This window comes from Streptomyces sp. NPDC102467, from assembly GCF_044765445.1.
Lineage (GTDB): Bacteria > Actinomycetota > Actinomycetes > Streptomycetales > Streptomycetaceae > Streptomyces.
On the sequence record NZ_JBIWKA010000033.1, the window covers coordinates 1 to 42879 of the forward strand.

37 protein-coding genes and 1 rRNA gene are annotated in these 42879 nt (G+C 70.3%); 25 read left to right on the top strand and 13 right to left on the bottom strand.

The genetic code is table 11. The features are described from left to right. The 9 genes from rrf to ACIREE_RS40235 form a co-directional block, all read left to right on the top strand. A 5S ribosomal RNA gene (gene rrf, locus ACIREE_RS40195) occupies positions 1-88 on the top strand; the annotation flags it as partial. Between the two features lie 64 nt (positions 89-152). After that, the gene (locus ACIREE_RS40200) at positions 153-797 is read left to right on the top strand and encodes an HAD family hydrolase (protein WP_404164183.1); all 645 of its coding nucleotides are present in this window, start codon (positions 153-155) and stop codon (positions 795-797) included. A 131-nt stretch (positions 798-928) separates the two neighbouring features. Then, complete coding sequence (locus ACIREE_RS40205; RefSeq protein WP_404164243.1) at positions 929-2143, top strand: MFS transporter; 1215 nt, start codon at positions 929-931, stop codon at positions 2141-2143. Next, positions 2094-3269, top strand: a complete 1176-nt coding sequence (locus ACIREE_RS40210; protein ID WP_404164185.1) for an acetoin utilization protein AcuC — start codon at positions 2094-2096, stop codon at positions 3267-3269. Before ACIREE_RS40205 ends, ACIREE_RS40210 begins: the two co-directional genes overlap by 50 nt. 105 nt (positions 3270-3374) lie before the next feature. Next, on the top strand, positions 3375-4190 hold the full coding sequence (locus tag ACIREE_RS40215) for a phosphatase (RefSeq protein ID WP_404164187.1): 816 nt from the start codon (positions 3375-3377) through the stop codon (positions 4188-4190). Positions 4191-4319: 129 nt separating this feature from the next. Next, entirely contained in the window at positions 4320-4532 is a 213-nt protein-coding gene (locus ACIREE_RS40220; protein WP_404164189.1) for a helix-turn-helix domain-containing protein, read from the top strand. 160 nt (positions 4533-4692) lie between these two features. Further along, on the top strand, positions 4693-4791 hold the full coding sequence (locus ACIREE_RS40225; protein WP_003948845.1) for a 30S ribosomal protein bS22: 99 nt from the start codon (positions 4693-4695) through the stop codon (positions 4789-4791). A gap of 255 nt (positions 4792-5046) precedes the next feature. Then, complete coding sequence (locus ACIREE_RS40230) at positions 5047-6117, top strand: NAD-dependent epimerase/dehydratase family protein (RefSeq protein ID WP_404164191.1); 1071 nt, start codon at positions 5047-5049, stop codon at positions 6115-6117. Between the two features lie 14 nt (positions 6118-6131). Next, on the top strand, positions 6132-7166 hold the full coding sequence (locus ACIREE_RS40235; RefSeq protein ID WP_404164192.1) for a lysophospholipid acyltransferase family protein: 1035 nt from the start codon (positions 6132-6134) through the stop codon (positions 7164-7166). A gap of 81 nt (positions 7167-7247) precedes the next feature. Here ACIREE_RS40235 and ACIREE_RS40240 read toward each other — a convergent pair whose 3' ends face one another. The 3 genes from ACIREE_RS40240 to ACIREE_RS40250 all read right to left on the bottom strand — a co-directional run bounded on the left by ACIREE_RS40240 (position 7248) and on the right by ACIREE_RS40250 (position 10820). After that, positions 7248-8480 carry a DUF5667 domain-containing protein gene (locus tag ACIREE_RS40240; RefSeq protein ID WP_404164193.1) on the bottom strand — a complete coding sequence of 411 codons (1233 nt, stop codon included), beginning with the start codon at positions 8478-8480 and terminating at the stop codon, positions 7248-7250. 249 nt (positions 8481-8729) lie between these two features. Beyond that, positions 8730-9530: an ECF subfamily RNA polymerase sigma factor, BldN family gene (locus ACIREE_RS40245; protein ID WP_404164195.1), complete on the bottom strand. Its 801-nt coding sequence runs from the start codon at positions 9528-9530 to the stop codon at positions 8730-8732. A 342-nt stretch (positions 9531-9872) separates the two neighbouring features. After that, the gene (locus ACIREE_RS40250) at positions 9873-10820 is read right to left on the bottom strand and encodes an HAD family hydrolase (protein WP_404164245.1); all 948 of its coding nucleotides are present in this window, start codon (positions 10818-10820) and stop codon (positions 9873-9875) included. 158 nt (positions 10821-10978) lie between these two features. On the opposite strand from ACIREE_RS40250, the gene ACIREE_RS40255 reads away from it, so the two are divergent. The 6 genes from ACIREE_RS40255 (at position 10979) to hemB (ending at position 17766) form a co-directional block, all read left to right on the top strand. Continuing rightward, entirely contained in the window at positions 10979-11266 is a 288-nt protein-coding gene (locus ACIREE_RS40255) for a glutaredoxin family protein (protein ID WP_404164197.1), read from the top strand. 332 nt (positions 11267-11598) lie between these two features. Then, on the top strand, positions 11599-12387 hold the full coding sequence (locus tag ACIREE_RS40260) for a redox-sensing transcriptional repressor Rex (RefSeq protein WP_404164199.1): 789 nt from the start codon (positions 11599-11601) through the stop codon (positions 12385-12387). Continuing rightward, complete coding sequence (locus ACIREE_RS40265) at positions 12384-14039, top strand: glutamyl-tRNA reductase (RefSeq protein ID WP_404164201.1); 1656 nt, start codon at positions 12384-12386, stop codon at positions 14037-14039. The genes ACIREE_RS40260 and ACIREE_RS40265 overlap by 4 nt, the downstream gene beginning before the upstream one ends. Beyond that, entirely contained in the window at positions 14036-15001 is a 966-nt protein-coding gene (gene hemC / locus ACIREE_RS40270; protein ID WP_404164203.1) for a hydroxymethylbilane synthase, read from the top strand. Before ACIREE_RS40265 ends, hemC begins: the two co-directional genes overlap by 4 nt. Continuing rightward, on the top strand, positions 14998-16674 hold the full coding sequence (locus ACIREE_RS40275; RefSeq protein ID WP_404164205.1) for a uroporphyrinogen-III synthase: 1677 nt from the start codon (positions 14998-15000) through the stop codon (positions 16672-16674). The genes hemC and ACIREE_RS40275 overlap by 4 nt, the downstream gene beginning before the upstream one ends. Positions 16675-16773: 99 nt before the next feature. Beyond that, positions 16774-17766, top strand: coding sequence for a porphobilinogen synthase (gene hemB / locus ACIREE_RS40280; protein WP_404164207.1), 993 nt, complete (start codon positions 16774-16776; stop codon positions 17764-17766). Positions 17767-17879: 113 nt separating this feature from the next. Here the strand turns inward: hemB and ACIREE_RS40285 are convergent, their stop codons facing one another. The 3 genes from ACIREE_RS40285 to ACIREE_RS40295 all read right to left on the bottom strand — a co-directional run bounded on the left by ACIREE_RS40285 (position 17880) and on the right by ACIREE_RS40295 (position 22208). After that, positions 17880-18515, bottom strand: coding sequence for a DUF4232 domain-containing protein (locus ACIREE_RS40285; protein ID WP_404164209.1), 636 nt, complete (start codon positions 18513-18515; stop codon positions 17880-17882). Positions 18516-18838: 323 nt separating this feature from the next. After that, entirely contained in the window at positions 18839-19015 is a 177-nt protein-coding gene (locus tag ACIREE_RS40290) for a hypothetical protein (protein ID WP_404164211.1), read from the bottom strand. Positions 19016-19223: 208 nt separating this feature from the next. After that, on the bottom strand, positions 19224-22208 hold the full coding sequence (locus tag ACIREE_RS40295; RefSeq protein WP_404164213.1) for a BTAD domain-containing putative transcriptional regulator: 2985 nt from the start codon (positions 22206-22208) through the stop codon (positions 19224-19226). 221 nt (positions 22209-22429) lie between these two features. Here ACIREE_RS40295 and ACIREE_RS40300 point away from each other — a divergent pair, with 221 nt between their 5' ends. The 6 genes from ACIREE_RS40300 (at position 22430) to ACIREE_RS40325 (ending at position 30898) form a co-directional block, all read left to right on the top strand. After that, the gene (locus tag ACIREE_RS40300; protein WP_404164215.1) at positions 22430-23689 is read left to right on the top strand and encodes an amidohydrolase family protein; all 1260 of its coding nucleotides are present in this window, start codon (positions 22430-22432) and stop codon (positions 23687-23689) included. 752 nt (positions 23690-24441) lie between these two features. Continuing rightward, a complete protein-coding gene (locus tag ACIREE_RS40305; protein ID WP_404164216.1) occupies positions 24442-25368 on the top strand; it encodes an LLM class F420-dependent oxidoreductase in 927 nt (308 codons plus the stop codon). A gap of 12 nt (positions 25369-25380) precedes the next feature. Next, positions 25381-26169 carry an SDR family NAD(P)-dependent oxidoreductase gene (locus ACIREE_RS40310; protein ID WP_404164218.1) on the top strand — a complete coding sequence of 263 codons (789 nt, stop codon included), beginning with the start codon at positions 25381-25383 and terminating at the stop codon, positions 26167-26169. A gap of 128 nt (positions 26170-26297) precedes the next feature. Next, complete coding sequence (locus tag ACIREE_RS40315; protein ID WP_404164220.1) at positions 26298-27419, top strand: LLM class flavin-dependent oxidoreductase; 1122 nt, start codon at positions 26298-26300, stop codon at positions 27417-27419. Between the two features lie 270 nt (positions 27420-27689). Then, positions 27690-29429, top strand: coding sequence for an amidohydrolase family protein (locus ACIREE_RS40320; protein WP_404164222.1), 1740 nt, complete (start codon positions 27690-27692; stop codon positions 29427-29429). Beyond that, on the top strand, positions 29426-30898 hold the full coding sequence (locus ACIREE_RS40325; protein ID WP_404164223.1) for an aldehyde dehydrogenase family protein: 1473 nt from the start codon (positions 29426-29428) through the stop codon (positions 30896-30898). Before ACIREE_RS40320 ends, ACIREE_RS40325 begins: the two co-directional genes overlap by 4 nt. Before the next feature lie 16 nt (positions 30899-30914). Here ACIREE_RS40325 and ACIREE_RS40330 read toward each other — a convergent pair whose 3' ends face one another. From ACIREE_RS40330 to ACIREE_RS40340, 3 genes are read right to left on the bottom strand one after another with little or no spacing between them, the layout of a single operon-like run. Then, complete coding sequence (locus ACIREE_RS40330; RefSeq protein ID WP_404164224.1) at positions 30915-31142, bottom strand: DUF397 domain-containing protein; 228 nt, start codon at positions 31140-31142, stop codon at positions 30915-30917. Continuing rightward, positions 31135-31326 carry a DUF397 domain-containing protein gene (locus ACIREE_RS40335; RefSeq protein ID WP_404164226.1) on the bottom strand — a complete coding sequence of 64 codons (192 nt, stop codon included), beginning with the start codon at positions 31324-31326 and terminating at the stop codon, positions 31135-31137. Before ACIREE_RS40335 ends, ACIREE_RS40330 begins: the two co-directional genes overlap by 8 nt. Positions 31327-31336: 10 nt before the next feature. Then, a complete protein-coding gene (locus ACIREE_RS40340) occupies positions 31337-32182 on the bottom strand; it encodes a helix-turn-helix domain-containing protein (protein WP_404164228.1) in 846 nt (281 codons plus the stop codon). A gap of 192 nt (positions 32183-32374) precedes the next feature. On the opposite strand from ACIREE_RS40340, the gene ACIREE_RS40345 reads away from it, so the two are divergent. After that, positions 32375-32821, top strand: a complete 447-nt coding sequence (locus tag ACIREE_RS40345; protein WP_404164229.1) for an ATP-binding protein — start codon at positions 32375-32377, stop codon at positions 32819-32821. Positions 32822-32938: 117 nt separating this feature from the next. On the opposite strand, the gene ACIREE_RS40350 is transcribed toward ACIREE_RS40345, so the two are convergent. From ACIREE_RS40350 to ACIREE_RS40360, 3 genes are all read right to left on the bottom strand, one after another. Then, positions 32939-33097: a hypothetical protein gene (locus ACIREE_RS40350; RefSeq protein ID WP_404164231.1), complete on the bottom strand. Its 159-nt coding sequence runs from the start codon at positions 33095-33097 to the stop codon at positions 32939-32941. A gap of 133 nt (positions 33098-33230) precedes the next feature. Beyond that, complete coding sequence (locus ACIREE_RS40355) at positions 33231-34781, bottom strand: CehA/McbA family metallohydrolase (RefSeq protein ID WP_404164233.1); 1551 nt, start codon at positions 34779-34781, stop codon at positions 33231-33233. Positions 34782-34888: 107 nt separating this feature from the next. Next, positions 34889-35182 carry a hypothetical protein gene (locus ACIREE_RS40360; protein ID WP_404164235.1) on the bottom strand — a complete coding sequence of 98 codons (294 nt, stop codon included), beginning with the start codon at positions 35180-35182 and terminating at the stop codon, positions 34889-34891. A gap of 116 nt (positions 35183-35298) precedes the next feature. On the opposite strand from ACIREE_RS40360, the gene ACIREE_RS40365 reads away from it, so the two are divergent. Together ACIREE_RS40365 and ACIREE_RS40370 are read left to right on the top strand one after the other, a co-directional pair. Beyond that, a complete protein-coding gene (locus tag ACIREE_RS40365; RefSeq protein WP_404164237.1) occupies positions 35299-36135 on the top strand; it encodes an LLM class F420-dependent oxidoreductase in 837 nt (278 codons plus the stop codon). Positions 36136-36348: 213 nt separating this feature from the next. Next, positions 36349-38892, top strand: a complete 2544-nt coding sequence (locus ACIREE_RS40370) for a bifunctional FO biosynthesis protein CofGH (RefSeq protein WP_404164247.1) — start codon at positions 36349-36351, stop codon at positions 38890-38892. Between the two features lie 91 nt (positions 38893-38983). On the opposite strand, the gene ACIREE_RS40375 is transcribed toward ACIREE_RS40370, so the two are convergent. Further along, entirely contained in the window at positions 38984-40408 is a 1425-nt protein-coding gene (locus ACIREE_RS40375) for an FG-GAP and VCBS repeat-containing protein (protein WP_404164239.1), read from the bottom strand. A gap of 287 nt (positions 40409-40695) precedes the next feature. Between ACIREE_RS40375 and ACIREE_RS40380 the strand changes: the two genes are divergently transcribed. After that, positions 40696-42783, top strand: coding sequence for a LamG-like jellyroll fold domain-containing protein (locus tag ACIREE_RS40380; RefSeq protein WP_404164241.1), 2088 nt, complete (start codon positions 40696-40698; stop codon positions 42781-42783). Positions 42784-42879 lie beyond the last annotated feature (96 nt).

Consider the following 42879-nt stretch of genomic DNA (forward strand, 5'->3'; position numbering starts at 1 on the left):
CGGTTACATTTCGAACCCGGAAGCTAAGCCTCACAGCGCCGATGGTACTGCAGGGGGGACCCTGTGGGAGAGTAGGACGCCGCCGAACTAATTTTAGAGAAAACCCCCGTGCCATTCGGCACGGGGGTTTTCTGCGTTTAGGGTCCATTGGTATGCGCTACGAACTCGTCATCTTCGACAACGACGGCGTCCTCGTCGACAGTGAGCCGATCTCCAATACGCTCCTCGCCGGTTATCTCACCGAGCTCGGGCATCCGACCTCGTACGAGGATTCCCTGCGCGACTACATGGGCGCTGCCATGCACCGCGTACACGACCTCGTGCTCGAGCGGACCGGGGAGCGGCTGCCCGATGACTTCGACGACGTGTTCCACGGGCGGGTGTTCACCGCCTTCGAGCGGGAGTTGAAGCCCGTGCCCGGCGTGGTCGACGTGCTGGAGAAGCTGACCGCCGACGGGGTGCCGTACTGCGTGGCGTCCTCCGGGAGCCATGAGCGGATCCGGGTCGGGCACCGGACGACCGGGCTCGACACGTGGTTCGGTGAGGGGCGGGTCTTCAGCTCGGAGGACGTGGGGCGGGGGAAGCCGGCACCGGATCTGTTTCTGTATGCCGCCGAGAGGATGGGCGTAGCGCCAGAGAAGTGCCTGGTCATCGAGGACAGTCCGCTCGGGGTGCAGGCCGCCGTGGCTGCCGGGATGGATGTGTACGGGTTCACCGCGATGACGCCCGCTGAGCGGCTGGACGGGTCCTTCGCCCTCTTCCAGGACATGCGGGAGCTGCCCGGACTGCTGGGCTGAGGTCGCGGGCTGAGGTCACGGTCGTCTTTTGGTTCTCTGATCCATCTACCCACGGGTAGGGCGGAGGCCTACGCTGTGCCGCCATGACTGATGGCACGGGTGGCACGGATGACGCAGATGGTTCGAGTGGCATAACCGGCGTGCAGCGCTGGGGGCGAAGATCGCTGGGGTTCAGCTTCTTCGCGCAGGGGGCGGCGTTCGCGCTGCTGGTGACGCGGATTCCCGCCATTCAGGACCAGTACGGGATCTCGGACGGGCTGCTGCCGGTGTTCCTGGCCGCCGTGCCGATCCTGGCCGGGGTCGCCAGCGTGGGCACCGAGCAGTTGGTGAAGCGGGTGCGGCCCAGCCGGGTGCTGCGGTGGTCGCAGCCCGTCGTGCTCCTGGCGCTCCTCGGCGTGGGCGCGGGGGAGACCCTGTGGCAGGTCGCTGTGGCGCTCGGCGCGTTCGGGCTCGCCGTGGGCGCTCTCGACGCGTCCATGAACATGCTCGGGGTGAGCCTGCAGCGGGCGTACGGGCGCAGCATCATGCTGGGTTTTCACGCCGCCTACAGCCTCGGTGGGATCGTGGGCGCCTCGCTCGCGTGGGTCGGTGCCCACTGGGATCTGTCGCTGTTCGTGTCGTACCTGCCCGTGGTCGTGGTGCTGCTGCCCGCCGCGCTGATCGCGAGCCGGTGGTACGTCGACGGGGGCGTGGGCGCCGTCCAGGACGTGGTGCCGGAGCGGGCGGGCGGTGTCGTCTTCAAGATGCTGCTGCCGCTGTGCCTGGTGATGGCGTTCGCGTACATCGGGGACTCGACCGTCTCCAACTGGAGCGCGAAGTATCTGCAGGACGTGCTGGGGAGTTCGGAGCAGCTGTCGACCGTTCCGTACAACGTCTACATGGTGATGACCCTGGTGGGGCGGGCCGTGGGTGATGTGGGTGTGCGGCGGTTCGGGGCCGTGGTCGTGGTGCGGCTCGGGACGCTGGTGGCCGCCGCGGGGTTCGGTGTCGTGGCGGTGGCTCCCGGGCCCTGGGTGGGGATGCTGGGGTTCACGCTGCTCGGGCTCGGGCTGTGTGTGATCGTGCCGCAGACCTTCGCCGCCGCGGGGCGGCTCTTCCCCGGCGCGTCCGATGCCGCTGTCGCGCGGCTCAATATCTTCAACTACGTCGGTTTTCTGGTGGGTTCGCCGCTCGTGGGAGCCCTGGGCGATGCGTGGAGCTACCGCTGGGCGATGCTCGTGCCGATGGCGTTGGTGCTGGTGACGCTCGTCTACGCCCCTTCGTTCGGGTCCGGGACGGACCGATACGGTGGCAAGCATGAGCGGCCGCGCGCAGTTGATGTGGGACCCGGCGGTAACGAGGTATGACTTCGGGCCGGATCATCCGATGGACCCGGTCAGGCTGGACCTGACCCGGCGTCTCGTCGACGCCTTCGGGCTCGACCGGGACGTCGAGGTCGTCGCGGCCAAGCGGGCGGGCGATTCGACGCTGCGGCTCGTGCACCGCCAGGACTACGTGGAGGCGGTCAAGGCCGCGTCCGCCGATCCGGGTGCCGCCGACGGGGCGTACGGCCTCGGGACCGTCGACGATCCGGCGTTCGCCGGTATGCACGAGGTGTCCGCGCTGATCGCCGGGCAGTCCGTCGGGGCCGCGGAAGCCGTGTGGCGCGGGGAGGCCCTGCACGCCGTGAACTTCGCCGGCGGGCTGCACCACGCGATGCCGGGCGCCGCGTCCGGGTTCTGCGTGTACAACGACGCGGCCCTCGCCATCGCCCGGCTGTTGGAGCTGGGTGTCGAGCGGGTCGCGTACGTGGATGTGGACGTGCACCACGGGGACGGCGTGCAGGCCGCGTTCTGGGAGGACCCGCGGGTGCTCACCGTGTCGTTGCACGAGCATCCGCGGACCCTGTTCCCGCAGACCGGATGGCCCGAGGAGACCGGTCCTGATGGTCCCGCGGAGGGAACAGCCGTCAATGTCGCGCTGCCGGCGGGGACCGGGGACGCGGGCTGGATGCGGGCGTTCCACTCCGTCGTACCGGAGTTGCTCGCCCAGTTCCGGCCGCAGGTGATGGTGACCCAGCACGGGGCCGATACGCACTTCGAGGATCCGCTCGCGCATCTCGCGGTGTCGCTCGACGCGCAGCGGGCCGTGCAGGTCGCCTGTCATGAGCTGGCGCACGAGTACGCGCAGGGGCGCTGGGTCGCGCTCGGCGGTGGCGGGTACGCCGTCGTGGATGTCGTGCCGCGGTCGTGGACGCATCTGGTCGCCGTCGCGGCGGGGCGGGAGATCGCGCCGGAGACTGTGATCCCGGACGGCTGGCGGCAGGAAGTCTTCGCCCGTACGCGGCAGTTGGCGCCGGGACGGATGACCGACGGGCGCTGGCCCGTCGAGTACCGGGAGTGGGAGGCGGGGTACGACCCCGAGGACCGCCTCGACCAGGCGATCCTGGCCACCCGGAGGGCCGCGTTCCCGCTGCGAGGGCTGCTGCCTTAGCGCCTGTTGCAGCCCTGTTCGGACAAACGCCCGGGGTTACTCCGACTGTGGGGTATTCAGGCGTTTTAGGGGTATCCGGTGTCTCAATGCAGCAGCATCACGAGCGTGTTGAGCACCGGCGCCTTGCGTGCGCACCTGTTGGCGGCTCGGCTTGCCGGGCCCGTGGCGACCTCCCGCGAGGAGAGTCTGCGCAGTTACCGCCTCTTCGAGGCGCGGGATCCGCGTGTGCTGCTCGGACTCGATCCCGAATGGGCCTGGGGGCAGCGGGACTTGCTCGCCCTCATGGCCGACAAGTGCGGGGTGTCCCGTGATCCCGGCCAGACGTCCGGGTTCGACGTCATCGACCCGGAGCGGACCCTGGCGGCGCTCGACGCCTTCGGGGACCGGCTCGGCAGAGCCGCCCATGCCCGCTCCCCGGTGCTCTTCGGGACCGGGCATCCGCACCGATTGCTCGGCTTCTACGCCGCGCTGGCGGACGCCTTGTCGGCGCTGGGGTGCCCCGTCCTCACCCCCGCGCAGGGTTGTGGAGTCGACATAACGACCCGGTTCGGTCTACGCACGTACAACCTTGACTACGTACGAGGAGTCGCGCTGGTGCGTGAACCCGGCGCACGGCCACCCGGCCCGGAGACCGGCGCGCACACCCACTCGCCACTCCCGGTTCGTACCGCTCTGGCCGCCTGCGCGGAGGCCGGCGGACCGCTTCCGCACCTTGTAGTGGGAGACCACGGCTGGGTCTGCGGTGCAGGTCAGTTGGGGTTCGACGCCATCGGCCTGGCAGATACGGATGATCCCGCACTGTTCGTCGGTGAGGCCGAGGGGCAGGTGTCCGTCGTCGTTCCGCTTGATGACGCTGTGCGGTCTGATTACTACCGACCGCTTACTCGCTATGTACTCAATCGAGCGTGTCTGTCACAGTAGGCGGCCGATCGCTGCTCCTCTTCCCCACTCGCACCACACGCCCCTAGTCTGGGGAGTGAGCACGCAACGACGTTGAGTCACCGGAAGGGGAAGCCGGTGGCCGTCGAGTGCGGAAGGTTCAGGTGTGACATGGCTGCTGGTGAGAGTAGGCCTCTGAACGAGGTGCAGTTCCTGACCGTCGCGGAAGTCGCTTCGGTCATGCGTGTGTCCAAGATGACCGTGTACCGCTTGGTGCACAGTGGTCATCTGCCCGCGATCCGGGTGGGGCGGAGCTTCCGCGTCCCCGAGCAAGCGGTTCACGAGTACCTCCGCGAGTCCTATGTGGGGGTGGAATCGGGCTGATCAGCACCCCCGGGAGAGCCCGGGGTGCCCTCGATTATTAGCTCGGCGCTCGGGCGGGGTAGGCTGGCCCTCCGTAGGTCGTGTGGGCCCCAATGCAGCCCCGCACCGAGTGATCATCTCCGCTATGCGGGGGTTGTCCGAGAAGTGAGCGAGGGTAGTCATGGGCTCTGTTATCAAGAAGCGCCGCAAGCGGATGGCGAAGAAGAAGCACCGCAAGCTGCTGAAGCGCACGCGCGTGCAGCGTCGCAACAAGAAGTAAGCGACCGCAGCATCAGCGCGGTCTGTGGCCCTTTCACCGTTCGGTGGGAGGGCCACAGTGCGTTTCGGACATGTTCCGCCAGACACTCGTATTCGTAGGCCCCCGTGCAGTAGGCATTGATCTGTACGTACGCCTGTGGCTGTCGTCACTTCCTGCATCGAGTGGTCATCACAGCGCAACATCGAACCGCTAACGTGAGCCGCGCGCAGGGGATGCGGAGCGCGGCGGGGCTGGGACGGAAGGTAGGCGCTGATCTTGGGCAAGGTCGTGCTCGTGACCGGGGTGGCCCGGCAGCTGGGGGGCCGTTTCGTACGGCGGATCCAGCGGGACCCGGAAGTGGACCGGGTCATCGGCGTGGACGCGGTGCCCCCCGCGCACCATCTGGGCGGGGCGGACTTCCTGCAGGCCGACATCCGGCAGCCGACGATCGCGCGGGTGCTCGCCGAGCACTCCGTGGACACGGTCGTGCACATGGATGTCACCGGGACGCCGCTGGCCAGCGGCGGCCGCGGCTCCGTGAAGGAGACCAACGTCATCGGCACGATGCAGCTCCTGGGCGCGTGCCAGAAGGCGCCGAGCGTGAAGCGGCTCGTGGTGAAGTCGAGTACGAACGTGTACGGGTCCGCGCCGCGCGACCCGGCCGTGTTCACCGAGACGACGCCGCCGAAGTCGCTGCCGAGCGGTGGTTTCGCCAAGGACGCCGTCGAGGTCGAGGGGTATGTGCGCGGGTTCGCCCGGCGTCGCCCCGATGTCGCCGTGTGCGTGCTGCGGTTCGCCAACATCCTTGGTCCGACGGCCGATTCGCCGCTCGCCGAGTACTTCTCGCTGCCGGTCCTGCCGACCGTGTTCGGCTACGATCCGCGGCTGCAGTTCGTGCACGAGGACGATGTGATCGAAGTGCTGCGGATCGCCTCCCACGAGGCGGAGCGCGGCACGCTGAACAGCGGCACGTTCAATGTCGCGGGTGACGGCGTGCTGCTGCTGTCGCAGTGCTCGCGCCGGCTCGGCCGGCCGACCGTTCCCTTCCTGCTGCCGGCCGTGACCTGGGTGGGCGGCGCGCTGCGTACGCTGGGCGCGACGGACTTCTCGCCCGAGCAGATCAGGCTGCTCACGCACGGGCGGATGGTGTCGACGGCCCAGATGAGGGAGACGCTCGGCTTCCGGCCCAAGTACACGACCGCGGAGACCTTCGCGGACTTCGTCCGCGGCCGGGGCCCCGGACTGCTCCCGCCCCAGGCCGTGGCGGCAGCGGTGGACAGGATCGCGTCGCTGCCCTTCCTGGGCGGGCGCACACCCGGCCACTCCCTGACGCAGAGCGCCAACTGAGGAGCGCGTGAACGATGGCGGATGCCAAGGTCATTCCGTTCGACGACGACAGGTCGCGGGGGGCCACCGGGAAGGGTGCCGCCCGCCGCCGGGGCACCGGCGGCGGCGCCCGGCGCAAGGCCGAGCCCGTGGGCGCAGGGGACGTGCGTGAGGTTAAACCGCTGCCGGTTCGGGAAGCGGAGCCGGCCGACCCGGCGGGTGAGGGACGCGAAGGCTGGGAGCGGCGGGTCGCGGGCGGGCTCGCGTTCCTGCGGCGGCGGCTCACCGGCGAGTACGAGATCGATGAGTTCGGCTACGACGAGGAGCTCACCGACCAGGTCCTGATGTCGGTGCTGCGGCCGATCGCGGAGAAGTACTTCCGGGTCGAGGTGAAGGGCGTGGAGAACATCCCGTCGGAGGGCGGGGCGCTCATCGTCTCCAACCACTCGGGGACGCTGCCGCTCGACGGCCTGATGCTGCAGGTCGCCGTGCACGACAACCATCCGGCGGGGCGCCATCTGCGCCTTCTCGCGGCCGACCTGGTGTTCATGCTGCCGGTGGTCAACGAGCTGGCGCGCAAGGCCGGGCACACGCTGGCCTGTGCGGAGGACGCGCAGCGTCTTCTGGAGGGCGGCGAGCTGGTCGGGGTGATGCCGGAGGGTTTCAAGGGCATCGGGAAGCCGTTCAGCGAGCGGTACAAATTGCAGCGGTTCGGCCGGGGCGGGTTCGTGTCGACGGCGCTGCGGGCCGGGACGCCGATCGTGCCGTGCTCGATCGTCGGGGCGGAGGAGATATACCCGATGATCGGCAACGCGAGGACGCTGGCGCGCGTGCTCGGGTTCCCGTACTTCCCGATCACGCCCACGTTCCCGTGGCTGGGGCCGCTGGGTGCCGTGCCGCTGCCGACGAAGTGGACCATCCAGTTCGGCGAGCCGATCCCGACGGACGGATATCCGCCGGAGGCCGCGGAGGACCCGATGCTGATGTTCAACCTGACCGACCAGGTCCGTGAACAGATCCAGCACACGCTGTACAAACTGTTGGTGCAGCGGCGGTCGGTGTTTTTCTGACGGTGTTTCTCTGACGCGGCCCGGTCCGGGGTACGCAGCAGGGCCCGGGGTAAGCCCCCGGGCCCTGTGCATTGTTCGGTGCTACTTGGCGTCCTCGCCGTCGATGCCGAGGCCGGGGAGCAGGCCGGGGAGCAGCGGGGGCAGTGTGACGTCCGGCTTGGTCGTGCCTGTGGTGCCGGAGCCGGATTTGCCGTCCGACGGGGTCGGGCTCGTCTTCTCGTCCTTCGGCGGGTCCAGGAGGCCGCCGGTGGTCTCGCCGAGGAGGCCGTCGTCGTCCTTGTCGCTGCCGGAGCTGGACGGCTTCGGCTTGCTGGAGTTGCCGCCGCGGTGCTCGGTGCCGGCCGAGCCGGACGGCGTCGACCGGTCGGTGCCGGACGCGCCCGGCGACGTACCGCCGCCGCGGCCGGTGCCCGCGGAGCCGCCGCCCGGTGCGGGGGGCTGCGGGAGAAGGGAACGCAGCGGGTCGACCTCTTGGTCTATGGCGTCGAAGACCGAGCTCACCTCGTCCCGCACGTCACCGAGCTGGACCGGCAGCCGGTCACGCAGGGCGCTCCAGCTCTTGCGGTGCGACTCGGAGAACGCGTTCAGCGCCTGGATCGGGCCGAGCGAGCCGTCTCGCTTGTACGCCGCGCTGAGCAGCCGGTGGCCCTCGGACGCGTCGTACCGCATGCCGGAGAGCGCGCGCCTGACCTCGCCCACGGATTCATGGTCGAGGTGCCCGCCGCGGTCGCGCTCCATCAGCCGGCGCGCCTCGTTGAGCCGCGTCGACGCCTGGTCCAGGTAGATCTGCCCGCGGTCGGAGTCGCTGTCGGCCATGCCGAGCTTGAGGTCCTCCATGCCGCGCTTGAGGCCGTAGAGATGGTCACCCGGCAGGGCGCCGGAACTCGCGGCGGCCACTCCGCCGAACGCACCCGCGGCCACGCCGACCGTGAGCCCGCCCGCGGCGAGGCCCTTGGACAGGCGTGAGCGGGGCCGCAACTTCCGCAGTGATTCCGCCCGGTGGGCTCCCTTGGCCTTGGACCGCTGCTCCGGTACGGAGGGGCCCACGCCGCCCTCCTGGAGCATGGCCTCCATGGCGGCGACGAGCTGAGCCCGCTGCACCACTTTGACCTCGGGGTCCATTTCCGGCTCGGGCAGTTCGCCGAGGCCGGAGGCAAGGGACAGAAGCCTGTCCCGGTCGGACCGACCGGACCGGTCGCTCTGCTGAGCGACCGGATCTTCCGGCTGCTGCGCCGCCGGGTCCAGGTCGGACTGGTCCTCCAGGGCCTGGGCGAAGGCGTTCGCCCGCCGGTGTGCCGATACGTTCGCGATCACTGGCGGCACCTCCTCTCGTCATGACGTCGACTCCCAATGTCGACTCCCCAAGGGGTCCTGAGGGTTGCACGCCCTGACGGCTCGCACACGGACGAGTGAGCGAAGCCGGTCCAGGAGTGACCACAGGGAGCCTGCATCCCGCACAACGAGCGGCGCGGCACTTGGGTTACGGACGAAAGATGATCCGACCGCGATCACATCTCGCCCTCACAGAAGGTGAGTTGAGAATCGCGGACGGTGATGGCGTCATCAGCGGGCGTCTTCCGGGAGCAGCCGGGCCAGCGTACGGACGGCCCGGTACTGGAGGGTCTTGATCGCGCCCTCGTTCTTTCCCATCACGCGTGCGGTCTCGGCGACGGACAGTCCTTGCAGGAAGCGCAGCGTGACGCACTCCTGCTGTTGCGGGTTGAGTCGCCGTACGGCGTCGAGCAGCGCCGCGTTCGAGAGGGATTCGAGGACCGAGTCCTCGGGGGACCGCTCCACCTCGTTCGCGTCGAGCATTTCGCCGGTGGTCACTTCGAGGCGGAATCGGCTCGATTTGAAGTGGTCGGCGACCAGATTGCGCGCGATCGTGACCAGCCAGGCGCCGAAGTCGCGGCCCTGCCAGGTGAACGTGCCGATGCGGCGCAGGGCGCGCAGAAAGGTCTCGCTGGTGAGGTCCTCGGCTGTCGCCTTCCCGCCGACGCGGTAGTAGATGTAGCGGTACACGGTGTCGCTGTACTGGTCGTAGAGCCGGCCGAAGGCATCGGCCTCTCCGGCCTGGGCGCGCTCGACCAGGTCCATCATGCGGGCGCTGTCGCTGTCCGCCGCGGGACGGCGGGCAGGGGTGGACGCGGTCGACGTACCGGACGCTCCGGCGGCGCCGGAGCGGGTCCGTCTGCCGACTGTGGCGGCACCGGAGTTGGCCATGGCGAAGCACGGGCCGGCGGGTGCGGCGACGGCGAGGGCGGGGGCGGCGTACGCGGTGGGGACGAAGCCGCGCAAGCGGTCCACAACCGTTGCGCGCAGCGTAGCCAGGCCCGAGGCGTCAACCCCGACGTGTTGAAACACGGGACTCCCAGAGGCAGGACTTCCATCACGTGCAGTGCGGAACTGTTCACTCGTCGTATTGACGCGTGGGTACCGGAATGCGTCTGAGGAGAATAACGCTTCGTGCAGGGAGCGCTACACCCAGTTGCTCAAATCACCGATTACGTCACTTCTGTAGCTGATCGACGATGGTTCAAGCACCGGAGAGTGACCACTTGGTGATCGGATTAGGTCATGTTTGGGCTACGGCCGTGACGCGTTGTGGCCGAGTGGTATCAACGGGACTGGCGGGAGCCGGGCACGGGTAAGACAGCGCTTTACGGTCTTACGGCCGGGCCACCCCGGGGCGCCCGGCTCCGGAAGTCACCGGCGGCGTCGGTGCAGGGCGATCGCCGCTGCCGTGCCGCCCGCGACGGCGCCGACGCCGGCCGCAGCCGGGATGCCGACCTTCGCGGCCTTGCGGCCGGTGCGGTAGTCCCGCAGCCGCCACTCCCGCTCCCGCGCGTACTTGCGCAGCTTTGCATCGGGGTTGATCGCGTACGGGTGCCCGACGAGCGAGAGCATCGGGATGTCGTTGTGCGAGTCGCTGTACGCGGCGCAGCGGCCGAGCTCCAGGCCCTCCCCGGACGCCAGTGCCCGGACGGCCTCCGCCTTGGCGGGGCCGTGCAGCGGTTCGCCGACGAGTTTGCCGGTGTAGACGCCGCCGATGGACTCGGCGACCGTGCCGAGGGCGCCGGTCAGGCCGAGCCGGCGGGCGATGACCGTGGCGATCTCCACGGGCGCGGCGGTGACCAGCCAGACCTTCTGGCCCGCGTCCAGATGGGCCTGGGCGAGGGCGCGGGTGCCGGGCCAGATCCGCTCCGCCAGGTACTCGTCGTAGATCTCCTCGCCGATGGACATCAGCTCGGAGACCCGGTGGCCCTTGACGATGGACAGCGCGCTGTCGCGGGCGTCCTGCATGTGCTCGGGGTCCTCGACCCCGGCGATCCTGAACCAGGCCTGCTGCCAGGCGAACCGGGTCAGCTCGCGGCGCTGGAAGAACTTCCGCTTGTACAGGCCGCGGCCGAAGTGGAAGATCGCGGCGCCCTGCATGACGGTGTTGTCCAGGTCGAAGAAGGCGGCGGCCTTGTCGTCGCCGACGACCGGGAACTCCGGTTCCTCGCCGGTGTCGCCGGGGGCCGGTACCTGCTCCTCCAGCTCCTCCAGCTCCAGGGAGGTCTTGCGGGCGGCCTCCGCCGAAGCCTCGCCGGCCAGCACGCTCCGCGCGGTGGCTGGGCGCCTACGGGGGGCGAGCCATCCGAATCCGATCAGCGGCACGGTTGCCTCCTACCAGGGCGGCGGTCGGGCGTCGGGCGGGACATGGCGTGAGCATAGCCAGTTTGTTCGGTGCTTCCGGAGTCGCCCGGATTTCGGGAAGCTGTCACTCGGTGAAATCCCGGCGTCGTACGAGGTCCGGAGGCGGGGTCAGAATGGCCGGTATGAGTCCCATTTTTCGCCGCGGCGAGAAGAAGAAGCCGCAGGAGCGTGTCGTCACCCTGATCGGAAAGCCCGGCTGCCATCTGTGTGATGACGCACAGGCGGTGATCGAGAAGGTGTGTGCCGAGGTCGGCGCGGGCTGGGAGAAGAAGGACATCACCGAGGACGAGGATCTCTACCGCAAGTACTGGGAGCAGATCCCGGTCGTTCTCGTCGATGGTGCGCAGCATGACTTCTGGCGGGTGAAGGAGGAGCGACTGCGGCGTGCGCTCACGCAGTAGCGGAGCGCGCACGGGCGCCGCCCCCGGTCGTGTACGTCACTGACCGACGAGTCCAACTGGTCCCGAAAGTCGCTTAGGATCGGGGGCGGTTTGGTCTCGGGGGGCTTGGATCGTAAGGAGAGTGTGCGGTTTTGCCCCCCACAGGTGAGCAACGAAGCTGCCTGCGCGCCGGTTCCATCACAGCGCGCCGGGGGCGCGTGACCCCGGTCACGTTGGCCGGGCAAATCGGACACCATCTTTGTGCACGCGTTCACAAAGACATAGCCTGCATTCGACGGGGCGGTCCGGAAACGAAGAGCCGCCCGCAGCCCCGCTCTACCCGCAGGAGCACCGTGGCAACTGGCCGAACTCACCGACCGGCGACCCGCAGCCGAGGAATTCCCGAGGCCACCGTCGCCCGTCTCCCGCTGTACCTCCGAGCCCTCACCGCTCTGTCGGAGCGCTCGGTGCCCACGGTCTCCTCCGAGGAGCTCGCGGCCGCGGCGGGGGTCAACTCCGCGAAGCTGCGCAAGGATTTCTCGTACCTCGGCTCGTACGGGACCCGTGGTGTCGGCTACGACGTCGAGTATCTCGTCTACCAGATCTCGCGCGAGCTCGGCCTCACGCAGGACTGGCCGATCGTGATGGTCGGTATCGGCAACCTCGGTGCGGCGCTGGCCAATTACGGTGGTTTCGCGTCGCGCGGGTTCCGCGTCGCGGCCCTCATCGACGCCGACCCGGCGATGTCCGGCAAGTCCGTCGCCGGTATGACGGTGCGGCACGCCGACGAGCTCGAGCAGATCGTCGACGACAACGGCGTCTCCATCGGCGTCATCGCGACCCCGGCCGGTGCCGCGCAGCAGGTCTGCGACCGGCTCGTCGCCGCGGGCGTCACCTCCATCCTGAACTTCGCGCCGACCGTCCTGTCCGTGCCGGACGGCGTCGACGTACGCAAGGTCGACCTCTCCATCGAGCTGCAGATCCTCGCGTTCCACGAGCAGCGCAAGGCCGGCGAGAACGCGATCGAGGCGGCCGAGGGCGCCGTGGGTGTCGAGGGTCCGGCCGCCAAGGTCACCAAGCCCACCCTCTCCGCCGACCGCAAGGGCCCTGACGGGGACGTGCCCGCCGTGATGCCGGCATGAGTCTCCTCGTCGTAGGGCTGAGCCACCGCAGTGCCCCGGTCAGCGTCCTTGAGCGGGCCGCGCTCCACCCGGACGCCCAGGCCAAGCTGCTGCAGGACGCGCTCGCCGCCGAGCCGGCCGCCGAGGCCGCGCTGCTCGCCACCTGCAACCGCATCGAGCTGTACGCGGACGTGGACAAGTTCCACGCCGGTGTCGCCGAGCTGTCGACGCTGCTCGCCCAGCACAGCGGTGTCGGTCTCGACGAGCTCACCCCTTATCTCTATGTGCACTACGAGGACCGGGCGGTGCACCACCTGTTCTCGGTGGCGTGCGGGCTCGACTCGATGGTGGTCGGCGAGGGCCAGATCCTCGGCCAGATCAAGGACACGCTCGCCCGGGCGCAGGAACTGCACTCCGCGGGCAAGCTCCTCAACGACCTTTTCCAGCAGGCCCTGCGGGTCGGCAAGCGCGCGCACTCCGAGACCGGGATCGACCGTGCCGGTCAGTCCCTCGTCACCTTCGGTCTGGAACAGCTCGCCGCCGGGGAGCCGGTGGCCGAGTGGGCGCGGGGCAAGCGTGCGCTCGTGATCGGCGCGGGCTCGATGTCGTCGCTGGCCGCCGCGACGCTCGCGCGCGCCGGGGTCGCCGAGGTCGTCGTCGCCAACCGCACGGTGGAGCGCGCCGACCGCCTCGTAGAGATCTTGAGCGAGTCCGGTACGGCGGCTCGTGCCGTCGCCATGGGCGCCGTCGCGGACGAACTGACACGTGCCGACGTGGCCATCTCCTGTACCGGCGCGACCGGGCTCGTACTGACCGCCGAGGCGGTGCGCGCGGCCGTCGCCGGACGCACGCCGACCGCCGGCGGTGACGTGCCGACGACTGCAACTCCCGCCAGTGGCAAGGGCGTTGCCGACAGCTGCCCGGTCGACGCGGTGCGCGGCGGGTTCTCCGTCGAGGGCGAAGCCGCCGTCGCCGGTTTCGACGCGGCCGCGCTGGAGCAGCACGGCGCCTGGGTCGACAACGCTCCGGGTGAGCGCGTGCGCCCCGCCGAGCTCTCCGAGGCCGAGGCCATCGCCGCGCTCGCCGTCGCGGGCCGGGTGCCCGAGATGCGCCGCGAGCGCGTCCCCGAGCCGCTGCGCCCGGTCGGGCTCGCCCTTCTCGACCTGGCGATGCCGCGGGACATCGACGCGGCCGCGCACCGGATCGACGGGGTCCGCCTCGTCGACATCGAGTCCCTCGCCGACGCCTCCGCGGACGCGCCGATGGCCGCCGACGTGGGCCAGGTGCGCGCGATCGTGGCCGACGAGGTCGCCGCGTTCGGCGCCGCCCAGCGGGCCGCGCACATCACCCCGACCGTCGTCGCGCTGCGCGCGATGGCCGCGGACGTGGTGGCCGGCGAGATCGCGCGCCTGGACGGCCGGCTGCCCGGCCTCGACGAGCGACAGCGCGCGGAGATCACCCAGACCGTGCGGCGCGTGGTGGACAAACTGCTGCACGCGCCGACCGTACGGGTCAAGCAGTTGGCCGCGGAGCCCGGCGGTGCCGGGTACGCGGACGCGCTGCGGACCCTGTTCGACCTGGACCAGGAGACGGTGGCATCCGTCTCCCGTGCCACCCCCCAAGACCGTGAATCCGCTACCGGCACGGTAGGCAAGAATCGAGGCCCGGCATGACCGCCGCCGACAAAGCACTGAGGCTGGGGACCAGGCGCAGCAAGCTGGCCATGTCCCAGTCCGGGCATGTCGCCGAAGCCGTACGCCAGTTGACCGGCCGTGAGGTCGAGCTGGTGGAGATCACGACGTACGGGGACACCTCCCGCGAGCACCTGACGCAGATCGGCGGGACGGGAGTCTTCGTCACCGCGCTGCGGGACGCGCTGGTGCGCGGCGAGATCGACTTCGCCGTGCACTCCCTGAAGGACCTGCCGACCGCGCAGCCCGAGGAGCTCACGCTGGCCGCGCTGCCGCTGCGCGAGGACCCGCGGGACGCGCTGATCGCGCGGGACGGCCTGAAGTTCACCGAGCTGCCGGCCGGGGCCCGCGTGGGTACCGGTTCGCCGCGTCGCATGGCCCAGCTCAACGCGTACGCGCTGAGCCACGGACTCACCATCGAGACCGTGCCGATCCGCGGGAACATCGACACCCGCATCGGCTACGTAGAGAAGGGGGAGCTCGACGCCGTCGTCCTGGCGGCCGCCGGACTCCACCGCATAGGCCGCGTCGAGGAGATCACCGAACTCCTCGCGACCGATATCGTCCTGCCCGCCCCCGGTCAGGGGGCACTGGCAGTCGAGTGCACCGCCACGAACGGTGAACTCGCCGCCATGCTCGCGGAGTTGGACGACCCGCTCACCCGGGTCGCCGTGACCGCCGAGCGAGCCCTGCTCGCCGCCCTGGAGGCCGGCTGCAGTGCACCTGTGGGTGCGCTGGCCGACCTTCTGGCCGACGGGCAGATTGCCACCGAGATGCGCCTGCGCGGCGTCGTCGGCACCACCGACGGCACCGCACTGGTGCAGCTGTCCACCACCGGTCCCGTGCCCTCGTCCGAGGACGAGGCGCTGGCTCTCGGGCGCGAACTCGCCGCCGAGATGCTGGCCAAGGGTGCGGCCGGTCTGATGGGGGAGCGAGCACTTTGAGCCCCACCACGCCTCAATCGACCGCCTGCGCACCTGGGCACGTCACCTTCCTTGGTGCCGGTCCCGGTGATCCAGGACTGCTGACACTACGGGCCGTGGAGGCCCTGACCCGAGCGGATGTGCTGATCGCCGAGCCCGAAGTGCTCGACGTCGTGCGCACGCACGCCAAGGCGAGCGTGACCGTACTCGAAGCGGACGCGCCGGGGCGGACGACTGCCGCTGACGAGGCGTCAACTGCCGTCGTGGTCCCGGCTCTGAGGGACTGGGCCAATCTTGTCATGGAGGCCGCGCGGGGCGGCAAGCGGGTCGTGCGTGCGGTCACGGGAGACCCCGGGCTCGACACGTACGCGGCCGGCGAGATGCTCGCCTGCGCCACGCAGGGCATCGACTTCGAGGTCGTGCCCGGCGTCGCCGCGGCCGTGGGCGTACCCGCGTACGCCGGTGTCCCGCTGCGGGACGCGCAGGGTGCGGACGTCCGCTTCGTCGACGCCCGGACGGCCTCCGAGCGCTGCTGGACCGAGGTCGGCGCGTCCGACGGCACGGTCGTCGTGTCGACGACGCTCGACTCGGTGGCGGCCGCCGCCGGGGAGCTGGTCGCGGCCGGCCGCAAGCCGGACACTCCGCTGGCGGTGACCGTCGCCGGTACGACGACGCGCCAGAAGACCTGGTCGGCGACGCTCGGCACGATCGCGCAGACGCTGAAGCAGGCCAAGGTGCTGCCGTCGCCCGAGGGCAACCGCCCGGTGATAGCCGTGGTCGGCGAGCGTTCCGCTGCCGCCCAGCGCGGCCAGTTGTCATGGTTCGAGTCCAAGCCGCTGTTCGGCTGGAAGGTGCTCGTGCCGCGCACGAAGGAGCAGGCGGAATCGCTCTCCGACCAGCTCAGGTCGTACGGCGCGGTGCCGCACGAGGTCCCGACGATCGCCGTCGAGCCGCCGCGGACGCCGCAGCAGATGGAACGTGCGGTCAAGGGCCTGGTCACGGGCCGCTACGAGTGGATCGCCTTCACCTCGGTGAACGCGGTCAAGGCCGTACGCGAGAAGTTCGAGGAGTACGGGCTCGACGCGCGTGCCTTCGCCGGGATCAAGGTCGCGGCGGTGGGCGAGCAGACGGCGAACGCGCTGATCGCCTTCGGCGTCAAGCCGGACCTGGTGCCGAGCGGCGAGCAGTCGGCCGCCGGTCTCCTCGAGGACTGGCCGCCCTACGACCCGGTCTTCGACCCGATCGACCGGGTGTTCCTGCCGCGTGCGGACATCGCCACCGAGACGCTCGTCGCCGGGCTCATCGAGCTGGGCTGGGAGGTCGACGACGTCACGGCGTACCGGACGGTGCGCGCCTCGCCGCCGCCGGCGGACACGCGTGAGGCGATCAAGGGCGGTGGCTTCGACGCCGTTCTGTTCACGTCGTCGAGCACCGTGCGCAACCTGGTGGGTATCGCCGGCAAGCCGCACAACGTGACCGTGATCGCCTGTATCGGTCCGGCCACGGCCAAGACCGCGGAGGAGCACGGGCTGCGGGTCGACGTGATGGCTCCGGAGCCTTCGGTGCTCAAGCTGGCGGCCGCGCTGGCCGACTTCGGTGCGCGGCGGCGCGATGCCTCCGTCGAGGCCGGTGATCCGGTGACCCGGCCCAGTGAACGGCGGCCGGGGGCGCGGCGCAGGCGCGCGGCTCCGTAAGAGAGAGTGGGGGCGGGTGCCCGGTTCCGACCGGGTGCCCGCCCTGTTTTTATTGACGTTCGTTGACGTAGGTACGCAGAGGTACGAGGTGACTGTTCAGTGACTCGGTACGGCTCTTTCCCCGGTTCGCGGCCCCGGCGGCTGCGGTCGACTCCGACCATGCGGCGCATGGTCGCCGAGACGCGGCTGCATCCGGCCGATCTGATCCTGCCCGCGTTCGTGCGCGAAGGGATCGACGCGCCGGTCGAGATCGGGTCCATGCCCGGCGTGTACCAGCACACGCGGGACTCCCTGAAGAAGGCGGCGGCCGAGGCCGCCGAGGCGGGCGTCTCCGGGATCATGCTGTTCGGCGTGCCGCTGGAGGAGAAGAAGGACGGTGTCGGCACGGTCGGCACCGACCCCGACGGGATTCTCCAGCAGGGGCTGCGGGACGTGCGGGCCGAGGTCGGGGACGACCTGATCGTCATGTCGGACCTGTGCCTCGACGAGTTCACGGACCACGGGCACTGCGGCGTTCTCGACGAGCAGGGCCGCGTCGACAACGACGCGACGCTGGAGCGGTACGCCGAGATGGCGCAGGTCCAGGCGGACGCGGGCGCGCACGTGGTCGGGCCGAGCGGCATGATGGACGGTCAGATCGGCGTCGTACGCGACGCGTTGGACCAGATCGGCCGCGAGGACGTGGCGATCCTCGCGTACTCGGTGAAGTATTCGTCGGCGTTCTTCGGCCCGTTCCGCGAGGCCGTCGCCTCGTCGCTGAAGGGCGACCGCAAGACGTACCAGCAGGACACGGCCAACACCCGGGAGTCGCTGCGGGAGTTGGCGCTGGACCTGGAGGAGGGCGCCGACATGGTCATGGTCAAGCCCGCGGGTCCCTACCTGGACATCCTGGCCAAGGTCGCCGCCGAGGCGGACGTGCCGGTGGCCGCGTACCAGATCAGTGGCGAGTACTCGATGATCGAGGCGGCGGCGGAGCGCGGCTGGATCGACCGGGACCAGGCGATCATGGAGTCGCTGACCGGGATCAAGCGGGCGGGCGCGAACATGATCCTGACGTACTGGGCGACCGAGGTGGCGCGGCGGTTGGGCTGAAGCCCTCGGTCCAGGTGCTCGCCTGACGCCCTGTGCGGCGGCGGTTCCGCGGAGCTCCCGCCGTACCGGCGCCCGGCCGTGCGGTCGGCCGGGCGTGGCCGGAGGCGTACGGGCTACTGCTTGCCGGTGCCGACCGGGTCGACCGTGACGGCCCCGGTGGTGGTGTCGGAGACGGGCAGGTTGATGGAGACCGGCAGGGTCTTGGAGTGGGTCTCGTTGGGCGGGGTGACGACGAGCTGGACGATGTCCACGCCGGAGCCGCCGGTGTCGTTGCGCGGGTAGTGCAGGGTGAAACGGGTCGACTCGCCGGACTTCAGGGCGACGGCCGGGGCGGCGAGCTTGCTGCGCTCGGCGTTGAGGGCGCCCTTGCCGCTGTCGATCTTGAGGTCGACTCCGGGGAAGCCCTTGAGGGAGCAGGCCTCGCCGGTGTTCTTGAAGGCGACGGTGAAGGTGCCCTCGCCCATGCCGTGGGCGCCGCTGACGGCGAGGTTCGACGTCTTGCAGGTGCCGGTGGTGATCTGGCCGCCGCCGCTGCCTTCGGCGGACTCCGTGGTGGTGGAGTTGTCGCCGGAGTTCTCGGAGCCGTTGTCGGACGACGATGACGATGCCGACGACGATGACGACGATGACGACGACGAAGCCCCGGAGTCGTTCGCGCTCGCGGCGTCGTCGTCGCCGCCCTGGCAGGCGGTGAGCGAGAGGCCGGCGACGAGGGCGAGGGTGGCGAGGGTGATTTTCTGGGCGCGCATCGTTGTTCCTTGCGATCGGTGCCGGGTGCCCGGCACGAGTGGGGGGCTGATCACTAGGACCCACTCGGGCCATGGGAGCGTTCCGTCTTACCGTTCCCTTATACATGGCTGTTACATGCGATGCGCGCATGGGGCTTGGGGGCCTACGGGGAACCGCGTCGGGAAGCGCCGTGGCCGTCGCCCGCCGGGACAGTTCCGTGACGGGCAGGGTCTTGCATCGGTCCGCCGCCACAACCTCTTCACCTGGCGGTCACCGGACATGCGTCGGCCGCGGCGGCTCCCCCTCCGCGCCGCCGCGGCCGATCCCCGTCTCGAAAAAAGTCTCAGGCGTCCACGGCGGGCGGGGACGGCATGTTGGTGTCCTGCGTCGTGGCGCCCGAATCCTTCGGCGGCGACGGCATGTTGGTGTCCATCGTGGTGATGGCGGTCTCCGCCAGCGGCTCGCTGGGCATGTTCGTGTCCTGCGGAGTGGCGTCCGGGTTCTTCTTCGCGTTGCTCATGTCGTTCCTCTTCTCAGGGCCAGTGAGGAACGCCCGCCCGGAAACTCCCCCGAGGGTTGCCGGACGGGCGCTCGGAGCCGCACGCTATCTCTCGGGCTCCTGGTCAGACCGTCTGCCCCCCGACGCGACGGTGTGACTGAGGTCAGACTGCCGGGCGGCGATAAACGAATGCTGAACGCTTGCGGTCGTCCGTGGGGAGCCCCGCCCCTCAGGCTGCCGTGGCCGGTGTCAGCAGCGCGCGCACATCAGCGGCTTCCGGAGCACCGTTCTCCTGGTAGAGGTTGAGGGCTTCCCGCCAGCATGCCGCCGCCCGGTCCGCCTGGCTCAGTGCGGACAAGGCGTGGCCCAGGAGCGTCAGGACGGTGCCCTGCATCCGCTCACCGCCGATGCACTCAAGAGCGAGGGCCTGTTCGGCGTGCTGGGCCGCCTGGGCCGGGCGACGGGCGGCGAGATGGGCCTCGGCGATCCTGAAGTGGGTCGTCCCGGCCCAGAGGCGCTGTCTGTGGTCCATGAAGATGGTCAGCGCCTCGGAGAACTGGTTGAGGGCCTCCCGGTGCCGGCCGGCCGTGATGAGAGCAACTCCCAGCGCGTAGTGGCCGTTGCCGAGCCGCATCGTGCTTCCCACTTCGATGTGGCGGGCGAGACCGCGCTGCGCGAACTCGATCGCCTTCATGGTGTCACCGACCCCCATGTACGCGCGGGAGAGGTTGCACAGGGCGGTGGCTTCGCAGAGTCCGTTGTCAGCGGCCCTGAATCCCTCTATGGCCTGGTCGAAGAAGACTTTGCCGTCCATGTACCGGTGCTGGTGCAGCGCGATGACGCCTCTGTCCTGCGCCGCCCAGCTGGAGGCGGTCGAGTCCCCCGCGGCGGACGCGGACTCCATCGCGAGCCGGGCCTCTTCCGCGGCCGGCTGGATGCGGCCGGAGACGAGGAGGACATTGGTGAGGGTCGCGCGGGCGCGGCCTTCCGCACGGACGTCCCGCGCGGCTTGCGTCGCCTCGCACATGGCCCTGGCCGTCGCCTCGTACTGGTGCGCGTTCGCACCGGACTCGGCGAGATCCCTGGCCGCCCAGAGCAGGTCCACCGCGCGGCGCAGCCGGTCGGTCCCCGCCGCCTGCCGTACGCAGCTCAGCAGGGCCGAGGCCTCCGCGTACAGCCAGTCCAGAGCGGCTGTTCCCTCGGCGAAGCGCAGGCCTGGATGCTCGGTGGCCTCCAGGTCGTCCACCAGCCGGTCCCCCGGCCGCTCGATCGCGTAGATCGTCGCCGCCGTGGCCAGGTAGAAGTCCAGCAACCGTGACATCGCGGCTTCCCGCTCCACCGGCGGCAGTTCGTCCCGCTCGGCGCACGCACGCGCGTAGAGCCGGACCAGATCGTGGTACCGGTAGCGGCCCGGCGCCGCCGATTCCAGGAGCGAGGTGTCGACCAGGGACTCCAGCAGGTCCTCGGTGGCCTCGGCGCTCAGGTCGAGCACCGCGGCCGCCGCGGCCAGCGAGATGTCCGGGCCGTCGGCCATGCCGAGCAGCCGGAACGCGCGTGCCTGCCCCGGCTCCAACTGGCCGTAGCCCAGCTCGAACGTGGCCTTCACCGCCAGGTCTCCGGCCTGGAGTTCGTCCAGGCGGCGGCGCTCGTCGGCCAGCTTGGCCGCCAGGACGGACACCGTCCACGTACGGCGGGCGGCGAGCCGGGACGCCGCGATGCGGATCGCCAGGGGGAGGAAGCCGCAGGCCGCCACCACGTCCAGGGCCGCCTCCCGCTCCGCGGCCACCCGCTCGTCCCCGACGATGCGCGTGAAGAGCAGCAGCGCCTCCTCGGGGGACATCACGTCCAGGTCGACCAGGTGGGCGCCGACCAGGTCGACCATCCTGACCCGGCCGGTGATCAGCGCCGCGCACCCTTCCGTGCCGGGGAGCAGGGGTCTGACCTGGGCGGCGTCTCGCGCGTTGTCCAGCAGGACCAGGACGCGGCGGCCGTCCAGCGTCGAGCGGTACAGGGCCGCCCGCTCCTCCAGGGAGTCCGGGATCGCCGAGTCGGCGGTGCCGAGGGCGCGGAGGAACGAGCCGAGGACCGTCTCCGGCTCGGCCGCCCGTGCGCCCGCGCCTTGCAGGTCCACGTACAACTGGCCGTCGGGGAAGGAGGTTCGGGACGCGTGCGCCACGTGCACGGCCAGCGTCGTCTTGCCGACGCCGCCGATGCCCGCCACCGCCGACACCGCCATCACCGAGCCCGTGCCCGCCTCGGACGACGCCGACGACAGCACGTCGCTCAGTTCCGTGACGAAAGCGGCCCGGCCCGTGAAGTCCGGGACCTTCGCGGGTAGTTGGGCGGGCCGCAGGGGAGTCGAGGCGGGTTCCGCCGCCGGCGCCGAGGGCTCCGCCAGATCCGGGTCCGCGCGCAGGATGCGCTGCTGGAGTTCGGCGAGGCCCTGGCGGGGGTCGACGCCGAGCTCGTCCGCCAGCAGGCGGCGGGTGTCCGCGTAGACCGCCAGCGCCTCGGCCTGACGGCCCGAACGGTAGAGCGCCAGCATCAGCAGCTCGCGCAGCCGCTCCCGCAGCGGGTGCGCCGCGGTCAGCGCCGTCAGTTCCGAGACCGCCTCCGCGTGGCAGCCCTGCTCCAGGTCCATGTCGAGGCGGCACTCGGTGAGCTGAAGGCGCCATTCCTCCAGGCGCGCCCGCTGGGTCTCCGCGTACGGGCCGGGAACGCGCGCCAGGGGCTCGCCGTCCCACAGGCCCAGCGCCTTGTTCACCAGGGCGCGCGCCTGGCACAGGTCGCCGTTCTGCCTGGCTTTCTCCGCGTCCGACCACAGCTCTTCCGCCGCGGCCAGGTCCAGCGCGTCCCGGCTCAGCGAACGGATCGCGTAACCGCCCGCCTCGCTCACCAGGACGCCCGGTCCGAGCGCCTTGCGCAGCCGTGAGGCATACGTACGGATCGCCGCGAGGGCCTGCTGCGGGGACTCGTCTCCCCATACGGCGTCGATGAGTTCACCCGCCGTGGCCGTACGGCCCTCCCGCAGGAGCAGCGCGGCGAGCAGGGCGCACTGCTGCGGCGAGCCCGTCGCCAGCGGTTCGCCGCCGCGCCAGGCCCGGACCGGGCCGAGCACGCTGAAGCGCAGGTCGGAGCCCGGGGCCGGCGTGCCCGGGGCGTCCCGGGTCGCGTCGGACCGCCGCTGCTCCGGTACCCGCGGTCCGCCGTCCATCGTTGCCCCCTGCCGCCGCTCCAGCACCGGTCACATCTCTTTCCATGGCCGTCCAGGCGGCGCGCCGTCGTGTGGACGGACCGTCAAGGACAACCCCGCCAGTTTGCCTTGTTCATGGCGGATACGTCAGCCGTGGGAGACAGCCATCACAGAGACCTCACGCGTACGAACCTCAACTCCCACTAGCTGACGGGTCGTCAGATCGGCGCTACCGTGAGCCCATGGAGACCACGGAGACCGGAACCACCCAGAACGCACCGCAATCCGGCGACTTCCCCCGGATCATTTCCGTCGATGACCACACCGTCGAGCCGCCGACGGTCTGGTCCGACCGCCTCCCGAAGAAATACCTCGACCGCGGGCCCCGCATCGTCCGCGCACCCCTGAAGTCGATGTCCTTCCTGGGCGGCAAGTTCGCGCCCGTCATGGGAGAACCCGGCGACGACGGTCCCATCGGCGACTGGTGGATCTACGAGGACCTGCACCGCCCGCTCACCCGGCTCGACACCGCCGTCGGCTACGACCGCGACGAGATCAAGCTGGAGGTCATCACCTACGAGCAGATGCGCAAGGGGTCCTACGACGTCCCCTCCCGCCTCGCTGACATGGACGTCAACCACGTCCAGTCCGCGCTCTGCTTCCCCACCTTCCCGCGCTTTTGCGGGCAGACGTTCACCGAGGCCCCGGACCGTGAACTCGGGCTGCTCTCCGTACGCGCGTACAACGACTGGATGGTGGACGAGTGGTGCGGGCCCGAGGCGAACGGGCGGCTCATACCGCTGACCCTCGTCCCCCTCTGGGACGCCACGCTCGCCGCCGCCGAGGTACGCAGGAACGCGGCCCGCGGGGTCCGCGCCGTCGCCTTCTCCGAGATCCCGCCGCACCTCGGGCTGCCCAGCATCCACGGCGACGACTGGGACCCGTTCCTCGCGGCCTGCGACGAGACCGGCACCGTCATCGCCATGCACATCGGCTCCAGCAGCAAGATGCCGTCCACCTCCGCCGACGCGCCGCCCGCCGTCGGGTCCACCATCACCTTCGCCAACTGCTGCTTCTCCATGGTGGATTGGCTCATGAGCGGCAAGTTCGAGCGGTTCCCGAACCTGAAGGTCATGTACGCCGAGGGGCAGATCGGGTGGATCCCGTACATCCTGGAGCGCGCCGACGTGGTGTGGGATGAGAACCGCGGTTGGGGCGGCGTCGCCGACAAGGTCAGGAAGCGGCCGAGCGAGTATTTCGCCGAGCACGTCTTCGGGTGCTTCTTCGACGACGCGTTCGGCCTGAAGAATCTCGACGCCATCGGTCTGGCCAATGTCCTCTACGAGACGGATTACCCGCACTCCGATTCGACCTGGCCCAAGTCGAAGGAGGTCGGTGAGGAGCAGATGGGGCACCTCGACGCGGAGACGGTCGACCGGATCGTACGGGGGAACGCGATTTCGCTGCTCGGGTTGACGGAAGCGGGGCTGTGGCGACCGTGAGGTTGCGTTCCTCGGCCCCGCGTCCTGGTCGTGCGCCCGGCGCTGCGGCTCGGCCCCTGGGGCCCCGCCCCGAACCCCGCTCCTCAAACGCCGGAGGGGCTTGATCTGGCGGCGCTTGGTGAGAACCGGTGCTCAGTCGCCCACGGGGCAGGAGGGGCGGCGGGTCCCTGGCCCCGCCTCCTGGTCATGCGCCCGGCGCTGTTCCCCAGCCCCGGGGCTCTGCCCCGGACCCCGCTCCTCAATCGCCGGAGGGGCTTGAAGTACCGGCGATCAGTCGCTCACGGGGCGGCCGGAGCGGGCGGGGACCGGCGCGCAGTTGCCCACGAGGCCGAAGCGGGGCGGTCGGCGTAGGCAAGGGAAAAGGGAACCGGTGATCAGTCGCCCACGAGACAGGAGAGGGCGGCCGGGAGGGGGCGGAGAACCGAGCGCGCCACCGGGCCTCAGGTCGCGTACGAGACGGGAGGGGACGGTCGGGGTATGTGCGCGCGCAGCACAGCGGCACGCGGTAGCGACGCCCGAAGCAAGCGGCGAGGCCATCAAGATGGCGAGCACGGACATACCCCGGGCGGCCCCGGACCCACCCCGACACCTATCGGAACGCATCAGACAGCCGCCAACACTCCCCAGACGGCCACCCTCCATTCAGACGGGTGTCGCGGCGCAGCCTCGCGCAGCACCCTTGTCTGACGCACCGTCAGGTACGAGTATGAGCCCAGTCCATATTTGACGAACCGTCAGGCAGGGGTCCGGGTATGGCGCGGCTCGCATACGGGATTCAGCTCCCGATCCAGTCCCAGAGCACCATCTACGCCGAACCCTGGGAGGTGGCCGCGGGCCCGGACGACCTCGCCGAGATCGCCCGCGCCGCCGACCGGGGCGGCTTCGACTACATCGCCTGCTGCGACCACGTCGCCATCCCGCGCCGGCTCGCCGAGGCCATGTCGACGACCTGGTACGACCCCGTCGCCACGCTGTCCTACCTCGCGGGCGTCACCGAGCGCGTACGACTGCTCAGCCACGTCGCGATCGTCGGCCTGCGGCACCCGCTGCTCTCCGCCAAGCAGTACGCGACCCTGGACCGGCTGAGCGGCGGACGGCTGATCCTCGGGGTCGGGGCCGGGCACGTACAGGAGGAGTTCGAGGCCCTCGGGGTGGACTTCGACCGGCGCGGCGCGGTCCTCGACGAGAGCGTCGACGCGTTGAAGGCGGCGCTGGGCCCCGACGAATACCCCGTGCACAAAGGCGAGTTGTACTCCTTCGAGGGGCTCGGGCAACTTCCCCGCCCGGCCCAGACCCGCGTCCCCCTCTGGGTCGGCGGCTCCTCGGCGCCCGCCGTGCGCCGCGCCGCGCTCAAGGGCGACGGGTGGCTGCCGCAGGGCGACCCGCGGAACCGGCTGCCGGAGAAGATCGCCACGCTGAAGCGGCTGCGCGAAGAGGCGGGCATCGAGGCGCCGCTCACCGTCGGGGCCATCACCGAGCCGCTGTACGTGGGCGCCCCGGCCTGGGACGTCGGGCGGCGCACGGTCTCCGGCGATCCGGCGGCGATCGCCGAGTCGCTGCGCGCGTACGCCGCGATGGGCGTACACCAGATCCAGGTCCGCTTCCGCAGCCGCGGACGCGCCGAACTCGTCGACCAGATCGCGGCCTTCGCCGCCGACGTCGCACCCCAACTCAGCTGAGGAGCACGGACCATGGGCAAGCTCGACGGGCGGGTCGTTCTCATCACGGGTGCGGCACGCGGGCAGGGCGAGCAGGAGGCGCGGCTGTTCGCGTCCGAGGGGGCGAAGGTCATCGTGGCCGACGTGCTCGACGACCAGGGCGAGGCGGTGGCCAAGGACATAGGCGGCGGCAGCGCCCAGTACGTGCATCTCGATGTGAGCAAGGAGGAGGGCTGGGCGGCAGCGGTCGCCGCGGCCAAGGCGGCCTTCGGGAAGATCGACGGGCTCGTCAACAACGCGGGAATCCTGCGCTTCAACGAGCTGGTCTCCACCCCGCTCGACGAGTTCCAGCAGATAGTGCAGGTCAACCAGGTGGGCGCGTTCCTGGGGATCAAGACCGTAGCCCCGGAGATAGCCGCCGCCGGGGGCGGCTCCATCGTCAACACCGCCTCTTACACGGGCGTGACGGGCATGGCGTACGTGGGCGCGTACACCGCCACCAAGCACGCCATCGTCGGGCTGACGAAGGTCGCCGCCCTGGAGCTGGCGGCGAAGGGGATCCGCGTCAACGCCGTCTGCCCCGGCGCCATCGACACCGCCATGAGCAACCCCTCCCAGCTCGATCCGGAGGCGAACACCGAGGAGGCAGCGGAGGCGCTCGACGGGCTGTACCGCAAGCTCGTGCCGCTCGGCCGCGTCGGGAGGCCGGAGGAGGTCGCGCGGCTCGCGCTGTTCCTGACCTCGGAGGAGGACTCGGCGTACATCACCGGGCAGCCGTTCGTGATCGACGGCGGCTGGCTGGCCGGGGTCTCGGTCCTCTGACGCCCTCCCCACCCCACCCATACGCAACCTGACGGGGCGTCAGCTATTGACGCTCCACGAGCACGGTGAAACAGTCGGACCATCCAATCTGACGATCCGTCAGAAACTGACGAGGACGGTGAACCTCCTTGGAATTCGGGCTCTTTGTACAGGGATACGTGGGCAAGCAGGCGTTGACGGATCCGACCGCCGAACACCGCGCGCTCATGAACGAGACCGAGTACGTCATCCAGGCGGACAAGTCCGGCTTCAAGTACGCCTGGGCGTCCGAGCACCACTTCCTGGAGGAGTACTCGCACCTCTCCGCCAACGACGTCTTCCTCGGCTACCTCGCACACGCCACCGAGCGGATCCACCTCGGCTCCGGCATCTTCAATCCGCTCGCCCAGGTCAACCACCCGGTCAAGGTGGCCGAGAAGGTCGCCATGCTCGACCACCTCAGTGAGGGCCGGTTCGAGTTCGGCAGCGGGCGCGGGGCCGGCTCGCACGAGATCCTCGGGTTCATACCGGGCGTGACCGATATGAACTACACGAAAGAAATCTGGGAAGAGACCATCGCCGAGTTCCCGAAGATGTGGCTCCAGGAGGAGTACCCCGGGTTCCAGGGCAAGCACTGGCAGCTGCCCCCGCGGAAGATCTTCCCCAAGCCGTACGGAAAGTCGCACCCCGCCATGTGGTACGCGGCCGGGTCCCCGCCCTCGTACGCGATGGCGGCAAGGAAGGGGCTCGGGGTGCTGGGCTTCAGCGTCCAGAAGGTCTCCGACATGGAATGGGTTCTGGAGCAGTACAAGACCGCCATCCAGGACGCGGAGCCGATCGGCGACTTCGTCAACGACAACGTCATGGTCACGTCGACGGCGATCTGCGCCGAGACGCACGACAAGGCCGTCGAGATCGCCGTGAACGGCGGGCTCAACTATCTGCAGTCGCTGGTGTTCCGCTACCACGACACGTTCCCGCGGCCCGAGGGCATCCCGGAGTGGCCGGAGATCCTGCCCGAGTACAGCGCAGAGATCATCGAGTTGCTCATCGCCGAGGAGCTGATGATCTGCGGTGACCCGGACGAGGTGCTCCGGCAGTGCAAGCGGTGGGAGCAGGCCGGGGCGGATCAGTTGTCGTTCGGGTTGCCCATCGGGATGGGGCATGAGGAGACGTTGAACTCGATCCGGCTGATCGGGGAGCACGTCATTCCGAAGATCGATACGGATCCGGTCCACCGGACGACCCGGTTTCGGGCTTCCGGGGTCTGATCGCTGAGCTGCCCCGGTTCTCCTCCTCCCGGACAGGAGGGCCGGGGCCCTTTCGTTGCTGATGTCACGGGGCTCCGCCCCGGACCCCGCTCCTCAATCGCCGGAGGGGCTGGATTTTGGGGCTCCGCCCCGGACCCCGCTCCTCAATCGCCGGAGGGGCTGGATTTTGGGGCTCCGCCCCGGACCCCGCTCCTCAAACGCCGGAGGGGCTGGATTTTGCCGGAGCCGGCTCCTCATCCCCGAGGGGCTGAGAATTGGGGGCTGACGTTCATGCTTGATCACCTCATCAAAGGGGCCACCGTCGTCGACGGGACCGGTGCGCCCGCCTTCGTGGCCGACGTCGGGATTCGGGACGGGCGGATCGCCGTCGTCGCCGAACCGGGCGCTGTCACCGAAGGGGCACGGCACAGTGAGGACGCCACCGGGCTCGTGCTCGCGCCCGGGTTCGTCGATCCGCACACGCATTACGACGCGCAGCTCTTCTGGGATCCGTACGCGACGCCCTCGCTGAATCACGGCGTGACCACCGTGGCCGGAGGGAACTGCGGTTTCACGCTGGCCCCGCTGCATCCGGACCGGCCCGAGGACGCCGACTACACGCGCCGCATGATGTCCAAGGTCGAGGGGATGTCGCTGGTCGCCCTGGAGGAGGGCGCGCCATGGACGTGGAACTCGTTCGGGGAGTACCTCGACGCCCTGGACGGGCGGATCGCCGTCAACGCGGGCTTCATGGTGGGGCATTGCGCGCTGCGGCGGTACGTGATGGGCGCGGACGCCGTCGGCGGACAGCCCTCGCAGGAGCAGTTGCGGGCCATGCTCGACCTCTTCCACGAGGCCATGGACGCGGGGGCCTGGGGGTTCTCCACCACCCAGTCGTCCACGCACTCGGACGGGGACGGCAAGCCCGTCGCCTCGCGGCACGCCCTGCCCGCCGAACTCATCGCCCTCAGTCAGGCCGTCGGGGAGCACGAGGGGACGCAGATCGAGGCGATCGTCGCCGGGTGCCTGGATCAGTTCAGCGACGCCGAGATCGATCTGTTCGTCGAGATGAGCGCCGTCGCCGGGCGCCCGCTCAACTGGAACGTGCTGACCATCGACGCCGCCGTGCCCGAGCGTGTGCCCCGCCAGCTCGGGGCGAGCGAGCGGGCGCGGAAGGCGGGCGGGCGGATCGTCGCCCTGACGATGCCTATCCTGACGCCGATGAACATGTCGCTGGGCACGTTCTGCGCGCTCAACCTCATCCCGGGCTGGGGAGACATCCTCGGACTGCCGGTCGACGAGCGGATCGCGAAGCTGCGGGACCCGGACGTGCGCGCGGAGATGCTGCGCCGCGCCGCCAGCAAGGAGGCCGGCGTCTTCCGGCGGCTCACCGACTTCGGGCGGTACGTCATCGGGGACACGTACGCGGAGACGAACGAGGGCCTGACCGGCCGGGTGGTGCGGGACATCGCCGCCGAACGGGGCCAGGAGCCTTTCGAGTGCCTCGTCGAGATCTGCGCCAACGACCGCCTCAGGACGGTCCTTTGGCCGATGCCGACCGACAACGACCCGGACTCGTGGACGCTGCGCGCCGAGACCTGGCAGCACGAGGACGTCATGCTCGGCGGCTCCGACGCGGGCGCGCACCTGGACCGGATGTGCGGGGCGCCGTACACGACACGGTTCATCGGGGACTGCCTGCGCGGGCGGAAACTGATGGGGCTCGAAGCGGCCGTGAAGATGCTGACCGACGACCCCGCCCAGCTGTTCGGGCTGCGTGAGCGGGGGCGGGTGCGGGAGGGCTGGCACGCCGACCTCGTGCTGTTCGACCCCGAGACGATCGACGCGGGGAAGGCCACGCTCGTGCACGACCTGCCGGGCGACAGCCCGCGCCTCGACTCGAAGGCCATAGGAATAACTGCCGTGTGGGTCAACGGAGTTGAAGCCATGCGCCATGACGTGGTCAGCGGCGCCGTGCCCGGCAAGGTGCTCCGCTCCGGGCAGGACACGCGCACGGTGAGCACGCGATGAAGGGCCCCCAGAAGCTGCTCATCGGTGGTGAGTGGGTCGAGCCGGGCGGTGGGCACTACAACGTCGTCGACCCGGCGAGTGAGACCGTCGTCGGGCAGGCGCCCGAAGCGTCCCGGCAGCAGGTGTACGACGCCGCGCGCGCCGCCCGCGACGCCTTCGGGACGTGGTCGCGTACGACCCCGCGGGAGCGGGCCGCGATCCTCGACCGGGCCGCCGACCTCATGCAGCGCGACTTCGCGGCCAACGCCGAGCTGGCGCAGGCCGAGAGCGGGGCCACCAGCGGCACCGCGCGCGGCATGCAGGTCGCCGTCGGCGTCGCCCGCTTCCGGCGTTACGCCCAGGGCGCCCTGGAACCCGTAGAACAAGGGCTGCCGCCGCAGATCAACGAGGCCGGGCCGATGGGGAAGGCGGGCGTGGTGGGCGCGCTGGCCGTGCGGCAGCCCGTCGGCGTCGTCACCTGCATCACGTCGTACAACAACCCGTGGGCCAACCCGGCGGGCAAGGTCGCCCCCGCCCTCGCCATGGGCAACACCGTCGTCGTGAAGCCCGCGCCGCAGGACCCGCTGTCCGTGTACCGGATGGCGGCCGCGTTGCAGGAGGCGGGCGCGCCGCCCGGCGTCGTGAACGTCGTCAGCGGCGCCGCTGTGGAGGTGGGGGAGGCCGCCGTCGACTCGCCGGACGTCGACATGGTCAGTTTCACCGGCTCCACGTCCGTCGGGCAGCGCATCGGCGAAGTGTGCGGCCGGTCGATGAAACGGCAGCTGATGGAGCTCGGCGGAAAGGGCGCCGCGATCGTCTTCGGCGACGCCGACCTGGACTCGGCCGTCGCCGGGATCGGGACGACGTACGCCTTCTACAGCGGACAGATCTGCACCGCGCCGACGCGGGCCCTCGTGCACCGCTCCGTGTACGACGAGTTCGTCGCGAAACTGACCGCGTACGTGGGCTTTATGAAGGTCGGCGAGCCGCGGGAGCGGGGCACGGTCGTCGGGCCCGTCATCTCCGCCGCGCATCGTGAACGCATCGAGGCGTACGTGGAGTTGGGGCGCAAGGAAGGGGCGACGGTGGTCGCGGGCGGGGAGCGGCCGGCGTTCGACACGGGGTTCTATGTCGCGCCGACCCTCCTGGCCGACTGCACCAACGAGATGCGGGTTGTCCGCGAGGAGATCTTCGGCCCCGTCGTGGCCGTGGTGCCGTTCGACGGAGACGGCCCCGGCGACGAGGACCAGGCCGTCGCCCTCGCCAACGACTCCGACTACGGGCTCATCGACTACGTCTGGTCCGGCGACGTCGCCCGCGCGTTCCGCGTCGCGCGGCGGCTCCGTGCCGGGGGCGTCGGTGTGAACACCATCGGGCGCAACATGGAGGCACCGTTCGGCGGGTTCAAGAAGAGCGGAGTGGGGCGTGACGTCGGCTCTTACGCGCTGCATGCGTACAGCGAGCTGCAGTCGATCGTCTGGCCGGGGTGAGTCCCTGTGCGGGCTGTTACCTCTCGGCCCCGTCGACGAAGTGGTCGAACTCGCCCGCCTGGACGCCGAGTACGAAGGCGTCCCATTTGGTGCGGGTGGTGGTGACCACGGTGTCGGGCGCGGACGTCTCGCGCAGGTACACCAAGTCGCAGCCGCCATAAGCGATTTCGATCCAGGGGCCGGGGCCCTCGGCGTCGTCGGGGGCGGCGCGGGTCCAGGTGAGGTCGGTGGGGGTGTCAGACATGGGGTGTGCTCTTCTTCAGCGTGTGCAGGAGGGCGGCGAAGGCGGCGGGGGTGGCGGTGAGTATCGCTTCGCGGGGGTCGGCGGATTCGGTTACGCGTATGTGGGTGGTGTCGTCGCCGGATACGTGGACGCAGGAGTTGCCTTCGGAGCAGTAGGAGGACTTCTGCCAGTTCGGATCGCGCATGGTCGGTTCCTTACAGCTCACGGATGATGTCGTGGATGAGGTGCTGCGACTTCTCGGGCGAAAGGGATGCCGTTTCCATGCGTTCGAGCAGGACACGGTACTTGTGTAGCTGTGCCTCGCCGTCGAGGAAGACAGGGCCGTGCGACTGGTCCAAGTTCACGGTGTCGAGCTGAGGCACCGAGCCCTCGAAGTAGTAGAGCGCCTGCCCCGAACCGGGTAGGGCTTCGGCCGCGAACGGGAGCACCCGTACGGTGATGTGTTTGCGCTCGTTCAGGTCCAGCAAGTATTTGAGTTGGGCGCTCGTGACGTGCGGGCCGCCGAGTCGCATGCGCAGGGCGGCCTCGTGGATCACGACCTGCTGCGGGGTGGGCGGGTCCCGGAAGAGGACAGCCTGGCGCTTCACGCGGAACGACACCCGGTGCTCGACGTCCGGCGGCGGTAGTTCCGGCACGGCCTGACGGAAGACCTCGCGGGCGTACTCGGCGGTCTGGAAGAGCCCGGGGATGTGCAAGGTGACGGCCGTGCGCAGCCGTTTCGCGGAGTGCTCGAGTTCGGCCAGGTCGAGGAGGCCGACGGGGAGGATCGAGCGATATTCCTCCCACCAGCCGCGTGTGCGCTCGGCAGTCATGTCGGCCAGGGCGTTCACCAAGGCCTGGTCCGCGCAGTCGTAGTGGCAGGCAAGCACGCGTACGCGTTCTGCGCTGACCCCGACGCGTCCGGCCTCCATGTTGCTGACCTGAGTCTGCTTGATGCCCATGAGTTGACCGGCCTGGGTCGCGGTCAGGCCGGCACGTTCGCGGAGTTTGCGCAGCTCGGCGCCGAACCGGAGCTGACGGCCCGTCGGGTTGCTTCTCACGAGGTGCTTCCGGCTCCTTCACTCACACGAGTGGCAGTTACTGCGATCGCCGAGATTCGGTGAACACGTTAACTCCGTGTCGCTACTTTAGTACTCGGCGCCCCGCCCAGAAGCACCCCGCTCGACGGAGCGGCCGGGTCACTGGGCAACAACCACTGCAAGGCCAACTCCTTCCGCTGAACGGAGACTTCCATGTCAACCGTATCGCCGCTGGACTCCCCGTCAGGCCCGGTTCCAGGCACGTACACCTTCCAGCTGCCCCACGACCCCCGGGCCCCCGGCATCGCCCGAGCCGCGCTCCGGCTGGTCCTCAAGGCGCATGGGAGACCCGAACTGGCGGACGCCGCGGAGCTGTTGGCCTCGGAGCTGCTCACGAACGCGCACCGGCACACGACGGGTTCGTACGCCCTGCGGATCGGGCCGGGTGCCATGGACGCGCACCGCGTACGGGTGGCCGTGTGGGACGGCGACCCCAAGGTCCCGCCGGGATTCGGCAACTGCGTGCCCAGCGCGGACGTGACCGCCGAGGGAGGCCGCGGACTTTTCCTCGTAAGGGCTTACGCGGATGACTGGGGCGCGTACACGTTCCCGGCGGCGACGCGCGGGAAGCTGCTTTGGGCAGAGTGCGGGGGACGGTAGTGGGGCGGGGGCGCGACGGTCTTCGCCGAGTTCACCGAACTGGGGCTGGGGAAATTCCCGGCCGCCGACATCTGGAGGCAACTGATGGCTGTTCCGCTTTCTTACTTCCGGTCGGAGTCATCGATGCGCCTGCGCGAGGAAGGCCGCGAGGAGGGCCGCGAGGAGGGTCGTACACAGCAGGGCGTCGAAGACGTTCTGCGGATCCTTGACCGGCGTGGTGTCCAGGTGTCGGCCGCCGTGCGGGAGCGGGTCGAGGCTTGTGACGACCTTGCTCAACTCGAGGTGTGGTTCGACCGGGCGCTCGTGGCCGATGTGGCGGAGGACCTTTTCGTGCCGGAGCCTGCACACCTACCCGGCCCGGATCTCCAGACAGCCGGGGACCCGGGCGAACAGATGCGAGCCCGTCCGGCTACGTGACCGCCCCCAAGAACACCGGGTTCGTGAATGCCGCCAATGCCCCCGGCAGGCCCGTCACCGCTGGAGCGTGGCGGACCTCCGCGCGGACGTAGGCCGCGTAGGAAGGTGTCGTCTGCCAGCTCACCGAACCTGTACCGGAGTCGGGCAGCGCGGGAGACGTGAACAGCGTGCCCTGGTCCGTGACCAGGTGGAGCGTGCAGCCGGGGGCGCCCTTGACCTCCAAGTGGATGGTGACCGGGGTGGCGGGGCTCACCGCCAGACGTTCGCCGATGCCCGCGTGGGCGGCCTTGCCGCCGGTTGCCGTGAAGGTGAGTTCGACGTCCTTGGACTCGGCCACGTACGAGCGGCCCGCCTGGATGCCCGCCTGGATGGCGTCGCGGGTCAGGGCGTCGGCCAGGACCACCGTCTGCGGGCCGCCGATGCGGTCCGGGTCGCGGTGGGCGTCGCTGTTGCCCATCGCCGGGATCCAGCCCGACCTGCGGCCCGAACGGGCGTAGGAGACAAGCGTGTTGTCCCAGTCGCCGAGCGAGATCTCGTCGTCCGGGGTGTACGGGCCGTTCCACACCTCCACCGCGTCCGCCTCGCCGAAGCCGAACTTCCAGCCGCAACCGATGCACGTCGCATGCGGATGCGCGGGGACGACGAGGCCGCCCGACCGGCGGATCTCCTGCGCGTACTTCGCCCAGCGGTTGTCCCGCGCCCGGTAGCGCCAGTCGATGAACGTGCCGGGGTCCGTGCCGAGGGCCACGACGTGCCCGTTGCGTGTCGTGATCTCCTCGCCGAGCATCACCAGCAGGTCGTCGCCCGCCACGTCCGCCCAGTGCGCGTGCGACGAGTACGTGTTGTGGTCGGACGTGTTGATGAAGTCCAGGCCCGCCGCGCGGGCGAGCGCGCCGATCTCGGCCGGGGTGCGGCGGCCGTCCGAGTACCAGGAGTGGACGTGGCAGTCACCCCGGTACCAGGCGCGGCCGCGCCCGCGCGCCCGCTCCGGCGGATACGTGCGGACCGGCGCCTCGCCGGGCGCGCCGTGCGTGAGCGTCACCGTCACCTCGTACGGCAGGCCCTCGGGCGCGACCGTGTACGGGCCGAGCGCGATGTGCCAGGTGCCGGCGCGCACCGGACCCGGGATGTAGCCGGGCGTCGCGTCGTCCGCGCGCACGAAGAACTCCGTGCGCGCGCCGCCCGACCAGCCGCGGAACCCCTTGCCGCCGAGCGCCGTGCCGCGCTCGTCGAAGACGCCGATGTCGAGCGCGTTGTTCTGCGTGCCGGCCGGGACCGTCGCCTTGGTGTACGTGTAGGAGACCTTGATCTCCCGGACCCCGCGCGGCACCTCCACCGGCAGGTACACGAAGTCGGGCGCTCCCGGCGGCAGCGTGCCCTTGAGCGTCTTGGTGGACTGCGATCCCTCGTACGAGCCCTCTGCGGCGTCGGCGAAGCTCATGGTGGCGAGCGTAAGCGCGCCCGCGGCCCCGGTCACGAGCAACGCTCGTCTGCCGATGCCGTCTTTGTCAGGATCCTGCCCGTGCGTGTCGTCGGTGCACATATCGCGGCTCCCCAGGGTGTCGGATGTGACGGGTGCGACCCTGGCATTGAGCCGTGAACTCCCCTCCAAGGGAAGGGGAGCGGCGGATTACGGGCGACTACGAGCAGCTATGAGCGGCTGCGCCTGCGGAACACGACCGCGACGATCAGCAGGATGATCACGATCGCGATGATCAGGATCCAGCCGAACGCCCCGCTCTTCTTCTTTTTCTTCTTCTTGCTCTTCTTGATGCTCTTCTTGACCGTGCTGGGCTTCGAGACCTTCTTCGCGGCGGCCTTCTGTACCGGCTGCTGTGCCTGATCTGCCGCCGGTACAACCGACTGCGTGGACGAGGACACGGACGCCGACGCCGCCGGTACGCCGCCGAACAGCAGCGCACCCAGCAACAGCAGCACGGTCATGGAACGTGAGCGTGAACGTGAATGTACGAGCATGACTAATCCCCCCGTTGTGCAAGTCGCGGGTGAGCGTAGACGAGGCCATGGACTCCTGGAAGCCCCGCCGCTAGGAATGCCGCATGCGGATCTCGACCACGATCTTCCTGACCGACGAGACCATCACCCCGGTACGCCTGGCCCGCGCACTGGAACAGCGCGGCTTCGCGGGCCTCTACCTTCCCGAACACACCCACATCCCGGCCGAACGCACCACCCCCTACCCCAACGGCGGCGACCTGCCCCGCGAGTACACCCGCACCCTCGATCCGTTCGTGGCACTCGGCCAGGCCGCCGCCGTCACCGAGCGCCTCGCCCTCGGCACCGGGATCACGCTCGTCGCCGAGCACGATCCGATCGCCCTCGCCAAACAGATCGCCACCCTCGACCATCTCTCCGGCGGCCGCTTCACGCTCGGCGTCGGTTTCGGCTGGAACAAGGAGGAAGCCGCCGACCACGGGGTCGAGTGGCGTACGAGAAGGGACCTGACCCGGGAACGGATCGGCATCATGCGCGCCCTGTGGGCGGCCGAACCGACCGCGTACGACGGCGGCGGCCGCGGGCAGTCCGTCCGCGCCAGCCACGCCTTCCCCAAGCCGGTGCGCGGCGGCGCGCCCCGCATCCTCGTCGGCGGCGCCGCGGGCCCGAAACTCTTCGAGCACATCTGCGCCTACGCCGACGGCTGGATGCCCATCGGAGGCGGCGGCCTGAGCCGGACCCTGCCCGAGCTGCGCGCGGTCTGGGCGGCGGCCGGCCGGGACCCGGGCGCGCTCCAGGTCGTCCCGTACGCGGTCCTGCCGACGCCCGGCAAGCTCGCGCACTACGCCGCCCAGGGGGTCGAGGAGGTCGTGCTGCAGCTGCCGCCGGGCGACGAGACGGCCGTCCTCAAGGTCCTCGACGACTTCGCCCCGTACCTCTGAGCGGACGGGCCCATACCCAGGGGACGGCCGGGAAAGAGCGGCGCGCGGCGTCCGGGCGCCCTCGAAGCGTCCGGGATGCGCTCGTATGCTCGCTTCATGAGTGATCCGGACGCCGTATCCCAGACACAGGCAGACCGCACGCAGGCAGACCGTGCCCAGGCGGAACGAGCCCAGGCGGACCGTGCCCAGGCGGAACGTCCCACCGCCAACGCGATGCGCCGCGCGCTCAAACGGGCCAGGGACGGTGTCGCCCTCGACGTCACGGAGGCCGCCGTACTGCTCCAGGCGCGCGGCGACGACCTGGCCGACCTCACCGCGTCCGCCGCCCGGGTGCGCGACGCGGGGCTCGCCGCCGCGGGCCGGCCGGGCGTCATCACGTACTCCAAAAGCGTCTTCATCCCGCTGACCCGGCTGTGCCGCGACAAGTGCCACTACTGCACGTTCGTGACCGTGCCCGGCAAGCTGCGGCGCGAAGGGCACGGAATGTTCATGTCGCAGGACGAGGTCCTCGACATCGCGCGCAAGGGTGCCGAACTCGGCTGCAAGGAAGCCCTGATCACCCTCGGCGACAAGCCGGAGGACCGCTGGCCCGAGGCCCGCGAGTGGCTCGACGCGCACGGCTACGACGACACGATCGCGTATGTGCGGGCCATATCGATCCGGATCCTGGAGGAGACGGGTCTGCTGCCGCACCTGAACCCGGGCGTCATGACCTGGACGGACTTCCAGCGGCTCAAGCCGGTGGCGCCGTCCATGGGCATGATGCTGGAGACGACGGCGACCCGGCTGTGGTCCGAGCCCGGCATGCCGCACTACGGCTCACCCGACAAGGAACCGGCCGTGCGGCTGCGGGTGTTGGAGGACGCGGGCCGCTCCTCCGTCCCGTTCACCAGCGGGCTGCTCATCGGGATCGGCGAGACCTACGAGGAGCGCGCCGAGTCGCTGTTCGCGCTGCGCCGCGTCGCCCGCTCGTACCACGCCATCCAGGAACTGATCATCCAGAACTTCCGCGCCAAGCCCGACACGGCGATGCGCGGGATGCCCGACGCCGAGCTCGACGACCTGGTCGCCACGGTCGCCGTCGCCCGGCACATCATGGGCCCGTCGGGGAATCTGCAGGCTCCGCCGAACCTCGTCGACGGCGAGTACGCGCGCCTCATCGGCGCGGGGATCGACGACTGGGGCGGGGTCTCCCCGGTGACCATCGACCACGTCAACCCCGAGAAGCCGTGGCCTCAACTGGCGGAACTCGCCGAGCAGTCGGGTGAGGCCGGCTTCACTCTTCAGGAACGGCTGTGCGTCTACCCGGAGTTCGTCACGCGCGGCGAACCCTGGCTCGACCCGCGGCTGCTGCCCCACGTACGCGCGCTCGCCGACCCGGAGACGGGCCTCGCCGTCGCCGACGCGCCCGTGGTCGGCCGCCCCTGGCAGGAACCCGACGAGGGATACGTAGCCGCGGCCGGCCGCACCGACCTGCACCGCACCATCGACACCGAGGGGCGCACGAGCGACCGCCGCGACGACTTCGACGTCGTGTACGGGGACTGGGAGGCGCTGCGCGAGCAGGCCGTGCCCGGCATGGTGCCGTCCCGCATCGACGGCGACGTACGCGAAGCGCTCGCCGTGGCGGCCGACGACCCGACCCGGCTCACCGACGAGCAGGCACTCGCGCTGCTGCACGCGGACGGACCGGCGCTCGACGCCCTGTGCGCCATCGCCGACGACATCCGCAAGACCGTGTCCGGCGACGACGTCACGTACATCGTCACCAGGAACATCAACTTCACCAACGTCTGCTACACCGGCTGCCGCTTCTGCGCCTTCGCGCAGCGCCGCACCGACGCGGACGCGTACACCCTGTCGTTGGACCAGGTCGCGGACCGGGCCCAACAGGCCTGGGAAGTCGGCGCAGTTGAGGTCTGCATGCAGGGCGGCATCCACCCGGACCTGCCCGGCACCGCCTACTTCGACATCGCGAAGGCGGTGAAGGAGCGCGTGCCCGGCATGCACGTCCACGCCTTCTCCCCGATGGAGGTCGTGAACGGCGCGTCCCGCACCGGACTCTCCATCCGCGAATGGCTGACCGCCGCCAAGGAAGCGGGCCTCGACTCGATCCCGGGCACGGCCGCCGAGATCCTCGACGACGAGGTGCGCTGGATCCTCACCAAGGGCAAACTGCCGACGGCGACGTGGATCGAGGTCATCAAGACCGCCCACGAGCTGGGCATCCGCTCCTCGTCCACGATGATGTACGGGCATGTGGACCAGCCGCGCCACTGGCTCGGCCACCTGCGCACCCTGGCCGGCATCCAGCAGGAGACCGGCGGCTTCACCGAGTTCGTGACGCTGCCCTTCATCCACACGAACGCGCCGGTCTACCTGGCGGGCATCGCGCGCCCCGGGCCCACCACCCGCGACAACCGCGCCGTCACGGCCATGGCCCGCGTCCTCCTCCACCCGCACATCCCCAACATCCAGACCAGCTGGGTCAAGCTGGGGACCGAGGGCGCCGCCGAGATGCTGCGCTCCGGGGCCAACGACCTCGGCGGCACGCTCATGGAAGAGACCATCTCCCGGATGGCGGGCTCGTCGTACGGCTCGTACAAGTCGGTCAAGGACCTGGTGGCGGTCGCCGACGCGGCGGGCCGCCCCGCGAAGCCGCGGACGACCCTGTACGGGGCCGTCCCGGAGGAGCGGGTGCGGGCCGCGGCCGCGTCGGACGGGCATCTGCCGGAGCTGTTGCCGGTACTGGACTGACGGCTCCGCGGTTCTGACAGCCGGGAGCCGGGAGCCGGGAGCCGGGAGCCGGGAGCCGGGAGCCGGGGGCCAAGGGCCGGGGTTCTGGGGCTTACCGGCCCAGGTCCCGGCCCAGCTGGGCATCGTCCTCGGGCACGCCGACCGTGGCGGGCCCGAAGGACGTGATGCCCTTGACGGTGAGGCCGCTCGCGGCGCCGCGCAGCACCCAGGCCGCGCCCGAGTCCTGGTACGTCCCGTCCTCCAGCGGCGCGGCGGCGGTCAGGTCGGCGCGGCCGTCGCCGTCCGCATCGGACAGCAGCACCTGCAGCCCGAACTGATCGCCCTTCTCGCTCGCACCGGGCACTCCGGCGGTCGACTGGTGGAAGGCCTGCGCCCCGCTGCCGCTCAGCCCGCCCCTGCCGCCCTTGAGGAGGACGACGGCACCCGCCGCGGCGACGTTCCCGATGGCCTCGCCGGGCACGCCGACGGCGATGTCGGCGAACCCGTCGCCGTTCACGTCACCGGCGGCGATGTCGGTGCCGAACTGGTCGCCGCTCTCCCCGCTGCCCGGGACACCGCTCGTCTCCTGGGTGATCGCCGTCGTGCGGGTGGCGGAGGGGCCGGCGGCGGTCCCGTACAGCACCCGCACCGTCCCCTTCTCGTAGGCGATGTCCTCGTAGTTGTCGCCGATGTCGTGCACGACGAGGTCGCCGTACCCGTCCCCGTCGACATCGGCGACCGCCCCCGCGAGGCTGGAGGTGAGCGCGGTGGAGGTGCGGCTCACCCCGTCCTTGCCGCCCTTCCAGAACTTGCTCTGGTACGCCGACTCCTCGAAGCCGTGGCTCGTGACGATGTCGTCGGCGCCGTCACCCGTGACATCGCCGACGACGAAGTCCCCGGGACCGAACGTCTGGCTGGTCACGATGGCGTCGGTGCGCGCGGCGGCGCCGGTCGCTCTCTCGAACGGCCCGTAGGAGAGGGTCATCCCGGCGTCGTCGTCGTCCGGGTCGTCACTGCGCGGGTAGTCGTCGGTGACCAGGTCGCGGTGGCCGTCCCCGTTGAAGTCACCGACGGAGAAGAGCCCGGAGCCGCCCGGCAGGCTCACGGCACCCGTGCCGCTCAGGCCGGTCGCGGAACCCCACAGCACCACCGGGTGGGCGCCGTTCACCGACCCGACGACGAGATCGGTGAACCCGTCCCCGTCGAGGTCCCCGGCGGTGACCCGCTCCCCGAAATACTCCCCGCCGGTCGCCGCCCCCGGCACCCCGGCGCTCGCCCGGCTCAGCACCCGCGCGTGCGCGATGTCCGGGCCGCCCTTGCTCCCGTAGACGACCGACACGGCCCCGGCGTCCGCCTTCCCGCCCACCGGACTCCCGGGCGCGCCCAGCGCGAGGTCCGCGTACCCGTCGTGGTTGAAGTCGGTGACGGGGGCGCGGGGCGGGACGGGTGCCGCGGCGGCGGCCGAGGCGGCCGTGAGGGCCGACGTGGCGGTGAGGGCTGCGGTGACGGTCAGGGCGATGACGATGGTGCGGCGCACGTGGGCTCCCGGGCGTTCAGAGGTTCAGGGGTTCAGGGGTTCAGGTGGTCCGATGTCCGGCGGGTGGAATGCGGGTTACGTAAGGGTGCCTATTTGTAAGGGGAGACGTGCGAGAGGCGTGAAGCGTTGTACGGCGTGGCGTGGCGGTTCTGTCGCCGTGCGCCGCGCACACGTGTCAGTGCCTGTTGTTAATCTCCTGCGGTCCGCGTGCAGCGCGGGACGACAGGGGAGGGCTCAACTTGATACGCAGCAGCACTACTTGGAACAGGCTCAGACGGGTGGCCGTCGTGTGCTCAGCGACATTGACGGTCGTCGCGGCACCGTCGGCGGCCCTGGCGGCGGACAATCTGCCGCCGTTGCGGCCACTTGTCCAGAATCTGGCGACGGGGGGCAAGGGGTGTGTCGCGGGGGCGGACCGGCCGTACGTCTCGGAGTCACCGAGACTGACCGCTGTCCTGTACGACCCCGAGGAGGACAACCGGCCCGCTGAGGGGAACTTCGTCAAGGGCGAGTTCGAGGCGTGGTGGACCGGCGCCGACGGTTCCGAGCAGCGCCGTACGTACACGACGAACCACACGCTGTCGGGCTCGACGCAGGCCTGGCGGATGCCCGAAGACGTGCCGCCGGACACCGTCGTGTCCTGGCGGGTGCGGGCGAACGACGGGACCGCGAACTCCGCGTGGAGCTCGGAGGACAGTGGCTCCGTCTGCGAGTTCATCTACGACGATGAGAACCCCGAGAACCCTGTCGTCTCCTCGCCGGAGTACCCCGAGGAGCAGCGGGGTGACGGGGTCGGTGAGTACGGCACCTTCACCATGGACTCGCCGTCCGACGACGTCGTTTCGTACCGATACTGGGGCCTGGACGGTACGTCTGGGACCGTGCGGCCGGAGGAGCCCGGTGGCCCCGCCACCGTCCGGCTCCTGCCGACCCGCCGCGGTACGGAAAGGCTCACCGTCGAGGCCGTCGACCGGTCGGGCCGAAGTGGTCAGACGGACTATTCCTTCTACGTGCAGGAGGGGCGGGCCCCTGCCGCCCGCTGGAACCTCGCCGACTCCGAGGGTGCGAAGTCGGCCGCGGCCGAAACAGGGCCTGCCGCACGGGCCGGCGCCGGAGTCACCTTCGGTGCCACGGCACCGGACGGCACGGCGCTGACGACGACCGCGAGCCTGGACGGCACGGGACACGGTTACCTGACACCGGACACGGCGGTACTCGATACGCGGCAGACGTTCGCGGTGGGCGGCTGGGTGCGCCCGGCGCGAACGGACGCCGTGCGGACCGTGGCGAGCCAGGACGCCGATAAGGTCCCCGGCTTCACGCTGGGGCTGCGGCCGGGCAGCGACTCCGCACCGATGTGGTCCTTCAGGATCGGCGGGGCGGAGGTTTCCGGTGGCACTCCCGAGGCCGGCGAATGGGCCCATGTACTGGGCGTCTACGACACCGAGACGGGGCTTGCCACGCTGTACATGAACGGCCACGAGGTCGGTACACCGCAGAAGGCGGCGCCGGTCGAGGCCTCAGGCGCCTTCCAGATCGGACGCGCCCGCGGTGCGGCGGGGTACCGCGACCGCTGGCACGGTGAAGTGGGCGACGTGCGGATCTACGACCGGGTGGTCGTCCCGGCGGACGCGGCCGAACTGGGTTCCCGAAAACCGCAGTTGAAGGATCACTGGTCCCTGGAGAACGCCGAGGACGGCGCGAGCCCTGAACTGTACGGGGGCGCGCCGCTGAAGCTGTCCGACGGCGCGACGGTCCATCGTTCCCCGGATCTCGAGTGCTCGTTGGACCCGGACTGCGTCCCGGATTACGCGCTCGTGGGCGACGGACATCTGGCTCTGGACGGGGCCACCGGGCACGCCGCCACGGACCAGCCCGTCGTGGACACGGACGACAGCTTCACCATCGGTATGGTGGTCCGCCTCGCGGACGCCGACCCCGACCGCCCGATGACGGTGCTCTCGCAGGGCGGCGAGAACGCCGATGCGTTCAAGGTGCGCTATGTCCCCGCGAGCTACGAATGGCAGTTGGTGGTGACCGACGGCGATGACGCCGGGGCCACCGAAACAGTCGTCGAACAGGCAGCGGTCGCTGACGGCGGCGAGGGCGCGGGCCAGCGGTTGGCCGTCGTGTACGACGACGCGACCGACCAGATCAAGCTCTACCTGGACGACTACGCCGGCGCCGCCGCGACCGCGTCCTTCCATGGCGCGTGGCGCGCCACCGGCGGGCTGCAAGTGGGGCGTGGCCATGTCGGAGGCGGCTGGGGCGAGTACCTGCGCGGCGCCGTCGACGAGGTGCACGCCTTCTCCGGCGCGCTGGACCAGGACGACATCAGCGTTCTCGGCTTCGGCACCGAGCCCTGCCTCTGCTAGGGCCCTAGGTGTTCTGTCCGGGGAGGTTGTGGACGGGTGAGGCAGATCTCGGCTGAGGGATCTTGAACAGGTGAGGGCCTTCCGGTTCGGTGTGGA

What these genes read in the sequence shown, in the direction of transcription:
- ACIREE_RS40200 (WP_404164183.1), top strand. Translation starts at nt 153, where the DNA reads ATGCGCTACGAACTCGTCATCTTCGACAACGACGGCGTCCTCGTCGAC.
- ACIREE_RS40210 (WP_404164185.1), top strand. Translation starts at nt 2,094, where the DNA reads ATGAGCGGCCGCGCGCAGTTGATGTGGGACCCGGCGGTAACGAGGTAT.
- ACIREE_RS40220 (WP_404164189.1), top strand. Translation starts at nt 4,320, where the DNA reads ATGGCTGCTGGTGAGAGTAGGCCTCTGAACGAGGTGCAGTTCCTGACC.
- ACIREE_RS40225 (WP_003948845.1), top strand. Translation starts at nt 4,693, where the DNA reads ATGGGCTCTGTTATCAAGAAGCGCCGCAAGCGGATGGCGAAGAAGAAG.
- ACIREE_RS40235 (WP_404164192.1), top strand. Translation starts at nt 6,132, where the DNA reads ATGGCGGATGCCAAGGTCATTCCGTTCGACGACGACAGGTCGCGGGGG.
- ACIREE_RS40255 (WP_404164197.1), top strand. Translation starts at nt 10,979, where the DNA reads ATGGCCGGTATGAGTCCCATTTTTCGCCGCGGCGAGAAGAAGAAGCCG.
- ACIREE_RS40265 (WP_404164201.1), top strand. Translation starts at nt 12,384, where the DNA reads ATGAGTCTCCTCGTCGTAGGGCTGAGCCACCGCAGTGCCCCGGTCAGC.
- hemC (WP_404164203.1), top strand. Translation starts at nt 14,036, where the DNA reads ATGACCGCCGCCGACAAAGCACTGAGGCTGGGGACCAGGCGCAGCAAG.
- ACIREE_RS40285 (WP_404164209.1), bottom strand. Translation starts at nt 18,515, where the DNA reads ATGCGCGCCCAGAAAATCACCCTCGCCACCCTCGCCCTCGTCGCCGGC.
- ACIREE_RS40290 (WP_404164211.1), bottom strand. Translation starts at nt 19,015, where the DNA reads ATGAGCAACGCGAAGAAGAACCCGGACGCCACTCCGCAGGACACGAAC.
- ACIREE_RS40295 (WP_404164213.1), bottom strand. Translation starts at nt 22,208, where the DNA reads ATGGACGGCGGACCGCGGGTACCGGAGCAGCGGCGGTCCGACGCGACC.
- ACIREE_RS40300 (WP_404164215.1), top strand. Translation starts at nt 22,430, where the DNA reads ATGGAGACCACGGAGACCGGAACCACCCAGAACGCACCGCAATCCGGC.
- ACIREE_RS40305 (WP_404164216.1), top strand. Translation starts at nt 24,442, where the DNA reads ATGGCGCGGCTCGCATACGGGATTCAGCTCCCGATCCAGTCCCAGAGC.
- ACIREE_RS40310 (WP_404164218.1), top strand. Translation starts at nt 25,381, where the DNA reads ATGGGCAAGCTCGACGGGCGGGTCGTTCTCATCACGGGTGCGGCACGC.
- ACIREE_RS40320 (WP_404164222.1), top strand. Translation starts at nt 27,690, where the DNA reads ATGCTTGATCACCTCATCAAAGGGGCCACCGTCGTCGACGGGACCGGT.
- ACIREE_RS40325 (WP_404164223.1), top strand. Translation starts at nt 29,426, where the DNA reads ATGAAGGGCCCCCAGAAGCTGCTCATCGGTGGTGAGTGGGTCGAGCCG.
- ACIREE_RS40330 (WP_404164224.1), bottom strand. Translation starts at nt 31,142, where the DNA reads ATGTCTGACACCCCCACCGACCTCACCTGGACCCGCGCCGCCCCCGAC.
- ACIREE_RS40335 (WP_404164226.1), bottom strand. Translation starts at nt 31,326, where the DNA reads ATGCGCGATCCGAACTGGCAGAAGTCCTCCTACTGCTCCGAAGGCAAC.
- ACIREE_RS40345 (WP_404164229.1), top strand. Translation starts at nt 32,375, where the DNA reads ATGTCAACCGTATCGCCGCTGGACTCCCCGTCAGGCCCGGTTCCAGGC.
- ACIREE_RS40355 (WP_404164233.1), bottom strand. Translation starts at nt 34,781, where the DNA reads ATGTGCACCGACGACACGCACGGGCAGGATCCTGACAAAGACGGCATC.
- ACIREE_RS40360 (WP_404164235.1), bottom strand. Translation starts at nt 35,182, where the DNA reads ATGACCGTGCTGCTGTTGCTGGGTGCGCTGCTGTTCGGCGGCGTACCG.
- ACIREE_RS40365 (WP_404164237.1), top strand. Translation starts at nt 35,299, where the DNA reads ATGCGGATCTCGACCACGATCTTCCTGACCGACGAGACCATCACCCCG.
- ACIREE_RS40370 (WP_404164247.1), top strand. Translation starts at nt 36,349, where the DNA reads ATGCGCCGCGCGCTCAAACGGGCCAGGGACGGTGTCGCCCTCGACGTC.